Here is a 57,187-nt window from a genome sequence, read left to right as displayed (position 1 = left end):
GGGGTGCTCGGCGGCCTTGTCGTGATTGGGACGCACCGTATGCGCTCGACCGTCCAAGACGTGTCCGTGCCGTGGGGGCTCCTGTTTGGTTGCGCCTACGAGGTCGTCGCAACCTGCATGCTGGTCGCGCTTAGCGGGCGCAAGCTCCCACTGTTCATCGATGCTCTCGCCTTCACACTCGTGGCCGTGTATTTTTCGGGCACGTCGCTCGGGGGAGGGCTTCTCGTTCCAGCACAGATTGCGGGCGAAGCGCAGTGGCAGGGCTGGGCCGCCCAGTTCCTCGGCGTGATCGTGCCTCTCGTGGGTGTCGCTATCGTGTGGGCCATCCAAATCAGAAACATCGCGCGCGCGAACCAGCGCGAAGAAAGGACTGTGAAGCCATGACCTACGTCATCGCCCTCCCGTGCGTTGATGTCAAAGACCGTGCCTGCGTTGACGAATGCCCCGTCGACTGCATCTACGAAGGCGAGCGTTCGCTGTACATTCAGCCTGACGAATGCGTCGATTGCGGTGCGTGCGAACCCGTGTGCCCCGTCGAAGCGATCTACTACGAGGACGACCTGCCCGATCAGTGGAGCGAGTACTACCGCGCGAATGTAGAGTTCTTCGACGAGCTCGGAAGCCCCGGTGGTGCGGCGAAGCTGGGTCCGCAGTCGTTTGACCACGAGGTCATCGAGAAACTTCCCCCACAGGAAAACCCGCTCGAAGGCTAAAACCTCGAAGCAAAAGTCCACGTGGCCTGCAGGTGAGCATCAAGTAACAGAAGGCCCAAGTTCGGCTAGCAAAGCCCGTTTTAAACGGGGTCTTTCATGACCACTGCGTGAACTCTTGACGACCTTTCGCGAGCGTGGGCGGGGGACGGGCGTAGCGGGGGCATCGGCGCGCTTAACCTCGAGGCGTCGTCCAAATCGATGCGCCCCTTGCGCGCCAGTGGAAAGGCCACGCAATGTCCCTCAATCGACGTTCACTTCTGTTTGGTGGTGCTGCCCTTAGCTTCGCGGGCCTCGCGACAGCATGTGCGCCAGCCTCGAAAAACTCTTCAGGAGCCTCCGACAAGGGAGGTGAGTCGGCAGCCGATGTGACGGGTGAGGTCGAAGGGACCCTTCGCATCCACGCGGGCGGCGACACCAACGTGCGCGACCTATGGCAGGACGGGCTTGGGCCGGCCTTCACGAAGAAATACCCGAAGGTCACGATCAAGGTTGACCACGATCTGCACTCCGAACGCTCCCAGCAATCGCTCGCGCGCTTGTCCGCTGCCGGCGACGGCGATTCGGGCATGGACTTCATCGATGACGGCTGGGTGACGGACGCGGCAGACGCGAAACTTCTGCTCAACGTGAGCGCCAAAGAGATTCCCGCCCTCGGCGATGTTCCCCAGGAAGCGCTTGCCCAAGGACTTGGACAAGCCTTCCCCTACCGAGCCTCCTCCGTGCTCCTCGCGTACGACACGGAGCAAGTCGCCACCCCTCCGAAGACTCTCAAGGAGCTTCTGACCTGGATCGAACAGAACCCCGGCAAGTTCGCCTACAACTCTCCTTCGACGGGCGGCTCAGGCTCGGCCTTCGTGACGAGTGTGCTCGACCTGTACATCCCGAAGGACGTCCGCGAGCGTATGACGACGAGCTACGACGAGGCCGACGAAAAGCACTGGGACAAGGGCTGGGAAGAGCTCAAGCGCATCGGTAAGTTCACGTACGGCCAGGGCACCTACCCGAACGGCAACGAGCAGAGCATTGAGCTTTTGGTCAACGGCGAGGTCGCGATGATCCCGGTGTGGTCCGATCAGTTCATTTCCGGTCGCGAGTCCGGGAAGATCCCGGAACGGGTCAAGGCGACGCAGATCTCGAATCCGCCGTTCGCAGGCGGCGCATCGTTCCTCGGGATCCCGAAGAACTCGAAGAACAAGCCTGCCGCGCTCGCGCTCGCGAAATTCGCGCTCTCCCCCGAGGGGCAGCAGATCATCTCCACGACAATGGCGGGTTACCCGATCATCCCGCTCGAGGACATGCCCGAGGAGATTCAAAAGAAATTCGACGGCATCGACACGCAGAACCTCGGCCAGGGCTACTTTGGCGACCACGAAGACAACAAAGCCAAGCTCTGGGACCAGAAGGTTCCGACCGCCTAGGGAGCAAGCGTGGCATCGAGGCAATCATGGATCGGTGTGCTCCTCGCGAGCCCACCGATCCTCCTCATCATCGTTTTCATCGGCTTTCCCGTCATCAATGCCTTCGGCTTGAGCCTCGGGTACACGGGCGGGTTGAACACGACGATCGCGATGATCGGTAAGAACACGCACGAGACGCAGTCATGGGCTCCGACTCTCGACGCGTATCGCGAGGTCTTTTCGAACCCGCGATTTCTCTCGGATTTGCGGGTGACGGTGAGCATTTCAATTCTCACCACCGTGATCGTCACGGCCCTTGCGTGGCTCGTGGCTCTCGCGATGCGGCTGCGGCCGTCGGGCATCACCCGCATGCTTCCCGCTTTCGCCGTCATCCCGATGTTTATCCCGGGAGTAATCGGGGCGTGGGCCATGATTCGGTTCTGGGCGGCCGACGGTTTCTTTGGCTCAGTGATGCGGAGTCTTGGCGTGGCGAGCCCACCTCAAATTGCGTTCACGTCGACCCTCGTGCTCATGACTCAGGTGTGGTCCTCGCTTCCGTTTGCGGTCCTCATGGTGTCGTCGGGGGTTCAATCGGTGCCTGATGCCCTGATTGATGCCGCTCGGGATGCAGGTGCGGGAACGATCCGCATTGTGAAGGACGTCGTGGCACCGATGGCGTTCGTGCCCACGGTCATCGCTATGACCTTTACCGCGATTGGGAACGTCGGGTCGTTCACTGTTCCGTGGCTCACGGGCCCCTCCGCGCCGACCATGCTCGGCGTCAGTATGACGAAACACTTCAACACGTACGGAGAGCCGCAGCAATCAGTTGTCATGGCCATTGTCGTGTTTGCGCTCGCTGCGCTGATTGGGGTTCTTTACGTCTGGGCCAATTACCGACAAGCAAAAGAAGAGATGACCTGATATGCCCAGGAAAATTGCGTCGGGGCTTGCCGCGCTTGCGTTGCTGCTCTTCGTGGCCGGGCCGATCGTGTGGCTCGCCCTTCACGCCTTCGCGACCGAGTGGCGCGTGCCGAACCTCCTTCCGGCCGGGCTCACCTTTGACTGGTGGGGAAAGGTTTTCGGTACTCCGAAGTTCGTCACCTCGATCCTCAATTCGCTCATGTTCGCCGTCCTATCGACGACGCTCACGGCTCTCATCTGTATGCCCGCTGCCTACGCCTTTGGGCGCATGCAGTTCCCGGGGCGCACGGTGATGCTCCTTGGCCTGTTCGCAACGAATGCGTTCCCGAAAATGGGGCTTTTTGTGAGCATTGCGGCTTTGTACTACGCCTTCAACCTCATGGAGACCATTCCGGGTGTCACGATCGCGCACATGCTCGGTCAGGTTGTTTTTCTTACGTGGATTCCTGCCGCCTCGTTTGCGGCGGTACCGCGCAGGCTCGAAGATGCCGCGCGCGATAGCGGCGCCGGATGGCTCAGGACTTTCGTGAGCGTCACGCTTCCACTTGCCGCCCCGGGGTATTTCGTCGCCCTCATCATGGCTTTCCTCGCGTCGTGGGACGAAGCTCAGGCCACCTACCTCGTTGGTGCCCCCAGTTATTCCACGATGCCGACCGAGCTCTACACGCTCGTTCTCAACTCGCCGGAACAGGTCGCGGCCGTTTTTTCCATCATGCTCACCGTCCCCTCCGTTGTGCTTCTTCTTCTCGTAAGGAAGCACATCATGGGTGGGGCTCTCGCAGAAGGTTTCCAAATCCGATGACACAGTCCGCATCGAAAGCTGCCCGAACCGCTCGCCGGTTCTCTCCCGAGCCGCTCACGCTTAGCTCCGTCAGCATCACGCTCGGTGGCAAGAGCATCATCAAAGATCTTGATCTCGCGATCGGGAAGGGAGAGATGGTCTGTTTGCTCGGCCCTTCGGGATGCGGGAAAACGACGACTTTGCGGATGATCGGTGGGTTCCTCACGCCGGATGCGGGGCGGATCACCGTGGGTGAGCGTGATGTGACGTCGCTGCCTCCGGAGCGCCGGCCCTCGGCGATGGTGTTCCAGAACTACGCGCTCTGGCCCCACATGAGCGTCGAAAAGAACGTGGCATTCCCGCTCAAGGTTGCCAAGGTCCCACGCGACGAGCGCACCGCACGCGTGCGTGAGGCCCTCGCGCTCGTCGGACTCGAGGAGAAGGCCGGGCGCCGACCGGCGCGGCTGTCGGGCGGCGAGCAGCAGCGCGTTGCTCTCGCGCGTGCGCTCGTCCAAAACCCCTCGCTCTTGCTTCTCGATGAGCCGCTTTCGAACCTCGACGCGAAACTTCGCGTCCAGGTTCGCGAAGAGATTCGTCGTATCCAGCAGGAACTTGGCATGACGAGCGTCTTTGTGACGCACGATCAGGAGGAGGCGCTCGCCGTTGCTGATCGCATCGCCGTCATGAACGGCGGCCGGATCGAACAGCTGACTGATCCAACGACTCTGTATCGCCGACCGGCGACGCGGTTTGTCGCGGGTTTCATCGGGACGATGTCCTTCGTGAAAGGGCGAGTGGAGCGCCGTGCCGACGGTTCCGGTCGCATCTACGTCGAAGGTCTCGAGCCGCTGCCGATTGACCTCGTGACCGGAGCGGCCGAACATGCCGAATGCGGTATTCGCCCCGAGAACGTCGTGATTGGCGATCCCCGCGCCGCCCAGCTCAAGGGCACCATTGAGCGCATCACCCCAAAGGGCCACCTCAGCGACCTCGTCGTGCGGGTCGGCGCCATTCGTGTGCGCTCGCTCGCGAAGGCCGACGACTTGCGCGTTGACGATGAGGTGGGGGTGCGCATCACCGAAGCGCTGGTGTATCGCGATGGTGTTCTCGTCGACGCGGCTACCTCGCCTGCCGGACCTACCGGGGAGCAGTCAGCAGCATGAACGGAGAAATGATGAGTCCTGTGCAGCTCGTTGCACATCGTGGCGATCCCGTCGCCCACGTTGAGAACACTCTCCAAGCGATCGCACACGCGGCAGCCGAGGGGCTCGAGGTTGTCGAGGTCGATCTGAGGCTCAGCGCCGAAGGGGAGCCCATTCTTCTGCACGACTCCACGCTCGAGCGCTTGTGGGAGTGCACGGCCAGTCCCGCTGAGCTCTCGGTGAGCGCGCTTGAAGCCCGTGAGCCGGCTGAGCATGGCACGTGCGCAAATGACCACGGCTTTGAGCGGGGAGTCCCCACGCTCGAGCGTGCTCTCGACGCCGTGGGCGATGCTGTGCTTCTTCTCGATTTTCCGGGTGAGTCTGACGGCGCGGAGCAGGAGATTGCGCGCGTGAGCGCCTCGCGGATCCGGGCGATTGCCTCGGGAGAGGGGGACCACTCGGATGAGCGTCGCGCGGCAGCGGCACGGGCGGAGTTCACGGGGGGAGTCACCGCCATGCGTGCCGTGCGCGAGGTCCTTCCCACGGCACGTTTGCGTATGACCTACCCGCTCGATGGTGTTCCGGATCCCGCCCTCGTCGAGGAGCTCGAGCCTTACTCGTGGAACCCCCACTTTGGCGTCTGCTCGCCCACGACCGTGAGCGCTGCACGTGCCCTCGGGCTTCGTACCACCTGCTGGACCGTTGACGATGCCGAGACTGCAAGGGCGCTTGCGGCGATGGGCGTTGAGGCCGTGACGTCCAACCGTGCGGGCGACCTCCTGCGCGTCCTTAACCAGAACGCGGAGGTGCGGGGAGCATGAGCGCCGATCACGTGGGACGAGGGCGCGATGTGTTGACGCGCGCGCACGAGCTTGCACAGTCACTTGCCACATGGGCGATGATCCGCTCGACATCCTCGAACGTTTCGATGTTTGCGACAAAAAAGAACGCCGCTGATTTCGTGACGGATATTGACCTGGGGATCGAGCTCTGGGTACGCCGGACCATTGCGGAAGAATTTCCGACGCACGCCTTCGTCGGGGAAGAGTTCGAGGACAGCGCCGGGGTTGAGTACACGTGGTATTGCGATCCCATCGACGGCACCACGAACTACGCGCACGGCATCTCCTGGTTTTCGTTCTCCCTCGCCATGTGTGATGAGGACGGCCCCGTCGTTGGTGTCGTCGCAGACCCGCGCACGAAAGAGGTCTTTTCGGCGATTCGGGGGCGCGGAGCCATGCACCGCGGTGGCCCCATCTCAGTCGAACACCGGTCCACTTTGCCCGGCTCTGTCGTTCTCACCGAGCTTCTCGGGGCGACATTCTTCGAGGGCCAGGCGGAATTTATCCGCTCTCTGGGCGAGATCGATGTGACGAGCCGGATCATGGGTTCGGGAACCCTGTCGCTCGTGGGGCCTGCGGTCGGCAGAGGGCACGGTGCGCTCGTGGGGCGATTCGGAGCCGTGGATCACCTCGCGTCCATGCTCATCGCACACGAGGCCGGTTTGAGGGTGCTCGATTGGGACGGCCACGACACCCTGTTTCCTTCTGACCCGTCCACCGGCATCATGGTCGCGCACCCCGCGATCGCGGCGGAGCTGCACGGTATGTGGCGCCGCGCCGTTGAGAGCGAAGGCGATCGAGCTCGGTAAGAGCTGGCACTGGGGTCGTAGGATGAGCACCATGACTTCGCGAACGCCGCTCCTTTCGACCTTGCCGTCCTTTCCGTGGGATTCGCTCGCCTCGGCGCGCGCACTCGCCGAGCGACACCCGGATGGGATTGTCGATCTCTCGGTTGGCACTCCCGTTGATGAAACGCCCCGCGTCGCCCAGGAAGCACTTGTGGCCGCCTCGGATGCGCACGGCTACCCGACGGTCGCCGGAACGGGGCAGTTGCGCGAGGCCATCGTCGATTTCTGTCGCGCACACCGCGGTGCTCCCTCAGCTCTCAGCGCCAGTGGCGTGCTTCCCACGATCGGCTCGAAAGAACTCGTTGCGCACCTTCCGTTCCAGCTCGGCATCGGCACCGGGGAGGCAGTCGCCTTTCCCCATATCGCCTACCCGACCTACGACCTCGGCGCACGGCTCGCGGGAGCCCGGCCCGTCCCACTCGATGTGCGGGCGCTTGCACGCGAGGGGGAGGGGGCGCTCGGTTCCGACGTCTGCCTCGACTCGGTGCGCCTGCTGTGGCTCAATACGCCGTCGAATCCGACGGGAGCGGTGCACGATATCGGCGAGCTGCGTGCCCTCCTTGCATGGGCACGCGAGAGGGACATCATCGTCGCTTCCGACGAATGCTACGCGCCACTCACGTGGGATGTGGACGAGGCCCCATCGATTCTCGATGAGCGCGTGAATGACGGCGACCTCACGAATGTGCTGTGCGCCTACTCGCTCTCGAAGCAATCGAACCTCGCTGGTTACCGTGCCGCTTTTGTCGCCGGCGACCCTGCCCTCGTCGGCGAGCTGCTCGCGGTTCGTAAACATTCCGGGCTCATGGTGCCGGGCCCCGTTCAAAACGCCATGGCAGCGGCCCTCGGAGAGGAAGCGTCGGCCTCCCGCCAGCGCGAAACCTACCGCGCTCGCCGTGAGACTCTCGCACCCGCTTTCGAAGCTTTCGGCGGAAAAATCGAGCATTCCGAGGCCGGCCTCTACCTGTGGACGACATTCGGTGAGGCGAGCGAAGCGAGCATTGAGCGCCTTGCAAAATTGGGAATCCTCGCTGCCCCCGGTACCTTTTACGGCGAGGCGGGTGCGCGACATGTGCGCATCTCCCTTACCGCGACGGACGAGCGGATCGCTAGCGCTGCCGAAAGGCTCCGAGCCGCCCGCTAAGAGCGTTGCGACAGACACGAAAGGAACGCGATGACCGCACACTTTAGCGTGAATGACCGAAACCTGGATCTGCCGCTCGTCGAGCCGACCGAGGGCAACCTCGGTGTTTCGATCGCGGGGCTGCGCAAGGAAACGGGGGCGGTGACGTTCGACCCGGGGCTCATGAACACGGCGCCGACGACGTCGGCCATTACGTTCATCGATGGTGAGGCGGGGATTCTCCGGCACCGCGGCTACCCGATCGAGCAGCTCGCCGAGCACTCGAGCTACCTTGAGGTCGCATTCCTCTTGATCTTTGGCGAGCTGCCCACGAAGGGACAGCTCGACCAGTTCGTGCACTCGATCGAGCAGCGGACTCTTCTCGACGAGAACCTCAAGCGCGTGTTCATCGCCCTTCCGCGCGATGCCGCCCCCATGGCCGTGCTCCAAGCGGGCGTGAGTGCGCTGTCGACCTTCTATCAGGACTCGCTCGACCCGAACGACCCTGAGCAGGTCCGAATTTCGACGTTCCGTCTTCTCGCAAAGATGCCCACGATGGCGGCTTACGCCCACCGGGTCGCAAACGGGCAGCCGCTCATGTACCCGGATAACTCGCTGAGCCTCGTGCAGAACTTCCTGAGGCTCATGTTCGCTTTTCCCGTCGAGGATTTCGTGGCGGACCCGGTTGTGGTGCGTGCACTCGAGCAGCTATTTATTCTCCACGCCGATCATGAGCAGAACTGCTCGGCGACCGCGGTGCGCCTCGTCGGCTCGGCGGGAGCGGACCTCTTCTCCTCGATCTCGGCCGGCGTTGCGGCCTTGTCTGGGCCGGCGCACGGCGGCGCTAACACGCGCGTCATGCACATGCTCGACGACCTTCGAAAGTCTGGTCAGGATCCGCGAGTGTTCATGGAGAAGGTCAAGAGCAAGGATGATTCCACCCGTCTCATGGGCTTCGGGCACCGGGTGTATAAGAATTACGATCCGCGTGCGAAGTTCGTGAAGGGCATTGCCGATACGGTGCTCGAGCGGCTCGGGATCCATGATGAGCGCCTTGAGCTCGCGATGAAGCTTGAGGAGATCGCGCTTCGCGACGAGTACTTCATTGAACGCCATCTCTACCCGAACATCGACTTCTACACGGGCATCATCTACAAGGCGATGGGTTTTCCCACGCACATGTTCACGGTGCTGTTCGCGATCGGGCGCCTGCCCGGGTGGATCGCACAGTGGCAAGAGGCGATCAACGATCCCGACACGAAGATTATGCGGCCGCGGCAGATCTACACGGGCGAAGCCGAGCGCGCATACGTTCCGATCGAGGAGCGTACGGGCACGTCGGAGCTCCTGCTCCACGATCTTCGCGAGGAACTGAAGGCGCGCGAGAACAAGGCCAAATAACCGAGGCTGCGGCCGTGCCTCACGCCCCCTTCGCGAAATAGATCACGACCGCGTCATCCTCGCCGCTTGCCCCGCCCGTTGCGTCGCTGTCCCACTGCGACGACGTCTGGGAGACGTGGCGTGAGCGATCCCAACGGTGCCCGCGGTAGTCGACGCCCACGATATTGTCCTGTGCGGCATGGGCGACGGCCCAGTTCGCGAGCGCCCAGCCGCGCTTTTCGTCGGCCGTCTTGATGACCACGGTCGTGTGACCCGCCCCCTGAGGCGCGTTTGATCCCGCGGCGCCGAGCGAACTTTTCACCTCGCCTGACTCGCTCATCCGGGTGAACTCGCGCGCGAGAGACTCGCGAAGTTTCTCTGGATGCGCTGGACCTCCAGCGGCGGCGAGGTCGCATTCGAGCTCGGGGCCGCTGTTGCCGGTGAGCGCAGAGGAGAAGAGGCGCCCCTCGACCTCGTGATCGGCGTAGGCATCGGGAAACGCTGACCGCTGCACTTTTTGCGCCGCGACGGTGATGTCCATGTCCTCGTACCCCTTGACCTTGGCGAGCTTCTCGTAAAAGGCCGTCGAGGCAAACACAGGATCCATGATCTGCTCTTTTGTGCCCCACCCCTGGGAGGGGCGTTGCTGGAAGAGCCCTACCGAATCGCGATCCCCGTAGTCGATGTTTTTAAGCTTCGACTCCTGGTAGGCGGTCGCGAGGGCGATCGACGCGGCGCGAGGGGGCAGTCCCATGTCGATCGAGACCGCACTGATCGTGGCGGCATTGAGGGTTTGCTCGGTCGAGTACGAATGCGATGTCGAGAGCCCACTCGCGGTGCAGCGGCCCGTGCGCTGGCCGCCGTCAAAGAGAGTGAGCGCGGCGAAGCTCCCGCCCACGACCGCGAGAAAAACCGCAAGGAGCGTGAGCGGGATGACCACGCGAGACAGCGCGGGGCGTTTGGCCATGATTAGTTCGCGTGAAGGTCGGAGTTCAGCTCAACGCGCTTGTTCGAGCGCGAGACGGCCTCGACGGCGCCCGATTGCGAGTTACGGCGGAACAGGAGACTCGGCACCCCGGAGAGGTCGCGAGCCTTGACGACGGAACGATTCTCGCCGTTGATGAGGGTGACCTTCGTGCCCGCGGTGACATACAGCCCGGCCTCAACGATGCAGTCGTCGCCGAGGGCGATGCCGACGCCTGCTTCTGCTCCAACGAGCGAGCGCTCTCCGACGCTCACGCGCTCCGTCCCGCCGCCCGAAAGGGTGCCCATGGTCGAGGCGCCACCACCGATGTCGGAGCCATCGCCCACGACGACACCTTGCGAGATGCGCCCCTCGATCATCGAGGTGCCAAGGGTGCCCGCGTTGAAGTTCACGAAGCCTTCGTGCATGACGGTTGTGCCGCTCGCGAGGTGAGCGCCGAGGCGCAATCGGTCGCCATCGCCGATGCGGACGCCGTCGGGAACCACGTAGTCGACCATGCGGGGGAATTTATCGATCGAGTAGACCGTGGGGCGCCGGCCTTCACTGATGAGGCGCAGGCGCGTCTCTTCGAAGCCGTCCACGGCGCACGGCCCTTCCGAGGTCCACACAACATTCGTGAGCGCGCCGAACAGACCGTCGAGGTTTTGCTCGTTCGGCTTTACGAGGCGATGGGAGAGTAGATGGAGGCGCAAGTACGCATCGGACGCATCGCGCGGCGCCTCTGCCAGGGAAATGGCTCGTGTGACGACTTCCTGACGGGTGCCGCGTGCGGCATCGTCTCGCGCGGCCTTTGCGAGGGCGACGGCGAGAGGATGGTTGGCGAGGTCATCGGGGGCACAGCCCAGTTCGGGTGCGGGGTACCACGTGTCAAGGGTCGTCCCATTGTCCGCGATGGTTGCGAGGCCGATGCCCCATGCGCTTTTGTTCTCAGTCATGGCTCACAGGCTATAGCGCGCCTCTTCGGATTTCGTTGGAGCGCGCCGAAAACCTCTACGCTTGTGTGCATGATGAACACGACACCGCTGCCCCTCGATGCGGGCCTGACCGAGCTCACGCGTGCAATCGTCGATACCGAGTCGATTTCGGGTAACGAAACTCTCCTTGCCGACAGGGTCGAGGCGACGCTTCGTGCGTGCGAGCACCTCGAGGTTATTCGCGATGGCGACACCGTCATCGCGCGCACCCACCTCGGGCGCGCCGAGCGCGTCATTCTCGCCGGCCACCTCGATACCGTTCCCGTCGCAGGCAATCTTCCTTCGTGCGTGCAGGTCGTGGACGGGCAGGAGCGGCTCATCGGCCGCGGTGCGTGCGACATGAAGGGGGGAGTCGCCGTGTTCCTTGCGCTCGCGTGCTCTCTCGCGTCGCCTCGTCACGATCTCACGTGGATCTTCTATGACCACGAGGAAGTGGAGGCAAGCCTCAACTCGCTCACGCGTATCGCGCGCGAACGCCCCGAGCTTCTCGAAGCCGATTTTGCGATTCTCGGTGAGCCGTCGAACGGGGGAGTGGAGGCAGGCTGCAAAGGCACGATGCGGGTGCGACTTACCGCGCGGGGCATCGCGGCTCATTCGGGTCGCGCATGGATTGGGAAGAACGCGATCCACGCTCTTTCCGGTGCGCTGTCGCGGCTTGCGGACTACGAGCCGAAGGACGTGGAAATCGACGGTCTCCTGTACCGCGAATGCCTCAATGCGGTGGCAATCGAGGGCGGCATCGCAACGAACGTGATTCCCGACCGGGCCGAAATACTCGTGAACTATCGCTTCGCGCCGAGCACGAGCGAAGCGGAGGCGCTCGCTCATATCGAAGAGGTGTTTGCTGGGCTCGACCTCGAGTTTGAGGTCACGGACTCCTCGGGCGGCGCCCTGCCCGGCCTCACACGGCCCGCAGCCCGGGACTTTCTCGCGGCCCTTGGCGATGGGGTGAGCGTGGAAGCGAAGCAGGGATGGACCGACGTGGCGCGCTTCAGTGCACTCGGCACGCCAGCCGTCAACTTTGGCCCGGGAGACCCGCTTCTGGCCCACACGGATGGGGAATACATTCCGACGGCTGCCCTCACCCACTGTTACAGGTCTCTTGAACGGTTCCTGAGCTAACGTGGAAATCATGAAAAAGCACTTTCACGGACCACTGAGCGACTACCGCAAGGGCCCCGTTTTCCTGCGCGGTAAACAGCGCCCCACCGAGACCACGGACCAGCGTCTTCTCCAGAACGCGGGCGAGGGCGATTGGGTTCACACCGATCCGTGGCGGGTCATGCGCATTCAGTCGGAGTTCGTTGAGGGCTTCGGCGCGCTCGCCGAACTCGGGCCCGCTGTCGCGCTCTTCGGCAGCGCACGCACGAAAGCTGATCACCCGCACTACGCGCTTGCACGCGAGGTGGCCAGGCGCATCGGCGAGATGGGGCTCGCCATCATTACGGGCGGCGGTCCCGGAATCATGGAGGCCGGCAACCACGGCGCGATTGAAGCAGGAACAACGAGCGTGGGCCTTGGCATCGAGCTACCGTTTGAGCAGGGCATGAACGAATACGTCGAGCTCGGCGTGAACTTTCGATACTTTTTCACGCGCAAAACCTGCTTTGTGAAGTACTCGCAGGCGTTCGTGGCCTTCCCGGGAGGCTTCGGCACATTCGATGAGCTTTTCGAGGCGCTGTGCCTCATCCAGACGCACAAGATCAAGAAGTTTCCGCTTATTCTCGTGGGCCGCGATTACTGGAGCGGGCTTGTCGCCTGGCTCGAGCAAACCGTCCAGGAAGAGTACGGCTACATTTCTCCCGGCGACACCGATCTCATCAATATCGTTGACACGGCCGACGAGGTTATCGAGGTCCTCAAACGCGATATGAAGTAGCCGTTTACCTCGCGCTTTCTATGCCCTCCCAGGAATCGGCGGATCAAAGTGAAAGAATAGGGACGACAGATCCATTGCCAGAGAAAGGGCGAACGATCATGGCAGCGATGAAGCCTCGTACAGGCGACGGCCCCCTCGAAGTGGCCGAAGAGAGCCGGAGCCTCATCATGCGAGTACCGCTCGAGGGCGGCGGTCGTCTCGTCGTAGAAATTTCGGCGGATGAGGCGCGCGAGCTGCGCGACGCCCTCAACACGGTTGTTCCCGCCTAACCTCATCTCCTGAATTGCCTAGAGGCTGTGGGGGTTATTCCCTCACAGCCTCGCCTTGACTGCTGTCAGCACCCCGTCCCCCGCGGGTGACAGCGCGAGCACGAGATTGTCTCGCTCCTTAAGATCGGCAACGACCTCCCGAATGTGGGCCGTCTCCGGGTCATTCGCTGACGAATCGCCGAGACGATCGTGGTGCATGACGTTCATAATGACCAGTGCCCCACCGAGGCGAATAATGTCGAGCGCCCCCTCCACGAGAGCGCCGAGCCTTGGCTCGCTCGCATTCACGACGATCATGTCGTAGGCGCCGCGCGTGAGGCGCGTAAACACGTCGAGCGGCTGCGCGTTAATCGTGCGCACGCGCGCCTCCGGGATCTGGGCCTCAGCACAGGCCTTGCGCACGAGCCGCACGTTTTCCGGCTCAGGATCGATTGCGGTGAGGGTGGCGTCGGAACCCATCGCACTCGCGAGGTAGAGGCTGAGCGCACCCGCCCCAGCACCCACCTGCACGATCGCCCGTGCCCCGAGCATCGCGACGACGCTACGCGCGTGTGCGGCCGAGCCCGCAAGAACCGGCGCAAGGCCTATCGCGCTGCCGCGCTCGCGCGCCCGCTCACACACCCCGGGGGCGGCAAACAGCCGCTGCTCATCGAGGAATTGCTCGCTGAGCGCCCAGCTCGCCAACTTGCCCGTTGCCATGTGCACTCTCCCTCTTTGCCGTGAATTTCGTGGCACTCAAGCTTAGGCCACGCCGCGCGAGTTTCCCACTTGTGCGTGCAATAATGGCGGAGCACCATTTTGAGCGGAACGAGACAAGGCAGGCACGTCGATGGGTTCAGATGTCTTCCTCACTTTTGGGGGATGGGAACTGCTCATCATCATCCTGCTCTTCACGATCCTGATCGGCCCGCAGCGCCTTCCCGAATACACCCGCAAGGTCATCCACTGGGTGCGCGATCTGCGTAAATGGGCGGATAACTCCCGTGCGTCGATCGAAGACGAAATGGGCATTGCCGTCGACGATCTCAAGAAGTACGACCCGCGCCAATACGATCCGCGCAAAATCATTCGCGATGCGTGGGATTCGACCGGCCTCGAGGACGACGTCAACGATTTTCGCGATGCGGTGAAGAGTTCTACGAGCGCCACATCGGCAGCGGTGGCGAGTGTCGGCGCGGCAGCGAAAGGCTCCGGCAGCGCGGCTGGTTCCAAGGCGGCCCAGGAGCCCGAAGGGACCCCGTTCGACCCCGAGGCAACCTGAGCCTACGCCGCACCTTGCGAGGCGCGCTACGCGAGCGAGAGCGGGAGTTTCCGGCCCGAAAGACCACGCGGTTTCGCGAGCTGCTCAGCGATGCGCATAAACGCGAGGTACGCCTCGCTCGACGACTCTAAGGCGGTGTGAGGCCGGCCGGCGTCGGACCCTTCGCGCACGCTTTGCGCGAGCGGAACCTGCCCGAGGAGCGGAACGTCCGCGCCCTGATCCTCGCTTAGCTGAGCGGCGACGCGCTCGCCGCCGCCACTACCGAAAATCTCGAGGCGCTCACCGTGATCGGTGCTCAACCAACTCATGTTCTCGATCACCCCGATGATCGTCTGTTCCGTGGAACGGGCGAGAGAGCCGATGCGCGAAGCGACGCCGCTCGCAGCTGAGTCGGGAGTCGTGACGACGAGAAGCTCCGCGGTGGGCAGCACCTGCGCGACCGAAATAGCGACGTCGCCGGTTCCCGGCGGGAGATCGAGAAGGAGAAAATCGAGATCGCCCCAGAACACGTCCGTCGCAAACTGCTCGATCGCGCGATGCATTTTCGGGCCGCGCCACACGACCGCCTGATGCTCGGGCACGAAAACGCCGATCGACATGACCTTGACACCGTGGGCGATGGGCGGCATGAGAAGGTCATTCACGCGGGTTGGCTGGGTGCTCACCCCAAACATCCCGGGCATCGAAAAACCGTGAATGTCGGCGTCAAGGACGCCCACGCTATAGCCGAGGCGAGTGAGGGCGAGGGCGAGGTTAGCCGTCACCGTGGACTTTCCGACGCCTCCCTTGCCCGAGCTGATCGCTATCACTCGCGTGAGAGATCCAGGCTTATTGAAGGGAACTTCGCGGCGCCTTTTGCGAAGATCCTCGACAAGGGCACGGCGCTGCTCCTCGCTCATCGTCCCCGACGTCACGCGCACTTCCGTGAGGCCCGAAACGTGAGACGCAGCCTCGGCGGCCTCTTTCTCGATTCGGGAGCGCATGGGACACCCCTCGACCGTCATCACGAGGTGGATGAGAGCCACCCCCTCAGGTGTGACCTCAACAGAGCTGACCATGCCAACATCGGTGATGGGGCGGCCGAGATCGGGGTCGATCACGCGCGTGAGCGCGGAGCGAACCTGCGAGGCAAGGTCAGTGCTCACGGGGCCTCACTCCGCGGCATCGCTGCGCATCTGCTCGAGTTCCTCGCGGAGCACGGCGCGAATGTCCTCGCGCAGGAGCGAGCGCAAATGCGCGTGATCGCGTGCGGGTTCGATCGGTTCAGCGCCATCCGCGGTTTCCGCGGCCGGTGTGGGGTCGTCGTCGCCAGCCTGAAGCTCCTCGAGGAGGTCTCGAAGCTCGCCGCGCACGTAGTCGCGGGTGGCCACATCCGCCATCGCGATGCGCAAGCTCGCGATTTCACGCGTGATGAACTCCGTGGTCGCGTGAGCCTTTTCGTTCGACTGGCGATCCTGCTCGGCCTGCACGCGGTCGCGGTCGGCCTGGCGGTTGTCCGAAAGGAGCAGAAGCGGAGCGGCATACGACGCCTGGAGCGAGAGAATCAGGGTCAGAAGCGTGAAGTTGAGCGCGCGGGGGTCGAACTGGACCGATTCGGGAAGGAACGTGTTCCACCCGAGCCACACGCCACAGAAAATCGTCATGCCCACGAGGAACGCGGGCGTACCCATGAACCGCGCAATCGCCTCGGCCATGCGGCCGAAACCATCATTGTTGTCGTCCTTCGGGCGGCGCCTCGAAAACATGCGCCACAGCCCGCGCCACTTGCGCGCGGGATCATCGAGCTGGGGGCGCTTCTTCTTGCCACGTGCCATCTAGCTCACCCCTCCTGGTCCGAAATTGCCCTCGCGATCCCCGTGAGGTCGATCTGCCCCGTCGTCGTTGCGACGGGCTCATCGCTCTCGCGCCAATCCTCTGGAAGAACGTGGTCGAGGACGTCATCGACCGTCACGGCACCGAGAAGGTGGGAATCCTTATCGACCACGGGAAGCGACACAAGATTGTACGTCGCCATTTCGCGAGTCACGTCATGGAGATGGCTCGTAGGGGCCATCGTCACCTGATCCTGATCGATGATTTCGCCCACGGGGCGCTCGGGACGTTCGCGAAGCAAATGCTGGAAGTGCACGCCCCCGAGGAGCTTGCCCGTGGGCGTCTCGAGCGGCTGGCGGCACACGTACACCATCGACGCGAGCGCGGGGGAGATCTCCTCGCGAGATATGAGAGCGAGGCAGTGCGCGACCGGGGTCTCGGGGGCGACGATCAGCGGCTCGGTCGTCATGAGCCCGCCGGCCGTGTACTCGTCGTAGGCGAGCAGGCGGCGCACGTCCTCGGCCTCCTCCGGCTCCATGCGCGTGAGGAGATCCTGGCCCATAGGTTCGGGAAGCTCCTGGAGAAGGTCCGCAGCGTCATCCGGGTCCATCGCATCGAGAATGTCCGCGGCGCGCTCTGATTCGAGTCCCTGCATGAGCTCAACACGGATGTCCTCGGGAAGTTCCTCGAGAACCCATCCGAGGCGCTCGTTTGAAAGGTCACGCACGATGTCGGCGCGGCGTTTCGGCTCCATCTCCTGGATGAGATCCGCGAGGTCAGCGGGCTTGAGGTCCGAATACGAGGCCAGCAGAATCTGTGCGGACTGCTCCGCCTGAGTCCCGAAGAGGCCCTTGACCTCATCGACACCGACCGTGAGCGTCTCATTGCGGCCCACGAGCTTCGAAAACGCGTTCTTAGCCTTCGACCGGCGCACGTGGAGCCTCGTGATCTCCCATTCCTTAGAGATCTGGTCCTGCTCGAGCGCGACATCTTCAACGAACGCGTCGCCCGTCCCGTCAACGAGGTTCACCTTGCGGTCGAGCAGATCACCCACCGCGAGAATTTCGCTCTTGCGCATTTCGAAGCGGCGAAGGTTGAGGGAACCGTCGGAAATGACCTGGCCGGTCGAGATCGACGTGACCTTCGTGATCGGCAAGAAAATGCGCTTCTTCCCGGGCACCTCGATGACGAGTCCCACCGCGCGTGCGGTGTGGGTCTCTTGCGGAATCAGAACGACATCGCGGACCTTGCCAATGCGGTCACCGAGCGGGTCGAAAAGCCCGGTGCCCGCGAGGCGTGCGGCAAAGAAACGCTCGTGCGGGCTCACTTGAGCAACTCCGCCATCCAAGCCTCGATCGCGTCGATCTCGCGGGGAAGCTCGCGCGAGAGGTTCTCGACGCCGTCCTTCGTCACGAGAACGTCGTCCTCGATGCGCACACCGATGCCGCGCAGCTCTTCGGGAACGAGGAGGTCGTTCTCCTTGAAGTACAGGCCCGGCTCGATCGTGAACACCATGCCCTCCTCGAGGGTCGCATCGAGGTACATTTCGCGGCGTGCCTGGGCGCAGTCGTGAACATCCATGCCGAGGTGGTGGCTTGTGCCGTGCACCATCCAGCGGCGGTGATACTGGCCCTCGGGCTTGAGGGACTCCTCGGCGCTCACGGGAAGCAAGCCCCACTGATCGAGGCGGTCCGCGATAACCTCCATCGCGGTCGCGTGCAGGTCGCGGAACTTCATTCCGGGCTTCGCCGCGGCAAACACGGCATCGGCAGCGTCGAGAACGGCCTGGTAGACCTTCTTCTGCGGCTCCGTGAAGGTACCCGTCACGGGGAGCGTGCGCGTGACATCCGCGGTGTAGAGCGAATCGACTTCACAACCTGCGTCGATGAGGATCAGGTCGCCTTCCTTGACGGCGCCGTTGTTTCGCACCCAGTGAAGCGTGCACGCATTCGGGCCGGAGGCCGCGATCGTGTCGTAGCCGACGCCGTTGCCGTCGGCGCGCGCCGTACGGTTGAAGACCGTCTCCACGACGCGCTCACCGCGCTCGTGGGCGATGGCCTCCGGGAAGTTCCGCACGACCTCGTGGAAACCCTTGATTGTCGTCGCGACAGCGGCTCGCATCTGCTCGATTTCCCATGCGTCCTTGACAACGCGGGACTCAGACGCGCTCTGCTCGAGGAACGAATTGACCGTGCGGGCCTTTTGCCCGCCTTCGAGGCCGTTTTGCTCGCGGATTTCGGCGACGAGCGCATCGATGCGTTCATCGACTCCTTCGATGACAGCGAGGTCGAGGTTGTCGCCAAGGTCCTTCGCAAGCGCGTCGCGCAGCTCGTCGATGTGGCGGCACGGCACGCCGATCTGCTCCTCGACTTCCTCGAGCGTGGGGCGGCGCCCGACCCACATTTCGCCGTAGCGAGAATCCGCGAAGAATTCGTTGGTCTCCGGGCCCGAGCGCGGCTTGAAGAAGTACGTGGCCTGACTCTTGCGGGGATCCTCGGCGTCGGGCTCGACGACGAACACCGAATCGGGCTCCTCATCGGTGCCGAGGCCCGAGTAGTACGCAAACGCCGTGTGGGGGCGGAACTGATAGTCGCAATCGTTGCTGCGGACCTTGAGGCCCCCGGCGGGAAGCACCATTCGAGTTGCGGGCACCGTCTCGACGAGACAGTCGCGCCGTGCGGGCGTGAAATCGGCAACGGCACGGCGGCCTGCCGGCGGGAGCGTCTCATCCCACCCTTGGGTGAGGAAGCTAAGAAAAGCCTCGCTCGTGGGGCGCTGGCTGCGGGTATCGCCCCTCGACTTCAGATCGTCGGTGGTCTCGGGGGCGCTGGACTTTGAATTATTGATCTCACTCACCCTTCGATATTCTCACGGGGGAGCGCCAAGAGCCACCCGGGCCGGCCAAGAAGAGGTGTGAGAGGAGGAACGATGAGCCTCATCGATCTTCATACCCATTCGGCGGTATCGGACGGCACAGAGCCGCCTGCGGCCGTCATCGAACAGGCGCGCCGCTCGGGAGTCGACGTCATCGCTCTCACCGACCACGACACTGACCGCGGGATCGCTCAGGCCCGCGGGGCCGCGAGGAGCGCAGGCCTCGGTTTCCTTCCCGGCATGGAAGTCTCCGCGAAGCTCAACGGCCGGAGCATCCACATCCTCGCCCTTGGTAATACTCCCGCTCCGGGGTCGGCATTCGCCGCCAAGCTCGACGAGGTGCGTGAGTCGCGAGAGCGACGCGCGCAGCGTATCGTCGAGCGGCTGAGCGAGGATTTCCCTATCACGTGGGAGGCGGTCCTTGATACTGAAAGCAGCCGCGATGTGAGCGTGGCAAGCGTCGGACGCCCCCACATCGCGGACGCCCTGACGCGCGCTGGCGTCGTGAGCGGCCGAGCTGAAGCTTTTGCGCACCTGCTCGCTCCCCACTCGCCCTACTACGTGCCCTACCGCGCCCTCGAAGCCGAAGACGCGATCGCGGGGATTCACGCGTCTGGAGCGCTTGCGGTAGGGGCGCACCTCATGACACGTACGCGCGGCAAGGGGCTCGATTCCGACGGATGCCAAGAACTCATCGACTGCGGCCTCGACGGCCTCGAGATTTTCCACCGCGAGCACGGTGAGGCTGAGCGTGCAGCGCTTGCGGCGATCGCACGCGAGCGCAATCTCATCGTCACGGGCGGCAGCGACTACCACGGGAGCGGAAAACCGAATCGCCTCGGCGAAAACACGACGAGCGACGAGAACCTCGCGCGCATCCTCGCGGCGACGTCCGCAAGGCTGTGATGGGGATGTCAAGCTCTCAGCGCGCTCGCCGTAGGGGCGATGCCCGTGAAGTTGCCCGAGCCATCGTCGGCAACCCACAAGCCTCGCTATTCGTGACCGTGGCGACCCTCGGGATTATCGCCATGGCCCTCGCACTCACGTCGAGCGTGTGGATCGGCTGGGGGCCTAGCGCGTTCGTAGCCCCGCAGAACCTCGCGTGCCTTATCGCGAGTGTCGCCGGGGCACTCGTTTTTGCGTGGCGCAGCCTCGCCGAGCGTGCCGCGGACGAAGCGCGAGAGAAGTCCCACCAGCTTGAGCGAGGTATACGGAGGCCGTCCCGCCGGCTCTCGCCCGCAATCGTCGTGGCAGCGGTTCTCTGGGGCGCCCTCTTCACGGTCATTCCGACGCTCACGGTCCTCGCGCTGAGTCTTGTTCACTGGGGAGTGGGGGACGCGAAGGCGATCAACCCGCTCTTGTGGATTGTGTGGAGCATCGGTACATGGGCATTTATCTCGAGCCTCGCGATCGGCGGGGCCGTGCTCACGTTTGTCATCAACAATGCGTTAGCAGTGGGGATTGCGGGCGTCATCGCGTACCTCATCGCGTGGTGGACCCTTGTCTTTGGTGTATCGGCGTCAATTCCGGCCCTCGGCGGTTACATCGACATCCCGTGGTTCTTCTATGAGCCGACGCTCACAAGCGCGGGCCTTCGCGCAATCCTCTGGCTCGGCGTGGGGATCATCATGCCCGCCATTGGCGAGCGCTCTCTCACGTGGGCGAGCGGGGGTGTGCTCGTTGCCGTGCTCGCACTCGCCGGGGGAATCTCCAACAACGGCCGCGTTCAGCCGGTCGAGACGGCTTTCGGGGCTAGCTGCGTGGGCGAGAACCCCAAGGTATGTACGCCGCGCCCGTTTGCGACCTCGCTTTCGGCGCTCCAGGCGCAGCTGGCGCCGGGAGTGAACCTGCTGCCAAGCGACATGATTCCGAGCGTTGTCGGCACGCACCGCTTCGTTGAATCCGATGTGTCGACCGCGACGCTCCTCGTTGATCCGAGCGACCGTGAGGCACTGCCGTCCAATAGGCCGAATCTCCTCAACACGGTAGGCGCGCTCGGGATGAGCGAGTTCGTCGCGCCGTGCGGCGGCTTTTCGAAGGCGAGCGGCACAAACCTCGCGGCCTACCTCGCGTTTGTGAGTCTTGCGACGGACGGCGAAGTCAACCTCAATAGGATCGGCGCCGCCCCCGATTCAATCGTGCCCGACACCGAAGCCGTGCGCGCGGCCCTTCCCGAAGCTCGAGAAAAGGCCGCGCTCAGTCCTAGCGAATTCACCGCGTGGCTCGCGAGTAACCGCACCGAGATCGCGAACTGCGGTTAATCGCGAGCGCCGAGGGCGGTTAGTCGTTCCTACGCTCGACGACCTTGCCGTTGACACGACGCGTGCGCGAGCGGCGGCGGCGTTTACGCGGCGCCTTGTCACCTTCGGCCTTCGTCCCGGAATCGACGGACTCGCCGCCTCGAGAAGAACCACCGCGGCGGTGGCCATTGCCGCGGCCACGGCCACGGCCCTCACCGCGACCTTTGCCGCGGCCGTTCGTGCCGCGACGCTTGCGCGAATCGGGGCCGCCGAGATCTTCGATCTCTTCGGCGTCGAGGCCCGCGCGCGTGCGCTTGTCCTTCGGGAGGGTGCCCTTAGCGCCCTCGGGAATGTTGAGGTCGCTGAACAGGTGCGGAGAGGTGGAGTAGGTTTCGCGCGCCTCCGTCGACTCGAGGCCGAGCTGGCGGGCAATGAGCGCCCAGCGTGCGAGATCCTCCCAGTCCACGAACGTTACGGCGGTTCCGCGCTTACCCGCGCGGCCCGTGCGACCCGTGCGGTGCAGGAAGGTTTTGTCGTCTTCCGGTGCGGTGTAGTTGATGACGTGGGTGACGTCATCAACGTCGATGCCGCGTGCGGCGACGTCGGTCGCGATAAGGACATCGACTTTGCCGGTCCGGAACGCGCGAAGCGCCTGTTCGCGCGCACCCTGGCCGAGATCCCCGTGGAGAGGTGCGGCCGCGAAGCCGCGTGCCTCGAGGTCGTGGGCGGTGCGGTCAGCCTCGCGCTTTGTGCGCGTGAAGACGATTGTGAGGCCACGGCCCTCAGCCTGGAGGATCCGCGCGAGAACCTCGATCTTGTCGAGCTGGTGCGCACGGTAGACAACCTGGGTGATGTCCGCCTTGGTGCGGGCGGTATCCCCGGGATCGTGGGCACGGATGTGGGTCGGCTGGGTCATAAAGCGGCGCGCAAGCGCCATGATCTGCGCGGGCATCGTGGCCGAGAAAAGCATGGTCTGGCGCTTCGCGGGCACGGCCTTGAGGATTTTCTCGACGTCCTCGAGAAAGCCGAGGTCGAGCATCTCATCGGCTTCGTCGAGAACAGCGACCTTCACGTGGGAAAGATCGAGATACTTCTGGCGCATGAGGTCGATGAGTCGGCCAGGTGTGCCCACGACGATGTCGACGCCCTTGTTGAGTGCCTCAATTTGAGGTTCGTAGGAGCGGCCACCGTAGAGCGTGAGGACCCGAACGCCGCCGCGCTTGCCGGCGGCCTGAATATCGGTGCTGACCTGGACGGCGAGCTCGCGGGTCGGGACCACGATGAGGGCCTGCGGTTTACCGAATGCCGAATCGGTTTCGGCGACGTTAGGGTCGACGGCTTCGAGTGCGGGGATCCCGAAGCCGAGGGTCTTTCCAGTGCCGGTCTTGGCCTGGCCAATGATGTCCCGGCCCTTAAGAGCGATCGGGAGGGTCATGGCCTGGATCGGGAAGGGAGTGGTGATGCCTTTATCGGCGAGCGAGGAGACGATCTCCCCGCTCACGCCGAAATCGGCAAAGGTCTGGTTGTCAGTCACGTTCGGGGTCTACTTTCCGTTAGCCCAGGAAACCAACGCGGCGCGGCTCTTCGGTCGAGTACTCGACGTAGTTGATGCGCGCCCCGGGCACGAGAACCGTGCGGCCCTTGGTGTCTGTGACCGTGAGGAGTGAGCTCTCATTGATGGCCGTTTCCACGAGCGCGGTGAGGTCCGCTGCACTCATGTCGGTTTCGAGCGACAGTTCCCGCGACGAATGCGTGACGCCAATGCGAATTTCCATGGGGTGTCCTTTTCTCATGTGCGCACTGGGCGCACGGTTTGCGAGCCGCACACTCCGCACGAGTCTCGCTGAGAATGTTTCGAGATTCGGGGGCGCGGCAAAGGTGAGCGAGACTTAGCGGCCTGACCGCTCAGCATACGCTCATGCAAGTGTATCGAGCGAAGAGCTGAAACCGTGCAGCGTTCGCTCAGAGCCCTACTCGGGGTTTTGCGTGAGTTTTTCGTCGCGAGGGTCGAACGCGCGAATCCCGCCTGTGAGCAGCAGTGCAAGTGAGGAAAGCATGGCCTCTCGGCGTTCCTCGGTGGCGCCGTCCGTTTCGCGCGCGATCGCTTGCACGGACGTGACGAAGGTGCGACCAACGACAATGGCTTCCTCGGGGGAGAGGTCTCGCGCGCGGGCGAGGAGTGTCCCAACGGATTCGGCTGCGCGCGACGTCGCACGGGTAACCTCCTCCTGTACGCTCTCGGTCACGTACTCGCTGCCGAAGAAGAGCTTCAGCATGTTCGAGTTCTCATCGAACACTCCAAAAAACACGTCGATGCCCTCACGGACGCGGTCGTAGGTCGTGGCGCCTTCGAAGGCGAAGCCGTCGATGCGCTCCCGAAGCACCTCGCCAACCTGCTGGATCACGGAGATGTAGAGGTCTTCTTTGGAGCTGAAATGTTGGTACAGCACGGGTTTTGTAACACCGGCGGCCTCGGCGATGTCGTCCATCGACGTGGGATGGTAGCCGCGCTCACCGAATTTTGACGTGGCAACACTGAGCAGCTGGGCACGGCGTTCTGCGCGAGGGAGGCGGCGGCGCATGGTGTCTCCTGGTGTTTCGGGTGGCGCTGGCGATCAACGCGGAAAAACATTGTCTGGGTAGTTTAATTGTCTCACCTCCATGGTGGGGTGATATTTCGATGAGTGACGTGGTTCGACCTAAAGCATTGGAGGGAAGCGGCATGCAGGAAAATCCTGCGGAGTTGCGGCTTGCCGCGCGCGATTCTGGCGCAATGCTCGCGGATTTTGCGCTGGTTACTGCGGGGCCCGCGCAAAAGCACGCGCTCGAGTCGGTGGCGCAGGGGGTTCCGACGCTCGCCTACGGCCCCCCGCGAAGTGGGAAATCCTCCCTGTGTGCCCACGCCGCGTGGGAGTCGATGCGCGGAGGTGTTGATCCTCGCACCGTCGTTCTTCTCGCCCCCACGAGGGAGCGTGCAGCGTTTCTTCGCGAGGAACTCTCGAGGCGAGCGATGGCAGAGCGCGCTGCGGGTGCGCAGATTCATTTAGAGCTACCGACGGTCATGACCCCTCTCGCGTACGCTTTCGCGCTCGTGAGTGAGGAGGCGGCGCGCAATTCACGTGCGCAACCGAGTCTCGTCACGGGGGCTGATCAAGATGTGCTACTCGAGGAGCTTCTCGCGCAGGTACCCGCGCAGTGGCCCGAGTCGATTGATCCGGCATCGATCCCACTTGCGGGTTTTCGCGCGGAACTTCGTGACCTTATGAATCGCTGCACCGAGCGGGGCCTCGGGCCCCTACAGCTCGCCGAGCTCGGCGAGCAGTGCGGGCGCAAGGAATGGACGGCAGCCGCGCCGGTTTTCGAGGCCTATCTTGATTCGCTTGCGCTCGAGGGAAGTATGGCGATCGAAGCGGGCGCGCGCCTTGATTTGGGGGTTCTGGTCGATCGCGCGTGCGCGGTGATCGAGAACGCTGAGGCGCTGGGGTTTCTCGCTATCGACGACGCCCAGGACTTCACCGCGAGCGGGGTGCGTATCGTCACGGCGCTCGCGGCCCGCTCCGGACGTTTCCTCGTGACCTCGAACCCGGATGCGACTGTTGAGGGCTTTCGTGGTGGCATGGCCGATGCGGCATCGCGGGTGGCAAGTGCGCTCGCCTCTGACTCGCGTTCGTGTGCCGTAGTCACGCTCGAGCAGATCTACGCTCAGGAACCGGCCCTTTCGCGCGTCGTTGCAGCACTCGCCTCACACCTCCCGCTCGAGGGCGCTCCGACTGCGCTGAGGAAGCTCACCCGTGAGGAAGGCGTGGCTGATTCTTTCGCGCTCGCGACCGCCTCGAGTGACGAGGCAGAAGCCCGTGATATCGCGACGGCGATTCGGCTCCTCGCGGCCGTTCACGGCGTGTCCCGTGACGATATCGCCGTCGTATGCCGTTCGGCGTCGGCCGCGCGGGCCCTCGCGGAGCGGCTGTCACGAGTCGGGATTGAAGCCGAAGCGACGCTTCGCGCTACCGCTCTTCGCGAGGAGCCGGTGATCCGTGACCTTTTCACGATCCTTGCGTGGGCGCTCGGAATCGAGCAGTTACGCGACGAGCGCCTCGTCGAGATTCTCCGCGGGCCGTGGGGCGGAATCGACGACGGCATGGTGCGCGAGCTGCGGCGCTGGGCCCTCTCGCACAGTGCACACACGCGCGGCGACGCCGCGATCCTCTCGATCCTCAACGATGCGGAAGTTGCGCTACCGGCGCCAGCAGGTGGCGCTGCTGAGCCAGAAAGCGGCCGAGAGCGCTACCTTCGTGCGGTGACGGCTCCGCTTCGGCGACTTCGCCGAATGCACGACGCGATCGTTTCCGCGCGCGATTCAGGGATTCTTCCGCTTTTGTGGGCGGCGTGGGAGGCTTCGCACCTTGCCGCGCGGTGGCAGAACGAGGCGATTGCCGTGACCGGGAGCGTGCAGGCGCGCTCGCGCGCGCAGCTCGCCAACGCTCGCCTCGATGCGCTCGGCGCGCTCTTTACTGCGGCCGACCGCTACGAAGAGCGACGCGGAGGCGACGACATCGCGGTATTCATGTCGCACATCGAGGCCCAGGCCGTGCCGGAGGACTCCCTCAGCGCACGCGGGCGGGTGAGCGGTATCGTGCGCGTACTCACGCCCGCAGCCGTCGCGGGAGAGAGCTTCGATACCGTGATTCTCGCGGGCCTCAACGAGGGGGCCTGGCCGAATCTCCGCCTCCGCTCGAGGGTGCTCGGCGCCGCCGATCTGGCACTCTTTATCGACCGGCCCGGGCCCATGCCCAATCGAGCGGAACTTCGGGCGATGAGGCGAAACGCGAACCTCCACGACGAGATTCGCCTCGCGATCGCGGCACTTTCACGTGCACGAAGCCGCGTTCTCGTGACCGCCGTTGAGAACGATGAATCGGCGCCCTCGGGCATGTTTCGCGTGCTCGAAAGCGCCGTGCAGTGCGAGGCAGTGCCGTGTGGCTGGGTAGCGTCGGCCCTCCACAGCGCAAATCCCGGGCCCTTTCCCGAATCTCGCCAACTCGTTTCCGCGCTCGCGCGCGCCCTCGCATCCGAGAGTGCGGACCCTCCCCACCTCGCAGGCCTCCTCGCAGCTCTTGAGCGGGAGGGGATCGAAAGCGCAGGCCCCGGGAACTGGTATCACCAGCCGCTCACCCGCACCGACCCCCCGTTCCCCTCTGGTAGCACCCTCGCGCTTTCCCCGTCGAGTCTCGCGACAGCCGCGCAATGCCCGCGTGCGTTTCTCCTCGAAAGCGCGGGCGCCCGCACAAGCAGTGGAACCGCCCAGGAGGTGGGCACTCTCATCCACGCTCTCGCGGAGGCCCACCCCAGGGCGGGGGCGGCCGAGCTCGTTGCTGAATTTGCGAAGCGCGCACCCGAGGGCGAGGAGGTCGAACAGAACTGGCGCACGCGCGCCGAACGCGCTCGAATCGTGCAGATGCTCGAAAAGCTCGGGGCCTACCAGAGCGCGCATCCGGACGTCGCAGCGGTCGAGAAGCGTTTTTCCGTTCCGCTTGGTGAAGCGGTCGATATTCGCGGCTCCATCGACAGGGTTGAGCGTGAAGCGGGCGGACTCAGGGTCGTGGATTACAAGACGGGTAAGTCTGCACAGTCGAAAGCCCAGGCAGAACGCGACCCTCAGCTGGCCGCCTACCAGTACGCGCTGGCGCACATGGAAAGTGACGAGCCCGTTGTCGGGGCGAGCCTCGTCTACGTTGGCACTGACGCGAAGTCGAGTGCCCTGCGGCATCAGGCGCCGCTCGGGGAGGGAGATGATCCCGACTGGTTCGAGAACCTCGTTCGGGAGATCGACGCGCGACTGCGCTCGGCGCGCGTGAATCTCGTGCGCAACCCCCACTGCAAGGTGTGCCCCGTCAAGCGTTCATGCCCGTTGTTTCAGGAGGAGATGTGACGAATGTGCGCCTGGGCGCGCGTGAGGTGGCGCGCCTTCTCGGCCAGCCCGAGCCGACGCCCGAACAGGTGGCCGTCATTGAATCTCCTCTCGCCCCCGCGCTCGTCGTTGCTGGTGCGGGAAGCGGCAAAACCGAGACGATGTCGGCGAGAGTCGTATGGCTGATCGCGAACGGCCTTGTCGAACCGCGCCACGTGCTTGGATTGACGTTCACGAAGAAAGCGGCGCACGAGCTCGCCGAGCGCATCGATCGGCGGCTCTCGAGCCTTGCGTCCGCCATGCGTTCGGCGGGAATCGAGCTGCCCTCGACGCTTGCGGCGAGCACCGTTTACCTCGGTGGTCAGTCGCCGCGCGTGGCGACCTACAACGGTTTCGCGCTCGATCTTGTGCACGAGCACGCGCTGCGGATCGGCATTGACCCGGACTTCACGGTGCTCCCGCCCGCAGCGGCGTGGCAGATCGCCTACGACCTCGTCGAATCGTGGCAGGGGGAACTTCCCTTCGATCATTCGAGCGGGTCCGTGGCCTCGGCGGTGCTCTCGCTTTCTGGGGCGCTCAGCGATCACCTTCGCACTGCGCGGGACCTCGATGAGTATCTTCGACAGATCGAAGTCGAGACGATGAACCTCCCGCTTCAAAGCGATGGAGGGAAGAAACGCACCTCTCCAGCGAGCGTCAAGAGGCTGTGGCGCGTTCTCGAGCAGCGACGAGCCCTCGTGCCGCTCCTCGAAGCATTTGCTCGCGAGAAGCGCGAGCGAGGTGCGATCGACTTTTCCGATCAGGTGAGCTTCGCCGCCGCTATTGCGGAGGCGAGCAGCGAGGTGCGAGAGGACGCACGCACCCAGCACCGCGTGGTTCTTCTCGACGAATTCCAGGACACCTCGGTCGCACAGCTCGACCTGCTCGCGTCACTTTTCGGCACCGGGCACGCGACGTGTGCCGTGGGGGATCCGAACCAGGCGATCTACGGGTGGCGCGGTGCCTCGGCTGCGTCACTGTCCGCGTTCGTGGAGAGGTGGGGGAGCGAGGACACACCAGTACGCCAATACACGCTCAGCACCTCGTGGCGCAACGACGCGGCCCTGCTCAAGGGGGCAAACGCGATCAGCGCCCCGCTCGCGGGCAGCACGGCCGGGGTGAAGGTTCCGACGCTTGCCCCGCGACCCGGCGCAGGCCCGGGCTCGATCACCGTCGCCGCACACGCGACAGAGTTCGACGAGGCCCGCGCCATCGCCGAGTGGATCCGCGAAATCCGTGCCGCCCATGAAGCCGAGAGCGAAGCGCTCGACGAGGCGCCAGCGAGCGCGGCGGTCCTCGTGCGTTCGCGCGCGCGGATCCCGGTTCTGCAAACCGCGCTTGAAAACGCAGGGCTCAGCGTGAGCGTCGCGGGCGGCGATTCACTCCTCGCTCAGCGCGAAGTGAGCGATGTACGCGCGCTGCTCGAAGTCGTGAACGATGCCTCGCGCTCCGATGCGCTCGTTGAGCTGCTCGAAGGGCCGCGCTTCCGCTTCGCGCCGGCGGATATCGCCGTGCTCGGTGAGTGGCGACGTGTGCTCGAACGCAGTGATGGGGCGCGGGCAGCCCGCATTGATCCGGCTGCGGCCTTCACGCTCGTCGATGCCATTACCTCGCCGCCCCCGGTTGATTTCGTGAGCCCTGCGGGCCAGCGCCTCAGCATGCCTGCCCGCGAACGACTCGCCAGGCTCGCGCAAATCGTGAGGGAGGTGCGCGGCGCCCAGGGGCTCGATATTCCAGACCTCGTGACGGTCGCCGTGAGGGCCCTCGGCATCGATATCGCGCTCGAATCAGATCCGGATAGGGACGTGTCACACGCGCTCGCGAACATCGAGCGGCTTCGTGCGCAAGCGGCAAGTTACGCCCGCACAGCCACAGCCCCGAGTCTCTCGGCGTTTCTCGCGCATCTCGACGTGTCCGAGGCCGAGGAGCGCGGCCTAGAGGCCGCGCCCACCCGCCCACGCGACTCGAGCGCCGTCGTGATCTCGACCATTCACGCCGCGAAAGGCCTCGAATGGGATCACGTGGCGATTGCCTCCCTCACCGAGGGGACCTTCCCCTCCTATACGAGCCAGAGTGCAGCAAAACCGGAGGGCGCGCGTGAGTATCCCGCGCCGAGGGAGCCCGGGTGGATCAACGAACTTTCTCTCGCCACGATCCCCGTCGAACTTCGCGGCGATAGCGAGATCCTCGCGGAGCTTCGCTGGGCAGAGGCAGAAACCCAGGTTGAACTCGACGAACTCTTCGAAGAGTTTCGTCTCGACAGTGGGAAAGAGAGTCTGCGAGAGGAGCGCCGCCTCATGTATGTTGCGCTCACACGTGCGAGAAAAAGCGCTCTGCTCACGTATTCGGCATGGGGCGAGGGAGTCTCAAAGCCGCGCCGCGCCTCTCGCTTCGCCGATGAGATTCGCGCGCTCGAGGGCGTCGCGGTCGTTGACGTGGAAGGTGAAGTCGGCGAGAAAAATCCGCTCGAATCCTCTCCGCGCCTCGCCGCATGGCCCGCGAAAGCCCACCCGCGAGAAGCAGCTGTTAAGGCGGCGGCAGCAGCCGTCGCGCTTGCGCGCGAGAGTGACGTGGATGCTCTCGCCACGCCCCAGTCTCGCCCCGACCTGGCGCGCTTCACCGAAGCCACCCGACACGTCATTGCGAGTCAGCGTGCCGAGCGTGAAGCACGGCGCGTGCGCCTCCCATCGCGCTTAAGCCCCTCGGATCTCGTGGCGCTCTCGGGCGCAAACGCCGATGAGCGAGTGAGAGAACTCGTGCGACCGATGCCGCGAAAACCCTCCGCGAGTGCGCGGCTCGGAACACGGTTTCACTCGTGGGTCGAGGAAACCCACGCTCACGGTGCCCTGCTCGATGTGGAGGAACTCTCCCTCGATCAGGATGACGATGACGTCCGCGAAAGCCTCCGGGAGCTCAAGGGCAAGTTCGATCGCTCAGTGTTCGCCACGATGACTCCTCTCGCGCTCGAAGTTCCGGTTTCGCTCGCGCTTGAGGAGGCGTTTCTCTCGGGCGTGATCGATGCCGTGTACCCGAACCCGTCTGGTGAGGGGGTATGGATCGTGGACTGGAAAACGGGCCGCGTCCCTTCAGGCGAGGAGCTCGCGCGCAAATCGCTTCAACTCTCCGTATACCGTCTCGCGTGGCACCAGAAGACCGGCCTGCCGCTCAACCAGATTGAGACCAAGTTCCACTACGTCCAAGCCGAACGCACGATCGACATCACGCGTCACCCGAGCGAGGCGCAACTGAGCCGGATGCTCGCCGCGCTCGCGTAGCCAAGCGCCCGGGCTGAAAGGCGCTAGCGCTCGGGCGTGATCTCGGGGTCGTGAGAGGCAAGTTCATCGAACTCGTGCTCTGCTTCCCGACGGGCAAGTTCGGCGAGGTCATCATCAACCTCGCGCAGCATTTCGAGGGCATCGGCAACGATTGACTGATCGTCGGTGTCGCTTCCCGACAGTAGCCACTCGAGAACTGCGAACTCGCCGACGAGCTGAGTGCGCTCCTGGAGGCGTGCATCCGGGCGCACATCGAGGTTCGCGCAATACGCCGTGAAGAAGGCGTCGAACGCTTCCGGGTCGAGGCCGTGGAGCATCCATGTGAGATCACGAGCCGGATCAGCAACCTGCGCGTTCTCCCAGCCGGTAAAGCCAGAAATTTCGGTGCCCGTGGTGAGGGTCGTGTCCTCGTTCAAAGTGCCGTGGGTGAAACGCGGCGTGAACTGCCACAGTGAATCATCGGCAAGCAAGTGGGTCCATCGCTGCGCCACGGCCGAGGGGATCGGGTGACGGTCACGGGCACGCTCGACGCTCGCGCGGTAGTTCGAGCGGATCTCCTCCGCAGTGAATTCCTCGACTCCAGAAGCCTGGCACGCGGCTTTCGGAGTGTTGTGGATCGTCGCGATGGCGCGGCCGACGTTCGCGGCGAGCACGTGGTCGTGACTGACTTCATCAAGGTGCAGCGGGACGCCCTCGAGCGCGAGCGCGATGGCTGCGCGACCGCCCTCGGGGATCGACGCAAACCCCTGAGGAGCCTGCAGATAAGGAGCGAGCTCGGTGCGCGAAAGCGCCTCGAGTACACCAATTTCTTTCGCGAGAAGCGCGCCCGCAGTGGGCGTCGAGGGGGCGCTCACGACCCACAGTCGTTCCTGCGTGTCGCGCACGAGTGCAGACTCGATCTCCTCACCCTCTGGGGTGGTCGCGGAAGTGGCCACGGGGATCACACCTGGAATCCCGGCCGTGGCAAGGGCAGCCAGTGCATAGGAATTTCGTCTCACCCCCTAACCGTATCCATTGTCTGCGGGTTGGATACTGTGGGACACATGCGAGCGCCCATGAATTTTCCTCACACGTACCTCACGTCCCACTTCGTGGCACCAGATGATGCGCGAGGAATTCCCGCTCCTTCCCACGCGAAGCTCGAACGGCGCGCGGTCGTCGTTCACGGCGACACGGTGGCGGTGCAGGAGTGTTCGAACGGTGACGTTCGCCTGTGGATGCCCGAGGCTTCGGGCGCTGTGTTTCTCGGCCCGTGGCAGGGTGGCGAGGCCTGGGCCTGCCACGAAAGAAGCCTTGGCGGCGCGGGCATGACGCCCCCGAGCGACGTGCGTATGCGAAGCCTCCGCGAGGTCGCGCCCATGCTTTCCCCGCGTGAGAGGAGCCTCGCACTCAGTGGCGTGGGAATGCTCACGTGGCATCGAGACTCGCGCGCGTGCGCGCGCTGCGGCAGTCCCGTAGAAATCACCCGCGGAGGATGGTCGCAGGCATGCGGTAACGGCCATGACTCCTTCCCCCGCACCGACCCCGCCGTGATCACTCTCGTTCGCGACCACGATGATCGCGTGCTGCTCGCCAACAATCGCAGCTTCACGGGCGGCATGGTCTCGGCGCTCGCGGGCTTTGTCGAACCCGGAGAAGACCTCGAGGATGCCCTCAAGCGCGAGGTGCATGAAGAAACGGGGCTCATCATCGGTGACATCAACTATTTCGGCTCCCAACCGTGGCCGTTCCCACGCTCGATCATGGTGGCGTTCACCTCGCGCCTTGCGAAAGGCAGCGGTACGAGCATCACCCTCCAGCGCGAGGAGCTCGCGAGCGCCACATGGTTCACGCGAGATGAACTCACGGGAGCCCTCGAGCGCGGGGAGTTACGCCTGCCATCGCCCACGTCAATCGCACACTCGATGATCGACGCATGGAGGAAGGGGGAGCTCGCGTGAGTACTGCGGAGATGAGAGGTGCCGAGCACATCCTCGAGGGTCTCGACCCCGAGCAACGCCAGGTCGCCCAGTCCGTTGGCGCGCCACTGTGTGTTCTCGCGGGCGCCGGCACGGGCAAAACACGGGCGATCACCCACCGCATCGCCTACGCGATTGCCAGTGGGGGCTACGCGCCCAACCACGTTCTCGCACTGACGTACACCACCAAGGCGGCTGCCGAGATGCGTTCGCGTCTGCGTGACCTGGGTGTGCCGGCCGTCCAGGCCAGAACGTTCCACTCCGCGGCGCTCAGGCAGCTCAGCTACTTTTGGCCGTCAACCGTCGGAGGCCCGGCCCCGGACCTCGTGGACCGAACCCTGCCGCTCGTAGGGCAGGCCATGAGCCGTCTGCACATGCGTGTGGATCCGGCGGCCCTTCGCGACATCTCCGCCGAGGTCGAGTGGGCGAAATCCTCGATGATCGTTCCCGAGGAGTACCCGCTCGCGGCGGCGCGTCTTTCTCGGGCGGGAGTTGCAGGTTTCGAGCCGCGCACTCTCGCGCGGATTATGACCCAGTACGAGGATCTGAAAACCGAGCTTCACCTCATCGACTTTGCCGATGTTCTTTTGCTGACGGCCACGATGATTCAGGAGCATCCACAGATGGCGCACGCCGTGCGCTCCCAGTACCGTCACTTCACGGTCGACGAGTATCAGGACATCTCCCCCCTGCAGTTCAGGCTTTTGCGTGCGTGGCTTGGCAACGCGAGCGACGTGTGCGTCGTGGGTGATGCCGCACAGACCATCTACTCGTACGCGGGGGCGGATTCGAGCTATCTCCTCGAATTCAGGAAGGAATTTCCGCGCGCGAACGTGATCCGGCTCGAGCGCAATTACCGCTCGAGTCCGCAAATCGTCCAGGTCGCGAACGCTGTGCTTGCGCGGGCACAAGAGGGCAGGGACTCGCACGTGGAGCTTCGGGCGCAGCGGTCCGACGCCACCCGGCCCCTCGTCGTTGGCTACCCCGATGAAACGGTTGAGGCGCGTGAGGTTGCGCGCTCGATTGCCGAGCTTCTCGCGAAGGGCAGGAATGCGAGCGAGATCGCCATTCTTTTGCGCGTCAATGCTCACAGCGAGCGGTTCGAGGATGCTCTCGACCGCGAGGGGGTCGCGTACCAGGTGCGCGGTGGTCAGAAGTTCTTCGAGCGGCGCGAGGTGCACGAGGCGATGAGCGCTCTGCGGGCGGCGCTAGGCACGGGCGGAGGCAACGACCCGGATGTGGGCCGTGTCGTTCGCGATGTCCTGTCCTCGCGCGGATGGTCGCCGAAGGCTCCCGAATCCCGCGGGGCAATCTTCGAGCGGTGGGCTTCCCTCAACGCACTCGTGCAGGTGGCTGACTCGATTGCCGAGCGTGCGGGAGCGAGCCTGAAAGACGTCGTGGCTGAGCTCGAGGAGCGCCGCGAGGCGCAAAGCGCCCCCGTGAGCGAGGCCGTCACGATTGCAACGGTGCACGCGGCAAAAGGCCTTGAGTGGCCAGTGGTGTTTGTCGTGGGAGCGAGTGAGGGGACGTTCCCCATCTCATACGCGAAGACCGACAAGGAAATCGAAGAAGAACGCCGGTTGTTCTACGTCGCCCTGACGCGTGCGCGCGACGTCCTTACCGTCACCTGGGCCGCGGCACGGGCCGAGGGCGCGAAGGCATCGAGGAAGGCCTCTCGGTTTATCGCGGGGGCTTTCGATCACCGCGACGAAGGCGCTGCTGAACGCGTGGCGATGAAGCGGACGGCGGGTCGGCGCGGTGCACGTGTGTTCACGACGTGCAAGGGGTGCGGCGAGGCTCTCACAACGCCTGGTGAACAGAAAGTCGGGCGCCACGCGGAGTGCGGGGGAGAGGAGAGCGCGGAGCTCTTCGGGAGACTACGTGCGTGGCGTCGCGAGCGCGCGAGCGAGCTCAAGCGTCCTGCTTTCGCGGTGTTTACCGATTCGACTCTGCTCGCGATCGCGGATCGAGCGCCCGGAAGCCTCGAGGAGCTTCACCAGGTGCCCGGCGTGGGGCAGACGAAGCTCACCCAGTTCGGTGAGGAGGTTCTCGCGATTATCAGCGAGGCTCGCTGAACGCACGTAAAAAGAACCGGCGCCACCGTGGCGCCGGTTCTTTTTGTTCGCGGGGACGGCGAGCGAATGTGCGCTCGCGTGCCTCACTTGCTGGGGAGGAAGCGGTTGAGCTTCGTGCCGCACTCGGGGCACTCAGCCTTTGCCGCGCGGCGGCCCTTGTCGTTGACCTGGATGGTGCCGGTTGCTTCGTGCTTCGCGCGGCACTTCACGCAGTAGAACTCGCCCGTGTAGGTTTCGTCAGCCATGGTTGCTCCTAGGGATTGTGATGAACTCATTGTTCCTCGCCACTGTATAGGCAATTTCGGGCCCTTGAGAACTCAACACTCCGCGTATGAGACAAAGAAACCGCACGTCAGAGCCCTTTTTGGGAATGGTTCGCAAGTACGGCTGGTTGAGGAGGTGTTCCGGAGACTTAGGTGCCGGCTGTCTATAAAAAAAGGGGCGATCCTCCGGGGGCGCTTAACGCACATAGGCCTTCCCCGCCCACGAGCGTTTGTTTTCCCGGAGGATCGCTTCTTCATCGAATGTAGTGCCAGGGGCGGGCTGGGTCAAAGCGACGACGGGGAGTGAATGTGGATAACTTTGGTGTTGTTGTGGACACCCCTTGAACCTGTGTGGAAAGTGTGTGTGGATAATCGGGCATAGGGGTCTAACGGTGGTGTTGACCTGCGCGAATGCTGCTTCTCGGTGGTGAATATTAATTTCTTGCAACATGTGTTGCACCCCTCAAGATTCGTCACAAAGGGGACGGGAGTCCCCGTACTTCCTCGCTTATCCACAACACCGGGGTGCTTGTCAAGCTCGCGCGCACTACACTCGCTGCGTGCCCCACCGACGACCCGAACGCGAACAACTCCACCTCGACGGCATCGGCGAGCCTATCGACGTGGTTCGCTCAGCTCGCCGTCGCAAAACCATCACCGCACGTCGCAGGGGCGGAGTGTTTGAGTTGCTTGTGCCCGCGAGACTTTCGGCACGTGAGACCCGCAAGTGGGCGCGCGACATGTACGCGAAGTACGGCAACCGCGCTGAGCCGGCAGTTGCGAGTGACGAGGACCTCATGGCGCTCGCCCGTGCGTTGAGGGAGAAGTACCTGCCGAGCGTGCCAGAGCCTTCGAGTGTGCGTTGGGTGACGAACCAAGGCAAGCGCTGGGGATCATGCACGAGCGCGGATGGCTCAATCCGTCTTTCACACGTCCTGCAGGGCATGCCGACATACGTGATTGAGTCGGTCCTTGTGCACGAGCTCGCCCACCTTCTCGAACCGAACCACTCGCGGGCCTTCCGCACGCTCGAGGCTTCTTACCCCGAGCATGAGCGCGCGAATGGGTTCCTCGAGGGGTACGTATTTGCCCAGCGCTCAGCTCGGGATGAAGATTGATGCCCCCAGTCCGCTGATCCGGCCTCGCCCGGTCGCGTGTGCGCACCTCAAACAGTTGAGCGGAAACGCGGCAGGAGGACGCTGTGGGATCAGGTGCGGAGCCGTTCGAGTGTAGGAACGAGGTCAGGTACGACGCCTGCCGGGAGCGCATCGAGCCTCCACCAGCGCACGTCGTTGCTTTCCTCGCTCAGTCTCAGGGCATCCGTGGGCCCCGTGGGAGTCACTGCCGCGCGCATGAGGTACTGCACATCCCAGTGCTCGCTGCACACGGTGAAGTTCTTATTGAGGGTGTGCGCATGGAGCTTAAAAGGAGCGTTGCCCACGATCTCGAGGTCTTCAAGCCCCGACTCCTCGAAAACCTCGCGCCTCGCGGCCCCCTCGAAGCTCTCCTCGCCCGCGTCGATATGCCCGCCGAATTGGAGCCATGCCCCGACCTTGCGGTGGTGATGCAGCGCAACGAACCGGCCGGAGGCATCGATGACGATTCCGCTAGCCGTGAAATGCACGGGCCCACTCGACTTGAGGTGTGCATTCTCGCTCGAGGCCGCAAGCGCGAGAAACTGCTCCCTCTCACGCGAAGGGGTGCATGTCTCGAGTTCTGCGAGGAATCGGCCGGGCAAACTCACTGCTCGTCGCTCGGGTTTTCGTCGTCGCCTCGGGGATCCTCAGGTTCCTCTCCGCGGCCGTCGAACTCGCCGTCCAGCAGCTTGCGAAGTTCCTCGTCGAAATCGGGAGAGGCGGAGTTCATCGAACCGAACTCGGGAAGGTCGGGAAGCCCGTCACCGTCGGAATCCTCCGTGGGCACGGGTGCCTGTGGCGCTTGCGGGCGCCCGCTGAGAACCTCGGGGCTGGGGAGGAGATCCGGGTGGGCCCAGACCTTTTCGCGGCCCTGCATCCCTTCGGTCGCGAGCACTGACTCCCACCATGCGTACGCTTCCTTGACCGAGCGCGGGTGCAGTTCGATGCCCACGAGATTTGTGAGGGTGTCGAGCGCGCTCCCGCCGGTTGCGCGGCGGCGCTGGACGAGTTCGCGCATCGCGTCGAGGCGGGGGAGTTTGTCGCGGAGGGTTTCGGTCACGACGAGATCGACCCACGACTCGATAAGCGCGAGGGTCGTGGTGAGTTCGGTCAGGGCGCGCTCCTGCTCAGCCGAGCGCGTGAACGTGAAGATGTCCTCGGGGTTGGTTGCACTGATCGCCGCGGGATTGTTGACGTCGAGGTCGCGGATCTTCTCCTCGAGAGCCCCCATGTCGAGGGTGATGCCTCGCGCGTATCCCTCGATCGCGGTGAACAGATGCTCCGGAAGCCACGGCGCGCTCTTGAAGAGGGTCTGGTGGGCGATTTCGCGCGCGGTAAAGAAGATGCGCGCCGCGTCGAGGTCAAGCTCTGTGCCCTCGAGGACATCGGTGAGGTTTGCGGGCACGATCACGGGGGCATAGAAGGTCCAAAGCGGAAGCGAAAGGTCGGTCACGCCGATCGCCTCGCGCGCAATTGAGCCGATCGCGTGGCCAAACTGGAGGCCGAACATCGTGCCGCCCATTTTCTTCATCATGGCGCTCGGGTCGCCGAGGGCCCCGCCCATGGCGCCGAGGGGGCCGGTGCTGCCAAGCTGCTCGAGACCGCCCAGCTCGCCGAGCTGCTTCGCAAAAGCATCGCCGATCGCCTCGGCCATGTATTGCGCGACCGGCTCGACGATTTTCTGCCAGCGCGGCAGCGTGCGGTTCACCCATGTACCGCGGCTCCAGCACTCGACCGCGTCGCTCACGACTGCGAAATCTGTTTTCTCCGCAAGCCACAGTGCTGCGATGTTGCCTGCTTCGCGCAGGGCGCGTTCTTCGGTGTCGCCCACGTTTGGATCGCCGGCCGTGCCGATTGACGTGCCGCCGATCTGCGGGAGTGCGCCCGTGGGCAGGAGAGTGACGTTTCCGGCCGCGACCTGGCGCGCGAGATCATGGCCGAGTTTCCAATTGACGGGGCCGTCGCCGCCCGCGGCAAAAAGTGACTGCATCTGAATCGCTGCCATGCGCAGCATTGCCGGGTCACTGGGCAGGCCGGCGCTCTTCGCGAGCTCGGAAAGATCGAGACCCTCGAGTGCGCCCGGGGGAATCTGCCCCTGGAAAATCTCCTCGAGGAACTTGCGGAGGTTTTCTTCGTTGGACTCGTCGCTCATGCGCGCTCCTGTCGATTGAGGCGGCGGGCCGCCGACCACGGATTACCCAAGCGTATCGACCGCGGGGAACGAGGGGTACAGTTTTCGCTTCCCGCGAAGGGGCATGCAGGCGCTTTCGCGGAATCTTTGGGACAATGACCGCGTGAAAAATGCCCTATCGAAGCTCATGATCGTTCCCGAGAGTGTCACGAATGCGCGCCTGTACAGGCGCCGCCTATGGACGGTGAACCTCTCGGCGCTCGTGCTCGTCGTGATGACCGTGGTTGCCGCCGTGCTGCCCGCTCCCTACGTCGTCGAATCGCCCGGCCCCTCACTCAACGTGCTCGGCGAATACGAGGGCAAGGACATCGTGAGCGTCGAGAATCGCGATGGGGCCGCAAGTGAAGGCGAACTGCGCATGACGACCGTGTCGGTCCAGGGGTCTCCCGGCTATGACATCCCGCTCGCCGGTGTCATGTCCGCGTGGTTCGATCGGGACCGCTCGATCATGCCAGTTGAGGCTCTCTACCCGGACGATACGGATGCCGAAGACAACAGCCTTATGAACACGGTTGAGATGAACGGCTCGCAGCAGGAAGCGATCGCCGCTGCGCTCGCGAAGCAGGGCATTTCGTACTCAACGACGACCATCGTCGCAGGCGTGCGAAGCGATGGAGGGGCGGCTAATCGCCTCGAGCCCGGCGACGTCGTGCTCACGGTCAACGGCCAGCAGGTCACCGATGTCGCTTCGGCTGGAGAGGCCATTGGCCGCACGCCGCGAGGGCAGAAGGTAAACGTGACCGTGCGACGCAAAGGCGAAGAAAAGTCCTTCGCGCTCATGCCGCGCTACGAGGGGGAGCGGGCGCTTGTCGGCATCGTGCTCTCGCGCGGCTTCGAGTTCCCAGTGAAGGTGAACTTCGCGCTTGACGGGATCGGCGGGCCGAGTGCGGGCATGATCTTCGCCCTCGCGATCTACGACGAGATGACGCCCGGCGATCTCACGGGAGGCAAGAAGATCGCGGGCACGGGCACAATCGATGAGCAGGGCACGGTGGGCCCGATCGGCGGGATTCGCCAGAAAATGATCGGGGCGCGGTCCGACGGCGCCGAGTATTTCCTCGCCCCTTCGGACAATTGCGATGATGTCACCGGGCACATCCCCAAGGGCCTTCAGGTGGTCAAGATCGACACGCTTTCGGATGCCATCAACTCGGTTGAACAGATCGCTTCTACGGGTTCGATCAGGGGCCTGCCTACGTGCGGTTAGGCAGCGAGAACAGCGTCGGTACACGCACACGACACGAAGGAGAGGTTATGGCAAGCGCAAGGCGCAGGTCACAGGATTCGGTCACTCAGTTCACGGTGGTGTTCGACTTCGGAGGTGTGCTCGCCGCCCACCACAATCCCGTTCCGGTCGTTCACGCCGAAGTCGGTGGCGAGTACGAATCGGTTCGTGAGGTGTACTGGCGCGAGCGCGTGAAGCTCGACGGCGGGGAGATCTCGGTCGTCGAGTATTGGCGGGCCGTGTGCGAGGCCGGGGCGATCGGTGAGCCGACCGCCGAGGAGATCGAAGCCCTCATCGACCTCGATAACCGGTACTGGGGTCAGATCGCCAAGGGGAGTCGCGAACTTATTCACGATCTCGCGCGCAACTCGGTGCGAATTGCACTGCTCTCGAACACGAACGCACCCTTCGGCGAGTACGTGCGTCAGCAAGAATGGTTCGAGCCCTTTGAATTCGCGATCATTAGCGCCGAAGAGAAGGTCCAAAAGCCCGATCTCGAGATCTTCGAAATCCTCCTCGACGCGATTGCGCACGAAACGGGCGGCGTTGCCAAACCTCGCAACGTGATCTTCTTCGACGACCTGCAGTCAAACGTCGATGCCGCCCGCAAGCTCGGCATCGATGCCCACTATTGGCCGCGCAATGACCGCACGGTGGCGTCGGACACCGCCGCCGAACCCGACCGACCCGGCTGGGAAATCGCGCGTGAAATCCTTACCGAACGTGGGGTTCCGCTCGGCTGAAACGCAGGCGCCACCGTTAGACTGAAACCATTGTGCCCGCCGCTGCGGCTCGAGCCGGCGGCATGGCGGGGGAACCAACCCACGAGTCAAATGGAGAGACATTGGCAGAGTTCATCTACACCATGTACAAGGCGCGCAAGCAAGTGGGCGACAAGGTCATCCTTGACGACGTCACCATGAGCTTCTTCCCGGGCGCCAAGATCGGCATGGTTGGCCCGAACGGCGCGGGTAAGTCGACCATCCTCAAGATCATGGCGGGGCTCGACGAGCCGAGCAATGGCGAAGCGCGCCTCAGCCCCGGCTACAGCGTGGGCATTCTCCTTCAGGAGCCGCCGCTCAACGAGGAGAAGACCGTCCTCGAGAACGTCCAGGAAGGCATGGGCGAGCTTTACGCGAAGGTCCAGCGTTTCAACGAAATCGGCGAGCTCATGGGTGAGCCGGATGCGGATTTCGATGCGCTCATGGCCGAGATGGGCACTCTTCAAACGGAGATCGACGCCGCGAACGGCTGGGATCTCGACTCGCAGCTCGAGCAGGCGATGGACGCGCTTCGCTGCCCTCCGGGTGACGAGCCGGTGACGCACCTGTCCGGTGGTGAGCGCCGTCGCGTCGCGCTGTGCAAGCTTCTCCTCCAAAAGCCCGATCTGCTCCTCCTCGATGAGCCCACGAACCACCTCGATGCCGAGTCAGTTCTGTGGCTCGAGAAGCACCTGCAGAGCTACGAGGGCGCCGTTATCGCGATTACCCACGATCGCTACTTCCTCGATCACGTCGCCGAGTGGATCGCCGAGGTCGACCGTGGCCACCTCTACCCGTACGAGGGCAACTACTCGACCTACCTCGAAAAGAAGCAAGAGCGCCTCGAGGTTCAGGGCAAGAAGGACCAAAAGCTCCAAAAGCGCCTCAAGGAAGAACTCGAATGGGTTCGCTCGAGCGCGAAGGGCCGCCAGGCAAAGTCCAAGGCACGCCTCGCTCGCTACGAGGAGATGGCGAAGGAAGCCGAGTCGATGCGCAAGCTCGACTTCGAAGAAATCACGATTCCGCCGGGCCCGCGCCTCGGCAACGTCGTGATCGATGCGAAGAATCTTAAGAAGGGCTTCGGCGATCGCGTTCTCATCGACGGCCTGAGTTTCTCGCTCCCACCGAACGGCATCGTCGGCGTGATCGGTCCGAATGGCGTGGGTAAGACCACCCTCTTCAAGACCCTCGTGGGGCTCGAACCTCTCGACGGTGGCGAGCTCAAGGTCGGCGAGACCGTGAAAATCAGCTACGTCGACCAGAACCGCGAGAACATCGACCCCGAGAAGAACCTGTGGGAGGTCGTGAGTGACGGCCTCGACTTCATCGAGGTCGGCAAGGTTGAGATTCCCTCGCGTGCCTACGTGTCGCAGTTCGGCTTCAAGGGCCCGGACCAGCAGAAGAAGGCCGGCGTGCTCTCGGGCGGTGAGCGCAACCGCTTGAATCTCGCGCTCACGCTTAAGCAGGGCGGCAACCTGCTGCTCCTCGACGAGCCGACCAACGATCTCGACGTGCAGACCCTCAGTTCACTCGAAAACGCGCTCTTGAACTTCCCCGGCTGCGCCGTGGTCGTTTCGCACGACCGCTGGTTCCTTGACCGCGTTGCGACCCACATCCTTGCCTACGAGGGCACCGAGGAGAACCCCTCGAATTGGTACTGGTTTGAAGGCAACTTCGAGTCGTACGAGAAGAACAAGGTTGCGCGTCTTGGAGAGGATGCCGCGCGTCCGCATCGCGTGACGCATCGCCGCCTCACGAGGGACTAATAACGTCGCTCGCTCCTTTGAGCGAAGGAGTCGACCGAAAACCCCGGGACTTTCGAGGTCCCGGGTTTTCTTTGCCTTAACATCTGTGCTACTGTATTAAGTACGTAATACAGTAAGACAAGGTGGTGTGGATGGACTTCGATGCTTCGAGACCGGTGTGGGTCCAGCTGGTCGAGGAGTTCACGCGAAAAATTGCGGCGGGCGAATGGATTGCGGGCCAAAAGGTCCCTTCGACTCGCGACCTTGCCCTCGACTATCGCGTCAACCCCAACACCGTACAGAAAGCCCTCGCCGAGATGGACCGGCGGGGCCATACCAAGAGCGAGCGAACATCGGGGCGCATAGTGCTCGTCACTGATGACGCTACGGATGACCTCAAAACTAGCGAGAGTGAAGCGATTGCGGATCGTGCACTCGAGCAGCTCACGGGGCTAGGACTCTCGCCCCAGGATATTGAAACGCTCTTCCGTGAGCGTCTCTTAAATCACTCTCGAAAGGGTGAAAAACCATGACTTCGCAACTTTTGCGAGTAGACAAGGCTTCAAAGGCCTACGGGGCAACGATTGCCCTCGACAGCGTCGATCTCGATGTCGAGCCTGGGAGCATCGTCGGGCTGATCGGCGAGAACGGCTGTGGAAAATCGACCTTCCTCAAGGCAGTCGCGGGCCTCGTTCGACTGGATTCTGGTGAAGTGCGGGTGTGCGGCGAATTAGTCGGGCCACGATCGAAATCGATGGTGAGCTACCTGCCGGATCGTTCGGCGCTTCCAGCGCGCTTTACTGTCGAGTCCTGCATGCGCGTGTTTGGGCAGGTGTTCGCGGACTTCGACGAGGCTAAGGCGCGCGCGATCCTCAAAAACTTCGGTATAGAGCCAACGCGGCGTCTGCATGAACTTAGTAAAGGGCAGCAGGAAAAGGCGCATATCGCGCTCGCCATGGCACGCGACGCGCGGCTATTTCTTCTCGATGAGCCGATCTCTGGCGTTGATCCGCTTTCGCGCGAGCAAACGTTGCGCGAGGTGATCGCGGCTCTCGGCGACGACTGTTCTCTCCTTATTACTTCGCACATGGTGCAGGATCTCGAGTTGATCGTGGATCGGGCGCTTCTCATGCGCCGCGGTCAGATCGTCGACGATGTCTGTCCCGATGAACTGCGTGAACAGACGGGCGACGGGCTCGTCGAACGACTGAGGAAGGTGTATGGATATGAACGCACACGCAGATAGCATGAGGTTGCCTGGCTTCGGGACCATTGTGCGGCTCGATATGAGCCGCGTGTTACCGATGACAGGTATGGCCACGCTCGCAGGCATTGCGGTGGCACTCGCGTTCTCCGGCCTAGGGGCCCTCGTGGCGCCTCTCAAGCCGGTTGCTTTTGTGGGGGTATGGATGGCTGCGGGCCTGTTGGTCGCTGCGACCGGCCTAGTGCTTGCGGGGTATTTCTACGTGAGCATGGTGGGGCGTGAAGCCCCGGTCACTCGCACGTGGCCCGTCGGTGGGCTCGCCCTTTTGGCAGGGAAGCTCGTGAGCGGCGTGCTTGCTTTATTCGTATCGGTCGTGGGGACGCTCGTGATGGTGATTCTTTCGTTCGCGTGTCTTGCACCCAAAGGAGACCTCGCCCTCGGTGATCTCATGACCGGAGTCGGGCAACTATTCCGCGAGCACCCGGTGGTGTTGACGTGCGGGCTCATGTGGATAGTGCTTGGGGTCGTGTCGTTCCTCGCCTACGTGTATTTCGCCGTGCTTGTGGGAAGTAAGGGGTTCTTGGGCAGGCTTGGAGTCGCGGGGCCTGTGATTGTCGCGGTGTTCATGTGGGCCGTGGTATCGCAACTCGTGGGTGTGGTGTCCATCCTCATTCCCCTGTCGTTTAACGTCGACTCGTGGTCTATTGAGACGGTGAGCATCCTCGGCTCCATCATCAACGCTGTGAAGACAGATGCGGAGGTTCCACTGCTCCCAATCGCACTTCCTGTTCTCCAGAGCCTCGTCACGCTCGCGCTTCTCTTCTGGTGCGCGTGGGACTGCTCGAAAATCCGCGATATCCAGTAATGATCGCCGTGGTCGAGCCCGCCGCTAACCTCAAGCAAACTCCGCAAGAACTTTTCATGCGGAACATGCATGGTAAGCGGCGGGCTCGGCTACCTTAAGGGATATGAAGGCACTTCGTACTCTTTCCGTGACGTCAGAACTCCCCGCCGAGCTCGAGGGGCTTCGCACCCTCGCCTACAACCTTCGGTGGACCTGGAACGCCGAAACCCGCGACCTTTTCGAGGCGCTCGATCCGCGTGCGTACGAGGAGAGCAACCGCAATCCCGTTGTGCAACTCGGGATGGTGCCCGCGCGCCGCTACAGCGAGGTTGCGGCTGATCCGAAGTTCCGCTCTGCCCTCGAGGACTGCCTCGAGGATCTCGACACCTACATGACGAGTGAGCGCTGGTTCCAGAAAGAGGTGCCGGCCGCTCCGGCAATCGCGTACTTCTCGATGGAGTTCGGTATCACCCCGACCCTCCCGATCTACTCGGGTGGTCTCGGCATCCTCGCCGGTGACCACCTGAAGTCCGCCTCGGACCTCGGCGTCGACCTCATCGGCGTGGGTCTGCTTTATCAGTGGGGCTACTTCTCCCAGTCGCTCAACCGCGAAGGTTGGCAGCAGGAAAACTACAAGCAGAACGTCACTGAGGATCTCGCGGTCGTGCCCGTGACGGATGCCGACGGTGACCAGGTGTGCGTGAATGTCACGTTCCCCGGCGAGCGGATCATCACGATCGCTCTGTGGAAGGCCCAGGTGGGGCGCATCTCGCTGCTTCTCCTCGATACGAACGTTGAAGGCAACGACGAGGGCGCCCGCCAGATCACCGACCGCCTTTACGGTGGCGACCACTTCCACCGTATTGAACAGGAGATCGTGCTCGGCATCGGCGGTGTGCGAGCCGTCGAGCGGTTTGCTGAGCTCGAGGGGCGCCGCGAGCGAGACGTCTTCCACCTCAACGAGGGCCACGCGGGCTTCCTCGGCCTCGAACGCATCGGTCAGCTCATGGGTAAGGGCCTGAGTTTTGATGCGGCGCTCACGAAGACCCGTGCGGGCTCGGTCTTTACCACTCACACCCCCGTTCCCGCCGGTATCGATCGTTTCGATGCGGGCCAGCTGCGTCACTTCCTCGATGCGGACGGCAACGGCATTTCACGCCTCGTCCCGAATCTGCCGGTGGAGGCTGCGCTCGCGCTCGGTGTCGAGGATGGCGGGCAGATCTTCAACATGGCGCACATGGGGTTCCGCCTCTCGCAGCGGTCGAATGGTGTTGCGAAGCTCCACGGCGAGACGAGCCGCCGCATGTTCAAGGACCTTTACCCGGGCTTCGACGAGGCGGAGGTGCCGATCACCTCGATTACGAACGGTGTACACCGCCGCACGTGGATCTCGCGCCCCATGGATGCGCTGTACAAGAGCGTGTTCGGCGATATTGACCTGTCGGCGCGCAGCGACTGGTCGCAGCTTGGGACCTTGAGTGACAAGGCACTTCTCGATGTCCGAAATACGCTGCGCGCGAATCTTGTCGAGCGTGCGCGCGAAGATGTACGCCGTTCGTGGGTGCGCCGCGGTGCGCACCCGGGCGAGCTTGGCTGGGTTGATTCGGTGCTCGACCCGAACGTGCTCACGATCGGCTTCGCGCGTCGCGTCTCCACCTACAAGCGCCTCACGCTCATGCTGAGCCAGCCGGAGCGCCTGCGGGAAATCCTCCTCAACGAGGAGCGGCCCGTGCAGATCGTCGTGGCTGGCAAGGCACACCCCGCGGATTACCCCGGCAAGGAGTTCATGCAGCGCCTCGTGCAGTTTGCGGACGATCACGGCGTGCGCCACCGCATCGTGTTCCTCGCGGACTACGACATTCGCATGGCGCAGTACCTCGTGTCCGGCTCGGACGTGTGGCTCAACAATCCAATTCGCCCGGAGGAGGCCTCAGGCACCTCGGGCATGAAGGTTGCGCTCAACGGCGGTCTCACGTTCTCGACCTCCGACGGTTGGTGGGATGAAATGGCCACCGACGACGCGGGCTGGACGATCGAAACCGTCGACATCGAGGATCGCGCCGAGCGCGACCGCCTCGAGGCGGAGAGCCTCTACAACATTCTCGAGAACCGCATCGTTCCGCTGTTCTACGACAGGGACGAGAGCGGCGTTCCGGCGAAGTGGTTGCAGATGGTACGCAATTCCCTCATGGAAATCGCGCCGAAGGTGACCGCGACTCGCATGGTGCGCGATTATGTCGAGCAGCTGTATGCGCCGGCATCGCAGTCGGTTGCGCTGTTTGCGAACGATGAGGGTCTTTCTCACGAGTTCGCTGAGTACAAGCAGCGGCTCGCGCAGGGCTGGGGTGGCGTGAGTGTTCGCGAGGTCGAGGATTCGGTTGACGGTGATGTTCTCGCCGTGAGCGCGAGTGTTGAGCTCGGGGAGATCCATGCCGACGACGTCCAGGTCCAACTTGTCGTGGGCTCCGCGAACGAGGACGGCGAACTTGAGGATCCCACCACCGTGGCGATGACGCAGGGCGTGGATGGCCGCTATGCGGCCGAGCACCCGCTCGAAACCCTCGGGTCGGTGGGCTACACCGTGCGCGTTGTGCCCTCGCATCGCGTTCTTGCTCACACCGCTGAGCTTGGCCTAGTGCACGTCGCACAGTGAATGGGGTGTACGCTGGCATAGCTTGTCGTTAGGTCGGGCATAAGTATCGACCTCAAGGTGTCAGAGAGTATCGGGTGGAAGGAGTCGATCGGATGATGCGGCTTCGCCACCCGATTCTTTCGTGGCTCTTCGTGTTGCCCGCGGCGATAGGTGTGTTTGCCTTTATTCTCTTGCCGGTTGTTGTGGCCTTCGGGCTTTCACTGACGAACTGGGAGATCGTTGGCTCGCACGACTTCATCGGTCTCAAGAACTACGAGATCCTGTTCACGGGTGACGCCCTGTGGAACTCCTTGTTTGTCACGCTCCTTTTCACCCTCATGAGCGTGCCTCTCGGGATTGCGCTCGGGCTACTCCTCGCGATCCAGCTCAATAAGATGTTCCCCGGGTCGACTCTGTTCCGGGTGATCGTCGTGATCCCGTGGGTGTGCGCGCCGGTTGCGATCGGCGTCGTGTGGAAATGGATCTACCAGCCCACCTACGGCGCCCTGAACGCGCTGCTTGGAACTCGAATCGAATGGTTGAGTTCGCACACGCTCGCCCTTCCTGCCGTGGCGTTCGTTGCGGTGTGGCAGGCCGTCGGATATAACGCGCTGTTCTACCAGGCCGGGCTCCAGAAGATCCCGCCGTCGATTTACGAAGCCGCTGAGCTCGACGGTGCGGGCAGCATCCGGAGGTTTTTCGCGATTACGCTGCCCCTTTTGAATCCCACGACGTTCTTCGTGGCGCTCACGCAGATGGTTGCGAGCTTCCAGGTGTTCGACACCGTGTATTCGCTGACCGGGGGAGGGCCCGGCGATAGCACCCAGGTCATTGCCTCGCTCATCTACAACGAGGCGTTTGGTGCGGGTCGGCTTGGGCGGGCTGGGGCCGTTGCCGTGATCCTCTTCGTCATCCTCGCGGCTCTCTCGTTTATTCAGCAGCGGTTCTTTTCGAGCCGCATCACCTACGACATGTCCTGAGGGCGGTGTCTATGAAGAAAAAGTCGGTGCTTTCAGCGGTCGTGGCGTACACGATCCTCATCGTTGCTGCCGTGCTTACACTCGCGCCGTTTTCGCTGTCGATCATGACGGCGCTGCGTGCCCCCGGTGACTTCCTGCGCCAGGGCCCCATTCATCTTCCGGACCCCGCGACGATCGAGAACTTTTCGGCGCTTTTCACGGGGTCCCATAGCTTTGTGACCCCGTTTGCCGTGACGACGCAAATGGTCGCGGTGATCCTTGTGGGGCAGATCGTTTTTTCCATTCTCGCGGCCTACGCGTTTGCGTATCTGCAATTCCCCGGTCGTGACGTGCTGTTTTGGGCGTTTATTGCGACCTTGCTTGTTCCGCAGGTCGTGGTTGTCGTGCCTCTTTTCCTCGCCTTCCAGCAGATGGGGCTGCGCAATACCTTCTGGGCGCTCGTGTTGCCGTTCGTGTTTGGTAGCCCCTACGCCGTGTTTTTGCTCCGTGAAAATTTCCGGAGCGTGCCTCAAGAGCTGCTGGATGCGATGCGCGTTGACGGCGCGGGGCATCTGCGGATGATTCGCAGCCTCGTGGTGCCCCTCAACCGTCCGATCATCGTGACGCTCATCGTGATCACCGTGGTGACCCACTGGAACTCCTTCATGTGGCCGCTCATCATCACGACGGGGGACACGTGGCAGACCCTTACGGTTGCGACCTCGGCACTCAGTACTCAATACAACAACAATTGGACGATGGTCATGGCGGCAACGACGCTCGCGATGATTCCGCTCATCCTCCTGTATCTCGTGTTCCAGAAGCAGGTAGCGCAGTCGATCGGTGGAACCGAACTGCGATAAACATCGCTTATGGCATCCATAAATATCCGGTATGCTCGTGCGTTAACAATGTGCAGGGCACGAGGGTGCCCGCACGACCGTTGAAGAAAGGCCATCACATGGTTTCACGTCGCACAGTTCTCTCCGGTGGACTCGTAGCCTCCGCGGCCGCGGCACTCGCCGCGTGCTCGCCGTCAGATTCGGGCTCGTCCGCGAAGAAGGGCTCGGGTGCCGACGCCGGGGCGCTTAAGTTCCGCATTTGGGATAGCACGGCGAAGGCGGCATACGAGGAGTCGCTCAAGAAGTTCACCGAGGAATCAGGGATCAAGGTCGAGGTCGAGGTTGTTCCGTGGGACGACTACTGGACGAAGTTGCCTCTCGATCTCTCTGACGGCGCTTCGGACAGCGCCCCCGATGTGTTCTGGCTGAATTCCGCGAGCTTCACCCAATTCCAGCAGGCCGGAGCGCTCGTCGATATTTCGGAGAAGCTCGGCGGGTCCGTGAAGGACTGGGAGAAGGCTGTCGTTGACCTGTACACCCGCGACGGCTCGCTGTGGGGTGTTCCGCAGGTCTGGGACTCGATCGCTCTCTTCTATAACAAGAACCTCACCGACGCCGCTGGCGTGGACCCCACGACACTCGCCTTCGATCCCACCGCCGGCTCGGATGCCCTTCGCGATGCCGCCACCGCGCTCACGAAGGATGGCGTGTTCGGTTTCAATGCGGCGTGCGATCGCCAATCCATCATTGGCCCCTTCCTGAGCTCGAACGGTGCCGAGTGGCAGGATGCCAACGATATGTACGCATTCGATTCAGAGCAGGGCGTCCAGGTGTTCTCCTACCTCGCTGCGCTCGTCAACGAACTCAAGGTTGCGCCTTCGGCCGCTGACACCAATACGAACGGCGATTTCGCGCGTGACCTGTTTATTCAGGGTAAGCTCGGCCTCTTCCAGAGCGGCCCGTTTAGCCTCAAGACGATCCACGACTCGGTCGACGGCGCCTTCGAGTGGGCTATCGCCCCCATGGTGGCAGGCCCGAAGGGGGCGAAGTCGCTCGTGCACGGCGTGGTTGCCGCGGGTAACGCGAAGCGCGAGGACCAGGAGTCGGTTGTGAAGCTTCTCGAATGGCTCGGCTCGAAGGAGGGGCAGCTGCCCCTGGGTGAGCAGGGAATTTCGTTCCCCGGCCACGTGGATGCGCAGCAGTCCTTCGTGGACTTCTGGAAAGAGCAGGGCGTCGACGTCGAGCAGTTCATCGAAGCGGCGAAGAATCCCGGCCCCGCGGATACCGGCGCAAAGTCCCTCGCCGGCCTTAATGCCGTAATGCCCGTCTTCCAGGAGATCTTCGCGGGCAATCTCTCCGCCGAGGAAGGCGTCAAGAAAGCCCAGGAAGAGGGCAACGCCGCAATGGCGTGATGGCGTCGTGTACCGATGTCATGAAGGGGAAGCAGTGCAAAAGCGTGCTGCTTCCCCTTTTCTGTACCTGTCGACAGTCTCGATCAGGCGAAACTCCACGGCTCGCGGGTGTTCGTGCGGAGCCGGTAAAGGCTCGTGGTGGCCGTGATGAAGAGGTCCTGGCCGTCCTCCCCGCCGAAGCAGAGATTAGACACAACCTCGGGAACGGGCGCGTGGGCGATCAGAGAGCCGTCGGAATCGAACACGCTCACCCCGTCCCCGCCGGAGGACCACACCCGGTCCTCTTCGTCGACGGTGATGCCATCGGGAACCCCGGCCGCGGGGCAGGCAAACGGACGCCCGCTGCCCTTGACGACCGCGTTGTCAGCGCCGAGGTCGAAGGCCCAAATATGGTGACGGCCCGCGCTATCCGTGACGGATTCGGGGGCGTTCTCCTCGGGTTTATCGGGGTTATCGGCGGTGTTCGTGACGTACAGGCGTTTACCGTCGCGGCTAAAAGCGATGCCATTCGGGCGGCTCAGTTCGGTCACAACGGCCTCGAGGTCGCCGTGGTGATCAAGCTTGAACACGTACGAGCGCCCGTACTCCATCTCGCCCGGCTGCCCCTGGCCCTCGCTGAGGATCCCGTAGGGAGGGTCGGTGAACCAGATCGTGTGCTCGATCGGGTGCACGGCAACGTCGTTAGGGGAGTTGAGGCGCCCGCCTTCGAAGAAGTCGATGAGCATTTCCGCATCCATGAACGGCACGAGCGGCGCCTTATCGAGCGAGCGGGTCCCGTGGTTGCATTCGACGACTCCCAGGTCGGGATGGTGAGCGCGGCCATTGGCGTAGTTGACGCCGCTTTTCCACACGAGCGTTTCGCCGGTTGCGGGGTCGAGCTGGATGATGCGGTTGTTCGGGATGTCGCTAAAGCGCACCACCTTCTCGAGGGGGTACCACAGAGGGCCCTCGGCCCAGGCCGCGCCGGTTGCGACCTTCTCGACGCGGGCGCTCGGATCAAACGGCGGGGTGGTCACTGTCCTTCACCTCCGTGCGGATACGGAACATGCCCTCTTGGTTCACGGTCGCGACGAGCGAGCCTTCGCGCGTGTAAATCTGGCCAACGCTGAGCGAGCGGCCGCCGGTCGCGGCAGGGGAGCGCTGCACATACAGCAGCCAGTCGTCGACGTTGACATCCGAGTGGAACCACATCGAATGGTTGAGAGTGGCGACGCGCAGGCCGGGCGTGAGCCACGTGAGGCCCTGGCGGCGGATGGTCGGCTCGAAGGGAGTGTAGTCGCTCGCATACGTCAGGAACGCTTCATGGGTGAGCGGGTCGCGGGTGTCGATCGGGGTGAGAGCACGCATCCACACGGCCTGCTCGGCGCGCTTTTCAGGGTCCGGATTGAAGTACAAAGAGCCGGTCGCGTTTCGAATGTCCACGGGGCGCTGGTACGCCATGAACTGCGCGAGCGGGTGGTCTACCCGGCCCAGTTCGTCGCGTGTGCTCGGGAGGATGTCGGGGGAGTGGTCCGACGCCACCTCGTCCACGTGGTGCACTCCTTCTTGGCGTTCCTGGAACGAGCCATTCATCGTGAGGACGAGGTTTCCGCGCTGCGTGACCTCGAGTGCGCGAGTGGAGAACGACCCGCCATCTCGGAGCGTGCGTACGGTGAAGGTCAGCGGCTCACTCGCGCGAGCGGGCTCGAGGAACGATGCGTAGGTCGAGTGCACACGGCGCCCCTCCGGCACGGTGCGCGCCATTGCGATCAGGGCCTGCGCCATCATCTGCCCGCCAAACACGTGCCCGCCCGGCTGGGGGAGCGAAGTCCCCTCAAATGTTTGCTCGGGCCCATCGATTTTCCGAAGCTCGAAATGATCGAGGAGGCTGCGGGTCACGGCTGCTGGCTCAGGAATCGACATGCGCCCATCTTAACGAAGGGCGCATGAACGCCTTCCTAATAAAAGTTGAGGGTATCGACAACATTTGTGAGGGGTGTGCCGTCGAGGAGCGCCGTCGCGTTGCGTGCCACGATCGCCGCGATGCGCATCCCCTCCTGCGCGCTCAGGGCTGCCGAGTGTGGGCTGAGGAGAACCTTTTCGTGATCCCAAAGTGGGTGCTCGTGAGGGAGGGGCTCGCGCTCCACCACGTCGAGTGCAGCGAAATCGACGGTGCCGTCGTCGAGGGCATCGAGAAGCGCAGCCTCGTCAATCACGCTTCCCCTGCCGACATTTGTGAGGATCATGCCCTTCTTCATCGAAGAAAACGCCTGCCGATCGAGCATGTGGCGAGTCTCGTCCGTGCCGGGAAGCGTCACCACGACGGCGTCGACCCTCGACAGCGCGTCGTGAAGGTCAGCGAGCGGCACGATGCGGTCCACGTTCTCGACAGCGCGGCCCGAGCGCGAGGTTCCCCAGACCTCGGTGCCGAAAGCCTTGAGCCGGGAGGCGACAGCCTTGCCGATACCGCCAAGACCGAGCACGAGAACCGTCATTTCATCGAGGTGGCGAGGGTGTACGCGAATGGTTGGCCACACGTGCGCACGTTGATCATCTTCGAGGCCACGAAGGTTCTTCGCCCCAGCGAGTAGTCCAAAGATTGCGAACTCCGCAAGGGTGCTGCCGTGCACGCCCGCCGAGGTTGTAAACGTGACGCGTTCAAGCGCTTCAGAGCTGAGATGCGCAGCTTTCACCTGTGCTCCGCCGCCCGCAGCCATCGTGTGAACCCAGCGGAGCCGAGGGTTGCTTCGCACGAGCTCTGCGAGCTTCGCGGGGCTATCGTCAGGAAGGCCCACGACGGCATCGGCGCTTTCGAGGATCTCCTGATACGCCCGCTCGTCTGCATCAGAGCGCGTGAAAGCCGGATCGCCCACCCAGTCGGAGTCGTACCGGCGCGGACGCGCAAGAGCTCCGGTGCGAACGAGCCTCACGCGAGGTTCGCGCTCGCGGATCAACGCGCATTCGTCTTCGGGGAGGTCGACGGCGATGGCGAGGGTCAGGCGCTGGTCGTTCGAGCGTGGCATGAGGTCTCCTTTCGCTCCTTCAATCCTAGGGGGAACGCACTGGTGAATCCTCTACAGTGGTGGGGAAAACTAGCGCCGCACACCAAAAGGAGACTTGTCGTGAGCCAGACCCCGCTCATCATCATGGGCGTGCAGGGCACGGGAAAATCCACCGTCGGAAAGGCCCTCGCTGACCGTCTAGGGCTGACGTTCATCGACGGCGACGATCTTCACCCAGCGGCCAATAAAGCCAAAATGGCTTCGGGAACTCCGCTCACCGACCAGGACCGCGCTCCATGGCTGGACGCGATCGGCGAGACCATCGCGCGTGAGCGCGCGAAAGGCGTCACGTGCGCGATCGTGTGCTCCGCGCTTAAACGCCGCTACCGCGATCAGCTGCGCTCCTTCGCACCGGATCTCCAATTCGTGCACCTTGCGGGAAGTCGAGAACTCATCGCTGGGCGCATCGCGCACCGTCACCACGAGTACATGCCCGCTTCGCTTCTTGATTCCCAGTTCGCGACTCTCGAACAGCTTGACGACGACGAAGCTGGCATCATCGCGAGCATAGAACAGCCCGCGAAGGACGTCGTCGAGAACATCATCACCGGCCTCAATGACGGCACTCGCACCTGCTAGGCGCGCGGCAAGGATCTATGCAGGGTCAAAAGCTAGGTTGGCGCCATGATTTTCATTAACGTGAAATACCAGGTCAAGCCCGAAGAGACCGCCACCTTCCTCGAAAAACTTGCGGATTACACGAACGCGTGCCGCGCGGAGGAAGGTTGCCTCTTCTTCGAGTGGTACCGCAGCACGGAGCGCGAAAACGAATTCCTCCTTGTCGAGATGTACCGTGACGCCGAGGCCGGAGAGAAGCACGTCAACGCCCCGCACTTCCAGGCCGGCCTGGATGCCATGCGCCCGCTCATCTCTGAAACTCCCGAGATCATCTCGAAGGACATCGAAGGTGAAGGCTGGGGTCCCATGGGTGAACTCGCGGATTAAGTCCCAACCGGTGCCACCTCTCACGTGAACGTGACTCACCAGCCCTTTCCCGTGGTACCGTGACTCGTTTGCAAATATTCGCGAGATGAGTCAAAGGATGTGAACGATGAGCGCGTGGGACGTCTTTACCGACCTCGGCTGGATGGGCCTTCTGATCCTCATCGGTGTGCTTTTGCGCGCCTGGGTCAAGCCGATTCAGTCTCTCTTCTTGCCCGCCGGCCTGATCGCCGGGCTTCTCGGCCTTATTCTCGGCCCCAACGTCTTGAACATCATCCCGTTCAGTAGTTCCGTCCCCATCTACTCCTCGATCCTGATCGCGGTCGTATTCGCGGCGCTTCCGTTCACCTCGAAAATCGCGGGACTCGGCAACGTGTTTCGTGCCGTTCGCACCATGTGGTCCGTCTCCCAGGCCATCTCGGTTCTCCAATGGGGCTTCGGTCTGATTTTCGCCCTCGGCATTCTCAGTTTGTTCTTCAATGACCTGCCCGACGGCTTCGGCTTGCTCCTCGCAGCCGGCTTCATGGGCGGCCACGGCACGGCAGCCGCGATCGCCGACGGTTTTGGCAACACATGGCCCGAGGCACTTTCCCTCGCGATGACGTCCGCCACGATCGGCATCATCCTGTCCGTCGTGGGCGGAATCGCGATCATCAAGGTCGAATCGATGCGCGGCAACACGGCCTACCTCAAGGACTTCAAGTCCCTTCCGAAGGATCTTCGCACGGGCATCATCGCCGAAGAGAACCGCGAATCGATTGGTGTTTCTCCCGTATCCTCGACGAGCCTGGACCCGATCACCTACCACCTGGGGCTGCTCTTCATGATTGCGGCCTTCGCCTACATGTTCACCTCGTGGGCGAATAGCCAGGTCGAGTGGCTGTCGGTTCCTACCTTCAGCGTCTCGTTCCTCCTCGGGTACGTCGTGCTGTTCGTTCTCAAAGCATTCAAAGCGGAAAACGTCTTCGAAGGGAAAATTTTTGAGCGTGGAAGCGGCATGTCAACCGACCTGCTCGTGGCCTTCGGCGTAGCCTCGATCGATCCGAAGGTCGTGGCCTCCTACTGGCAGCCGCTACTCATTCTTATCCTCGCGGGCACCTTGTTCGTGCTTGCCTACTACGTGTTCGTCTCCAAGAAACTCTTTGCCGATCACAAGGTTGAGCAAGGCATTTTCACGTGGGGCTGGAACACCGGCACCGCCGGTATGGGCATGGCGCTCCTGCGCATCGTCGATCCCGACATGAAGTCCAAGACGCTCGACTACTACGGCATCGCCTATATCCCGATCGGCTTTGTCGATATCGCGACCATCGCAACGCTCCCGGCTCTAGTTCTCGCGGGCGCCTCGTGGTGGGTAGCGCTTGCGCTCACGCTCGCGGGCGTCATCATCCTCGCGCTCGCGTTTAGGCGCCGCGAGCCCGCGCCCACGACGAGCATGATTGAAAGCGTCGGCGTGCACGGCACGTTTGACCACAGGGCAGAATAAGGCTCGTCGCACTCGTGCCTTTCCTCGATATTCCCGTACCCGTCAGGTGGAGTGACCTTGACGGGTACGGGCATGTTAATAACACCGCGTATCTGCGGCTGCTCGAGGAGGCCCGCACGAGGGCCTTTTGGCGGCCGTCGGACACCGAGCTCGCGAATGGCGCCCCCGCGTACCCAACCGCGCTCACAGAGCTGTCGCCGGGCGGTGCCTTCCACACGCTCGTGGCCGCCCACACGATCGAGTACGCGCGCCAGCTCGGTTACCGCCGGGACGGGGTCATCGTGCGCACGTGGATCTCGAAGCTTGGGGGAGCGTCGCTCGACCTCGACTACGAAATACTCACGGCCGACGAACTGGAGCGGCCCTACGCGATCGCGCGCACGACGATCGTGATTGTCGAGGCCGAAACCGCGAAGGCCGTGCGCATGCCCACACGGCTACGCACGGCCCTCGAGAGCTTCACAAGCGCGCCGCTGACATTCCGGCGCGCGTAGCGCGTTTTTCTACGCCGACTCCTGGAAGCGCGGGAGCGCAAACTCGATGCCCCGCTTATCGAACTCGGCGCGAAGGCGCTTGCGGATCTCGCGCTCCACATCCCACTGCTTGCCGGGGATGGTGTCGGCAGTGATCCGGCGCTGGTAGCGAGCACCGTCGACCGAAAGAATTCCGGTGGCCTGGGGCGCGCCGACAATGAGCTTCGACCACTTTTGATCGGCCTTGAGCGTATCGAACACGGCGTGGATCGCCTCCGTCACCGCAGCATCATCGGCGCTGCTCGCGATATCGAGTATGACGAACGCTGTTCCGAGGCCGCGCGAGTAATTGCCGAGCGAAATAATCTCCCCGTTGCGCACCGTCCACAGGACGCCGTTGAGGCCGCGCACCTGGGTGACGCGCAAATTCACGTTTTCGACGGTTCCCTCGGCGAACTGAAGATCGACGTAATCGCCGACGGCCACCAGATCCTCGAACAGCATGATCACGCCCGCAAGAACGTCCTTAATGAGCGTTTGCGCGCCGATACCGGCGGCCAGGCCGGCAACACCAAGCGAGGCGATGATCGGCGCGATGTTGACGCCCACTTGCGCGAGGATCATGACGAACGCGATCGACCAAATGACGACGCTCGCGACATTCTTCGACGCCGTCGAGAGGGTGTCCGCACGCTGCTTGCGGCGCTCCTCGTGGGCGGCGGCGAGGCCGGCATCGGGGTGCTTCTTCACGACGACGTTGGTCATGCGCGAAATACGCGAACCTGATTGGTACATCGTCTGAAAAATGCGATTGACCAGTATGCCCACCACGAAGCGCACGAGTAGGGCGACCAGAATGATCACGAGGATCGTGACGCCATTGGAGAGCAGCCACTGGCCTATCCGGTCCACGAGCGAGAAAGCCTCTTGGGTCGTGGTTTCTGCCAAAAAGTTCATGCCCCCACCGTAGGAGGGAAACCTTGAGACGGGCATGAAAAGGCGGCCCCACCGATGGTGAGGCCGCCCACGGTTTCCGACGGTGGCCGCGCCCTCAGCGCAGCCTCCTCAGCGGACTACTTGTCGGCGTTTTGGACGCGCACCGCACGCGCGACGGAGTCGCGACCCTCGAGGACGGGGCGGCGCATGCCGTAGATCGCGTCTTCATGCGAAGCGAGCCACTCGTCCGCTTTCGCGACGATCTCTTCGCTCGGGTACTGGCCCGGGAAGTAGCCCTGGATAAGACGGTTCGCGATCTCGCTCGAGCGTGACGCCCATGCCTTCTCGATCATCTCGAAGTACGGATCGATGTACGGCGCGCGCAATTCCTCGCTC

The 57,187-nt window shown here is 63.4% G+C and carries 54 protein-coding genes (2 of these 54 cut by a window edge); 35 read left to right on the top strand and 19 right to left on the bottom strand.

All coding sequences use genetic code 11. The annotated features are described in order from the left end of the window. From E6X30_RS04220 to E6X30_RS04175, 10 genes are all read left to right on the top strand, one after another. On the top strand, positions 1–384 hold the 3' portion of the coding sequence (locus E6X30_RS04220; protein ID WP_016664174.1) for a hypothetical protein. The gene continues 93 nt to the left of window position 1, outside the view; 384 of the gene's 477 nt are visible here — the last part of the coding sequence; its start codon lies off the left edge, out of view; its stop codon occupies positions 382–384. Then, positions 381–713, top strand: coding sequence for a ferredoxin (fdxA, locus tag E6X30_RS04215; RefSeq protein WP_016664175.1), 333 nt, complete (start codon positions 381–383; stop codon positions 711–713). The genes E6X30_RS04220 and fdxA overlap by 4 nt, the downstream gene beginning before the upstream one ends. Before the next feature lie 233 nt (positions 714–946). After that, entirely contained in the window at positions 947–2,131 is a 1,185-nt protein-coding gene (locus tag E6X30_RS04210; protein ID WP_070435253.1) for an extracellular solute-binding protein, read from the top strand. 9 nt (positions 2,132–2,140) lie between these two features. Beyond that, complete coding sequence (locus E6X30_RS04205; protein WP_065247500.1) at positions 2,141–3,034, top strand: ABC transporter permease; 894 nt, start codon at positions 2,141–2,143, stop codon at positions 3,032–3,034. Between the two features lies 1 nt (position 3,035). Next, positions 3,036–3,836, top strand: a complete 801-nt coding sequence (locus tag E6X30_RS04200; protein WP_061211198.1) for an ABC transporter permease — start codon at positions 3,036–3,038, stop codon at positions 3,834–3,836. Then, entirely contained in the window at positions 3,833–4,978 is a 1,146-nt protein-coding gene (locus tag E6X30_RS04195) for an ABC transporter ATP-binding protein (protein ID WP_016664179.1), read from the top strand. The genes E6X30_RS04200 and E6X30_RS04195 overlap by 4 nt, the downstream gene beginning before the upstream one ends. 11 nt (positions 4,979–4,989) lie before the next feature. After that, positions 4,990–5,778, top strand: coding sequence for a glycerophosphodiester phosphodiesterase (locus E6X30_RS04190; protein ID WP_316335775.1), 789 nt, complete (start codon positions 4,990–4,992; stop codon positions 5,776–5,778). After that, on the top strand, positions 5,775–6,608 hold the full coding sequence (locus E6X30_RS04185) for an inositol monophosphatase (RefSeq protein ID WP_070435255.1): 834 nt from the start codon (positions 5,775–5,777) through the stop codon (positions 6,606–6,608). The genes E6X30_RS04190 and E6X30_RS04185 overlap by 4 nt, the downstream gene beginning before the upstream one ends. A 31-nt stretch (positions 6,609–6,639) precedes the next feature. After that, on the top strand, positions 6,640–7,791 hold the full coding sequence (gene dapC / locus E6X30_RS04180) for a succinyldiaminopimelate transaminase (RefSeq protein WP_016664182.1): 1,152 nt from the start codon (positions 6,640–6,642) through the stop codon (positions 7,789–7,791). A gap of 30 nt (positions 7,792–7,821) precedes the next feature. Next, positions 7,822–9,171 (top strand): citrate synthase, encoded by a 1,350-nt coding sequence (locus tag E6X30_RS04175; protein WP_016664183.1) that lies wholly within the window; start codon positions 7,822–7,824, stop codon positions 9,169–9,171. A 19-nt stretch (positions 9,172–9,190) separates the two neighbouring features. Here the strand turns inward: E6X30_RS04175 and E6X30_RS04170 are convergent, their stop codons facing one another. Together E6X30_RS04170 and dapD are read right to left on the bottom strand one after the other, a co-directional pair. Then, a complete protein-coding gene (locus tag E6X30_RS04170; protein ID WP_016664184.1) occupies positions 9,191–10,117 on the bottom strand; it encodes a hypothetical protein in 927 nt (308 codons plus the stop codon). Between the two features lie 2 nt (positions 10,118–10,119). Next, complete coding sequence (gene dapD / locus E6X30_RS04165) at positions 10,120–11,070, bottom strand: 2,3,4,5-tetrahydropyridine-2,6-dicarboxylate N-succinyltransferase (protein WP_070435256.1); 951 nt, start codon at positions 11,068–11,070, stop codon at positions 10,120–10,122. 69 nt (positions 11,071–11,139) lie between these two features. Here dapD and dapE point away from each other — a divergent pair, with 69 nt between their 5' ends. The 3 genes from dapE (at position 11,140) to E6X30_RS04150 (ending at position 13,257) form a co-directional block, all read left to right on the top strand. After that, positions 11,140–12,231: a succinyl-diaminopimelate desuccinylase gene (dapE, locus tag E6X30_RS04160; protein WP_070435257.1), complete on the top strand. Its 1,092-nt coding sequence runs from the start codon at positions 11,140–11,142 to the stop codon at positions 12,229–12,231. 10 nt (positions 12,232–12,241) lie between these two features. Beyond that, positions 12,242–12,988 carry a TIGR00730 family Rossman fold protein gene (locus E6X30_RS04155; protein ID WP_040386885.1) on the top strand — a complete coding sequence of 249 codons (747 nt, stop codon included), beginning with the start codon at positions 12,242–12,244 and terminating at the stop codon, positions 12,986–12,988. 98 nt (positions 12,989–13,086) lie between these two features. Then, positions 13,087–13,257, top strand: a complete 171-nt coding sequence (locus tag E6X30_RS04150) for a DUF3117 domain-containing protein (RefSeq protein ID WP_016664188.1) — start codon at positions 13,087–13,089, stop codon at positions 13,255–13,257. Positions 13,258–13,299: 42 nt separating this feature from the next. Here the strand turns inward: E6X30_RS04150 and E6X30_RS04145 are convergent, their stop codons facing one another. Beyond that, complete coding sequence (locus E6X30_RS04145; protein WP_316335774.1) at positions 13,300–13,956, bottom strand: methyltransferase domain-containing protein; 657 nt, start codon at positions 13,954–13,956, stop codon at positions 13,300–13,302. Positions 13,957–14,086: 130 nt separating this feature from the next. On the opposite strand from E6X30_RS04145, the gene E6X30_RS04140 reads away from it, so the two are divergent. Next, complete coding sequence (locus E6X30_RS04140; RefSeq protein ID WP_016664190.1) at positions 14,087–14,518, top strand: hypothetical protein; 432 nt, start codon at positions 14,087–14,089, stop codon at positions 14,516–14,518. Positions 14,519–14,544: 26 nt separating this feature from the next. Here E6X30_RS04140 and E6X30_RS04135 read toward each other — a convergent pair whose 3' ends face one another. The 4 genes from E6X30_RS04135 to E6X30_RS04120 are packed head-to-tail and all read right to left on the bottom strand — an operon-like array spanning position 14,545 to position 19,186. After that, positions 14,545–15,663, bottom strand: coding sequence for an Mrp/NBP35 family ATP-binding protein (locus E6X30_RS04135; RefSeq protein ID WP_316335773.1), 1,119 nt, complete (start codon positions 15,661–15,663; stop codon positions 14,545–14,547). A gap of 6 nt (positions 15,664–15,669) precedes the next feature. Further along, positions 15,670–16,332, bottom strand: a complete 663-nt coding sequence (locus E6X30_RS04130; RefSeq protein WP_316335772.1) for a DUF1003 domain-containing protein — start codon at positions 16,330–16,332, stop codon at positions 15,670–15,672. A gap of 5 nt (positions 16,333–16,337) precedes the next feature. Further along, positions 16,338–17,657 (bottom strand): magnesium transporter MgtE N-terminal domain-containing protein, encoded by a 1,320-nt coding sequence (locus E6X30_RS04125; protein WP_016664193.1) that lies wholly within the window; start codon positions 17,655–17,657, stop codon positions 16,338–16,340. Further along, positions 17,654–19,186, bottom strand: coding sequence for an aminopeptidase P family protein (locus E6X30_RS04120; RefSeq protein WP_016664194.1), 1,533 nt, complete (start codon positions 19,184–19,186; stop codon positions 17,654–17,656). Before E6X30_RS04120 ends, E6X30_RS04125 begins: the two co-directional genes overlap by 4 nt. A gap of 72 nt (positions 19,187–19,258) precedes the next feature. Between E6X30_RS04120 and E6X30_RS04115 the strand changes: the two genes are divergently transcribed. Together E6X30_RS04115 and E6X30_RS04110 are read left to right on the top strand one after the other, a co-directional pair. Then, positions 19,259–20,110 (top strand): PHP domain-containing protein, encoded by an 852-nt coding sequence (locus tag E6X30_RS04115; RefSeq protein ID WP_034372520.1) that lies wholly within the window; start codon positions 19,259–19,261, stop codon positions 20,108–20,110. A 5-nt stretch (positions 20,111–20,115) separates the two neighbouring features. Next, complete coding sequence (locus E6X30_RS04110) at positions 20,116–21,465, top strand: hypothetical protein (protein WP_316335771.1); 1,350 nt, start codon at positions 20,116–20,118, stop codon at positions 21,463–21,465. 19 nt (positions 21,466–21,484) lie between these two features. Here the strand turns inward: E6X30_RS04110 and E6X30_RS04105 are convergent, their stop codons facing one another. The 3 genes from E6X30_RS04105 to E6X30_RS04095 all read right to left on the bottom strand — a co-directional run bounded on the left by E6X30_RS04105 (position 21,485) and on the right by E6X30_RS04095 (position 24,026). Then, entirely contained in the window at positions 21,485–22,978 is a 1,494-nt protein-coding gene (locus tag E6X30_RS04105) for a DEAD/DEAH box helicase (RefSeq protein WP_034372526.1), read from the bottom strand. A gap of 19 nt (positions 22,979–22,997) precedes the next feature. Then, positions 22,998–23,219, bottom strand: coding sequence for a DUF3107 domain-containing protein (locus E6X30_RS04100; RefSeq protein WP_016664198.1), 222 nt, complete (start codon positions 23,217–23,219; stop codon positions 22,998–23,000). Positions 23,220–23,414: 195 nt separating this feature from the next. Continuing rightward, entirely contained in the window at positions 23,415–24,026 is a 612-nt protein-coding gene (locus E6X30_RS04095; RefSeq protein ID WP_061211216.1) for a TetR/AcrR family transcriptional regulator, read from the bottom strand. 140 nt (positions 24,027–24,166) lie between these two features. Here E6X30_RS04095 and E6X30_RS04090 point away from each other — a divergent pair, with 140 nt between their 5' ends. Together E6X30_RS04090 and E6X30_RS04085 are read left to right on the top strand one after the other, a co-directional pair. Then, positions 24,167–27,373 (top strand): PD-(D/E)XK nuclease family protein, encoded by a 3,207-nt coding sequence (locus tag E6X30_RS04090; RefSeq protein ID WP_316335770.1) that lies wholly within the window; start codon positions 24,167–24,169, stop codon positions 27,371–27,373. Continuing rightward, positions 27,370–30,666 carry an ATP-dependent DNA helicase gene (locus E6X30_RS04085; RefSeq protein WP_316335769.1) on the top strand — a complete coding sequence of 1,099 codons (3,297 nt, stop codon included), beginning with the start codon at positions 27,370–27,372 and terminating at the stop codon, positions 30,664–30,666. Before E6X30_RS04090 ends, E6X30_RS04085 begins: the two co-directional genes overlap by 4 nt. A gap of 23 nt (positions 30,667–30,689) precedes the next feature. On the opposite strand, the gene E6X30_RS04080 is transcribed toward E6X30_RS04085, so the two are convergent. After that, the gene (locus tag E6X30_RS04080) at positions 30,690–31,601 is read right to left on the bottom strand and encodes a phosphotransferase (RefSeq protein WP_316335768.1); all 912 of its coding nucleotides are present in this window, start codon (positions 31,599–31,601) and stop codon (positions 30,690–30,692) included. 120 nt (positions 31,602–31,721) lie between these two features. Here E6X30_RS04080 and nudC point away from each other — a divergent pair, with 120 nt between their 5' ends. Both nudC and E6X30_RS04070 read left to right on the top strand, forming a co-directional pair. Next, positions 31,722–32,606: an NAD(+) diphosphatase gene (nudC, locus tag E6X30_RS04075; protein ID WP_052126844.1), complete on the top strand. Its 885-nt coding sequence runs from the start codon at positions 31,722–31,724 to the stop codon at positions 32,604–32,606. Further along, on the top strand, positions 32,603–34,699 hold the full coding sequence (locus tag E6X30_RS04070) for an ATP-dependent DNA helicase UvrD2 (protein ID WP_316335767.1): 2,097 nt from the start codon (positions 32,603–32,605) through the stop codon (positions 34,697–34,699). Before nudC ends, E6X30_RS04070 begins: the two co-directional genes overlap by 4 nt. 83 nt (positions 34,700–34,782) lie before the next feature. Here E6X30_RS04070 and E6X30_RS04065 read toward each other — a convergent pair whose 3' ends face one another. Beyond that, the gene (locus E6X30_RS04065; RefSeq protein ID WP_016664205.1) at positions 34,783–34,944 is read right to left on the bottom strand and encodes a DUF5679 domain-containing protein; all 162 of its coding nucleotides are present in this window, start codon (positions 34,942–34,944) and stop codon (positions 34,783–34,785) included. Positions 34,945–35,522: 578 nt separating this feature from the next. On the opposite strand from E6X30_RS04065, the gene E6X30_RS04060 reads away from it, so the two are divergent. Beyond that, entirely contained in the window at positions 35,523–36,080 is a 558-nt protein-coding gene (locus E6X30_RS04060) for a M48 family metallopeptidase (RefSeq protein WP_232049690.1), read from the top strand. A gap of 89 nt (positions 36,081–36,169) precedes the next feature. Here E6X30_RS04060 and E6X30_RS04055 read toward each other — a convergent pair whose 3' ends face one another. Both E6X30_RS04055 and E6X30_RS04050 read right to left on the bottom strand, forming a co-directional pair. Then, positions 36,170–36,706, bottom strand: coding sequence for an NUDIX hydrolase (locus tag E6X30_RS04055; protein ID WP_016664207.1), 537 nt, complete (start codon positions 36,704–36,706; stop codon positions 36,170–36,172). Next, positions 36,703–38,250 carry a zinc-dependent metalloprotease gene (locus tag E6X30_RS04050; RefSeq protein ID WP_016664208.1) on the bottom strand — a complete coding sequence of 516 codons (1,548 nt, stop codon included), beginning with the start codon at positions 38,248–38,250 and terminating at the stop codon, positions 36,703–36,705. Before E6X30_RS04050 ends, E6X30_RS04055 begins: the two co-directional genes overlap by 4 nt. 142 nt (positions 38,251–38,392) lie before the next feature. Here E6X30_RS04050 and E6X30_RS04045 point away from each other — a divergent pair, with 142 nt between their 5' ends. From E6X30_RS04045 to E6X30_RS04000, 10 genes are all read left to right on the top strand, one after another. Beyond that, on the top strand, positions 38,393–39,496 hold the full coding sequence (locus E6X30_RS04045; RefSeq protein WP_172620174.1) for a PDZ domain-containing protein: 1,104 nt from the start codon (positions 38,393–38,395) through the stop codon (positions 39,494–39,496). Between the two features lie 47 nt (positions 39,497–39,543). Beyond that, positions 39,544–40,257 carry an HAD family phosphatase gene (locus E6X30_RS04040; protein WP_016664210.1) on the top strand — a complete coding sequence of 238 codons (714 nt, stop codon included), beginning with the start codon at positions 39,544–39,546 and terminating at the stop codon, positions 40,255–40,257. Positions 40,258–40,358: 101 nt separating this feature from the next. Then, positions 40,359–42,041, top strand: coding sequence for an energy-dependent translational throttle protein EttA (gene ettA, locus E6X30_RS04035; protein ID WP_016664211.1), 1,683 nt, complete (start codon positions 40,359–40,361; stop codon positions 42,039–42,041). Positions 42,042–42,172: 131 nt separating this feature from the next. Next, positions 42,173–42,553: a GntR family transcriptional regulator gene (locus E6X30_RS04030; RefSeq protein WP_016664212.1), complete on the top strand. Its 381-nt coding sequence runs from the start codon at positions 42,173–42,175 to the stop codon at positions 42,551–42,553. Continuing rightward, positions 42,550–43,266: an ABC transporter ATP-binding protein gene (locus E6X30_RS04025; RefSeq protein WP_061211227.1), complete on the top strand. Its 717-nt coding sequence runs from the start codon at positions 42,550–42,552 to the stop codon at positions 43,264–43,266. The genes E6X30_RS04030 and E6X30_RS04025 overlap by 4 nt, the downstream gene beginning before the upstream one ends. Next, positions 43,247–44,089, top strand: coding sequence for a hypothetical protein (locus E6X30_RS04020; protein ID WP_147594899.1), 843 nt, complete (start codon positions 43,247–43,249; stop codon positions 44,087–44,089). The genes E6X30_RS04025 and E6X30_RS04020 overlap by 20 nt, the downstream gene beginning before the upstream one ends. A 103-nt stretch (positions 44,090–44,192) precedes the next feature. Then, on the top strand, positions 44,193–46,721 hold the full coding sequence (gene glgP / locus E6X30_RS04015) for an alpha-glucan family phosphorylase (protein WP_016664216.1): 2,529 nt from the start codon (positions 44,193–44,195) through the stop codon (positions 46,719–46,721). A 92-nt stretch (positions 46,722–46,813) separates the two neighbouring features. Further along, on the top strand, positions 46,814–47,680 hold the full coding sequence (locus E6X30_RS04010) for a carbohydrate ABC transporter permease (RefSeq protein ID WP_016664217.1): 867 nt from the start codon (positions 46,814–46,816) through the stop codon (positions 47,678–47,680). Positions 47,681–47,691: 11 nt separating this feature from the next. Further along, positions 47,692–48,522, top strand: coding sequence for a carbohydrate ABC transporter permease (locus E6X30_RS04005; protein ID WP_016664218.1), 831 nt, complete (start codon positions 47,692–47,694; stop codon positions 48,520–48,522). Positions 48,523–48,620: 98 nt separating this feature from the next. After that, positions 48,621–49,913, top strand: a complete 1,293-nt coding sequence (locus E6X30_RS04000) for a sugar ABC transporter substrate-binding protein (RefSeq protein ID WP_016664219.1) — start codon at positions 48,621–48,623, stop codon at positions 49,911–49,913. An 83-nt stretch (positions 49,914–49,996) separates the two neighbouring features. On the opposite strand, the gene E6X30_RS03995 is transcribed toward E6X30_RS04000, so the two are convergent. Genes E6X30_RS03995 through E6X30_RS03985 form a run of 3 tightly spaced genes read right to left on the bottom strand, consistent with a single transcriptional unit; the run spans position 49,997 to position 52,915 of the window. Beyond that, positions 49,997–50,929 (bottom strand): SMP-30/gluconolactonase/LRE family protein, encoded by a 933-nt coding sequence (locus tag E6X30_RS03995; protein WP_016664220.1) that lies wholly within the window; start codon positions 50,927–50,929, stop codon positions 49,997–49,999. Next, positions 50,910–51,815, bottom strand: a complete 906-nt coding sequence (locus E6X30_RS03990) for an acyl-CoA thioesterase domain-containing protein (RefSeq protein ID WP_316335766.1) — start codon at positions 51,813–51,815, stop codon at positions 50,910–50,912. The genes E6X30_RS03995 and E6X30_RS03990 overlap by 20 nt, the downstream gene beginning before the upstream one ends. 35 nt (positions 51,816–51,850) lie before the next feature. After that, on the bottom strand, positions 51,851–52,915 hold the full coding sequence (locus E6X30_RS03985; RefSeq protein ID WP_016664222.1) for a D-2-hydroxyacid dehydrogenase: 1,065 nt from the start codon (positions 52,913–52,915) through the stop codon (positions 51,851–51,853). Between the two features lie 99 nt (positions 52,916–53,014). Between E6X30_RS03985 and E6X30_RS03980 the strand changes: the two genes are divergently transcribed. From E6X30_RS03980 to E6X30_RS03965, 4 genes are all read left to right on the top strand, one after another. After that, entirely contained in the window at positions 53,015–53,533 is a 519-nt protein-coding gene (locus E6X30_RS03980) for a gluconokinase (RefSeq protein ID WP_016664223.1), read from the top strand. Between the two features lie 45 nt (positions 53,534–53,578). Further along, entirely contained in the window at positions 53,579–53,899 is a 321-nt protein-coding gene (locus E6X30_RS03975; RefSeq protein WP_016664224.1) for a putative quinol monooxygenase, read from the top strand. A 106-nt stretch (positions 53,900–54,005) separates the two neighbouring features. Then, positions 54,006–55,382, top strand: a complete 1,377-nt coding sequence (locus E6X30_RS03970) for a sodium/glutamate symporter (RefSeq protein ID WP_016664225.1) — start codon at positions 54,006–54,008, stop codon at positions 55,380–55,382. 14 nt (positions 55,383–55,396) lie between these two features. After that, positions 55,397–55,876, top strand: coding sequence for a thioesterase family protein (locus E6X30_RS03965; RefSeq protein WP_016664226.1), 480 nt, complete (start codon positions 55,397–55,399; stop codon positions 55,874–55,876). Positions 55,877–55,885: 9 nt separating this feature from the next. Here E6X30_RS03965 and E6X30_RS03960 read toward each other — a convergent pair whose 3' ends face one another. Together E6X30_RS03960 and pepN are read right to left on the bottom strand one after the other, a co-directional pair. Then, entirely contained in the window at positions 55,886–56,812 is a 927-nt protein-coding gene (locus E6X30_RS03960) for a mechanosensitive ion channel family protein (protein ID WP_016664227.1), read from the bottom strand. A gap of 116 nt (positions 56,813–56,928) precedes the next feature. Beyond that, positions 56,929–57,187, bottom strand: the 3' end of a protein-coding gene (pepN, locus tag E6X30_RS03955) for an aminopeptidase N (RefSeq protein ID WP_070459856.1). 2,297 nt of this gene lie beyond the right edge of the window; only the last 259 of its 2,556 coding nucleotides appear in the window; its start codon lies off the right edge, out of view; it ends in the stop codon at positions 56,929–56,931.

Source organism: Dermabacter sp., from assembly GCF_032550575.1.
In the GTDB taxonomy this organism is placed as follows: Bacteria; Actinomycetota; Actinomycetes; order Actinomycetales; family Dermabacteraceae; genus Dermabacter; species Dermabacter hominis.
Note: the sequence above shows the minus strand (reverse complement) of the source record. Positions and strands in the feature narration are given on the sequence as shown.

Coding starts and splice junctions, on each gene's coding strand:
- fdxA (WP_016664175.1), top strand. CDS start 381: ATGACCTACGTCATCGCCCTCCCGTGCGTTGATGTCAAAGACCGTGCC.
- E6X30_RS04210 (WP_070435253.1), top strand. CDS start 947: ATGTCCCTCAATCGACGTTCACTTCTGTTTGGTGGTGCTGCCCTTAGC.
- E6X30_RS04200 (WP_061211198.1), top strand. CDS start 3,036: ATGCCCAGGAAAATTGCGTCGGGGCTTGCCGCGCTTGCGTTGCTGCTC.
- E6X30_RS04195 (WP_016664179.1), top strand. CDS start 3,833: ATGACACAGTCCGCATCGAAAGCTGCCCGAACCGCTCGCCGGTTCTCT.
- E6X30_RS04190 (WP_316335775.1), top strand. CDS start 4,990: ATGAGTCCTGTGCAGCTCGTTGCACATCGTGGCGATCCCGTCGCCCAC.
- E6X30_RS04185 (WP_070435255.1), top strand. CDS start 5,775: ATGAGCGCCGATCACGTGGGACGAGGGCGCGATGTGTTGACGCGCGCG.
- dapC (WP_016664182.1), top strand. CDS start 6,640: ATGACTTCGCGAACGCCGCTCCTTTCGACCTTGCCGTCCTTTCCGTGG.
- E6X30_RS04175 (WP_016664183.1), top strand. CDS start 7,822: ATGACCGCACACTTTAGCGTGAATGACCGAAACCTGGATCTGCCGCTC.
- E6X30_RS04170 (WP_016664184.1), bottom strand. CDS start 10,117: ATGGCCAAACGCCCCGCGCTGTCTCGCGTGGTCATCCCGCTCACGCTC.
- dapD (WP_070435256.1), bottom strand. CDS start 11,070: ATGACTGAGAACAAAAGCGCATGGGGCATCGGCCTCGCAACCATCGCG.
- dapE (WP_070435257.1), top strand. CDS start 11,140: ATGATGAACACGACACCGCTGCCCCTCGATGCGGGCCTGACCGAGCTC.
- E6X30_RS04155 (WP_040386885.1), top strand. CDS start 12,242: ATGAAAAAGCACTTTCACGGACCACTGAGCGACTACCGCAAGGGCCCC.
- E6X30_RS04150 (WP_016664188.1), top strand. CDS start 13,087: ATGGCAGCGATGAAGCCTCGTACAGGCGACGGCCCCCTCGAAGTGGCC.
- E6X30_RS04145 (WP_316335774.1), bottom strand. CDS start 13,956: ATGGCAACGGGCAAGTTGGCGAGCTGGGCGCTCAGCGAGCAATTCCTC.
- E6X30_RS04140 (WP_016664190.1), top strand. CDS start 14,087: ATGGGTTCAGATGTCTTCCTCACTTTTGGGGGATGGGAACTGCTCATC.
- E6X30_RS04130 (WP_316335772.1), bottom strand. CDS start 16,332: ATGGCACGTGGCAAGAAGAAGCGCCCCCAGCTCGATGATCCCGCGCGC.
- E6X30_RS04115 (WP_034372520.1), top strand. CDS start 19,259: ATGAGCCTCATCGATCTTCATACCCATTCGGCGGTATCGGACGGCACA.
- E6X30_RS04110 (WP_316335771.1), top strand. CDS start 20,116: ATGTCAAGCTCTCAGCGCGCTCGCCGTAGGGGCGATGCCCGTGAAGTT.
- E6X30_RS04100 (WP_016664198.1), bottom strand. CDS start 23,219: ATGGAAATTCGCATTGGCGTCACGCATTCGTCGCGGGAACTGTCGCTC.
- E6X30_RS04095 (WP_061211216.1), bottom strand. CDS start 24,026: ATGCGCCGCCGCCTCCCTCGCGCAGAACGCCGTGCCCAGCTGCTCAGT.
- E6X30_RS04090 (WP_316335770.1), top strand. CDS start 24,167: ATGCAGGAAAATCCTGCGGAGTTGCGGCTTGCCGCGCGCGATTCTGGC.
- nudC (WP_052126844.1), top strand. CDS start 31,722: ATGAATTTTCCTCACACGTACCTCACGTCCCACTTCGTGGCACCAGAT.
- E6X30_RS04065 (WP_016664205.1), bottom strand. CDS start 34,944: ATGGCTGACGAAACCTACACGGGCGAGTTCTACTGCGTGAAGTGCCGC.
- E6X30_RS04050 (WP_016664208.1), bottom strand. CDS start 38,250: ATGAGCGACGAGTCCAACGAAGAAAACCTCCGCAAGTTCCTCGAGGAG.
- E6X30_RS04040 (WP_016664210.1), top strand. CDS start 39,544: ATGGCAAGCGCAAGGCGCAGGTCACAGGATTCGGTCACTCAGTTCACG.
- E6X30_RS04030 (WP_016664212.1), top strand. CDS start 42,173: ATGGACTTCGATGCTTCGAGACCGGTGTGGGTCCAGCTGGTCGAGGAG.
- E6X30_RS04025 (WP_061211227.1), top strand. CDS start 42,550: ATGACTTCGCAACTTTTGCGAGTAGACAAGGCTTCAAAGGCCTACGGG.
- E6X30_RS04020 (WP_147594899.1), top strand. CDS start 43,247: ATGAACGCACACGCAGATAGCATGAGGTTGCCTGGCTTCGGGACCATT.
- glgP (WP_016664216.1), top strand. CDS start 44,193: ATGAAGGCACTTCGTACTCTTTCCGTGACGTCAGAACTCCCCGCCGAG.
- E6X30_RS04010 (WP_016664217.1), top strand. CDS start 46,814: ATGATGCGGCTTCGCCACCCGATTCTTTCGTGGCTCTTCGTGTTGCCC.
- E6X30_RS04005 (WP_016664218.1), top strand. CDS start 47,692: ATGAAGAAAAAGTCGGTGCTTTCAGCGGTCGTGGCGTACACGATCCTC.
- E6X30_RS04000 (WP_016664219.1), top strand. CDS start 48,621: ATGGTTTCACGTCGCACAGTTCTCTCCGGTGGACTCGTAGCCTCCGCG.
- E6X30_RS03990 (WP_316335766.1), bottom strand. CDS start 51,815: ATGTCGATTCCTGAGCCAGCAGCCGTGACCCGCAGCCTCCTCGATCAT.
- E6X30_RS03985 (WP_016664222.1), bottom strand. CDS start 52,915: ATGCCACGCTCGAACGACCAGCGCCTGACCCTCGCCATCGCCGTCGAC.
- E6X30_RS03975 (WP_016664224.1), top strand. CDS start 53,579: ATGATTTTCATTAACGTGAAATACCAGGTCAAGCCCGAAGAGACCGCC.
- E6X30_RS03970 (WP_016664225.1), top strand. CDS start 54,006: ATGAGCGCGTGGGACGTCTTTACCGACCTCGGCTGGATGGGCCTTCTG.
- E6X30_RS03960 (WP_016664227.1), bottom strand. CDS start 56,812: ATGAACTTTTTGGCAGAAACCACGACCCAAGAGGCTTTCTCGCTCGTG.